Source organism: Streptomyces ruber (assembly GCF_014648075.1).
GTDB classification, from domain to species: domain Bacteria; phylum Actinomycetota; class Actinomycetes; order Streptomycetales; family Streptomycetaceae; genus Streptomyces; species Streptomyces ruber.
This window is the reverse complement of sequence record NZ_BMQK01000011.1, coordinates 57,672-115,342: the sequence shown is the minus strand read 5'-3', so window position 1 is coordinate 115,342 and position 57,671 is coordinate 57,672. Positions and strand designations below refer to the sequence as shown.

The window sequence follows — 57,671 nt, the reverse complement described above, 5'->3', positions numbered from 1 at the left end:
GACATGCGTGAGGGGCGGCGGCCGGTGCGGCCGCCGCCCCTCACGCGCGCGTGTTCACGCGGCCGGGCTCACGCCGTCAGCTTCGCCAGCGCCGCGTCGACGCGGGCCAGCGACTCCTCCTTGCCGAGGATCTGCAGGGACTCGAAGAGGGGCAGGCCGACGGTGCGGCCGGTGACCGCCACGCGGACCGGGGCCTGCGCCTTGCCGAGCTTCAGGCCGTGGGCCTCGCCGGCCGCGAGGACGGCCTCCTTCAGGGACTCGGGGGAGTTCCAGTCGGCCGCGTCCAGCTTCTCGCGGGCGGTCCGGAGGAGGGCGTCGGAGCCCTCCTTCATGGCCTTCGCCCAGGACGCCTCGTCGGAGACCGGCTCCGGCAGGAACAGGAAGTCGACGTTGTCCGTGATCTCGGCGAGCACCTTCAGGCGCGACTGGGCGTGCGGCGCGATGGCCTGCCACTTGGTCTCGTCGAAGTCCTCCGGCGCCCAGGGGGCGACCGGCTGCTGGAGCCACGGCCGGCAGCGCTCGGTGAAGTCCTTCACGTCGAGCATGCGGATGTGGTCGGCGTTGATCGCCTCGGCCTTCTTGAGGTCGAAGCGGGCCGGGTTCGGGTTGACGTCCGCGACGTCGAAGGCCGCGACCATCTCCTCGACGGTGAAGACGTCGCGGTCCGCGGAGAGCGACCAGCCCAGCAGGGAGAGGTAGTTGAGCAGGCCCTCGGGCAGGAAGCCGCGCTCGCGGTAGAGGTTCAGGGACGACTGCGGGTCGCGCTTGGAGAGCTTCTTGTTGCCCTCGCCCATCACGTACGGCAGGTGACCGAAGGCGGGGATCTCCTTGGCGACGCCCAGCTCGATCAGCGCCCGGTAGAGCGCGATCTGGCGCGGGGTGGAGGACAGCAGGTCCTCGCCGCGCAGGACGTGGGTGATCTCCATCAGGGCGTCGTCGACGGGGTTGACCAGCGTGTACAGCGGGGCGCCGTTGGCGCGGACGATGCCGTAGTCCGGGACGTTCTCCGGGGTGTACGTGATCTCGCCGCGGACCAGGTCCGTGAAGGTGATCGTCTCGTCGGGCATCCGGAAGCGGACGATCGGCTCGCGGCCCTCCGCCTCGTACTGCGCCACCTGCTCGGCGCTCAGCTCGCGGCAGTGGCCGTCGTAGCCGGACGGCCTGCCCGCGGCGCGGGCGGCCTCGCGGCGCTCCTCCAGCTCCGTGGTGGTGCAGTAGCAGCGGTAGGCGTGGCCGGCGTCCAGGAGCTTCTGCGCGACCTCCTTGTAGATGTCCATGCGCTGCGACTGGCGGTACGGGGCGTGCGGGCCGCCGATCTCGGGGCCCTCGTCCCAGTCGAAGCCCAGCCAGCGCATCGAGTCCAGGAGCTGCTCGTACGACTCCTCCGAGTCGCGGGCCGCGTCGGTGTCCTCGATGCGGAAGACCAGCGTGCCCTGGTGGTGCCGGGCGAACGCCCAGTTGAACAGGGCGGTGCGGACCAGGCCCACGTGGGGGTTGCCGGTGGGCGAGGGACAGAAACGTACGCGGACAGGGACGCTCGGTGCGTCGGGTGCGCTAGCCACGCTTGACTACCTTGTTGGTGAGAGTGCCGATGCCTTCGATGGTGACGGCGACCTCGTCGCCGACGACCAGGGGGCCGACCCCTGCCGGGGTGCCCGTGAGGACCACGTCGCCGGGGAGCAGCGTCATGGCCTCGGTGATGTTGACGATCAGGTCCTCGATCGAGTGCGTCATCTGGCTGGTGCTGCCCAGCTGGCGCTGCGCGCCGTTGACCGTGCACTGGATCGTGAGGTCGCTCGCGGCCGTGATGTCGAGGTCCGTCTCCACCCAGGGGCCGAGCGGGCAGGAGGTGTCGAAGCCCTTGGCCCGCGCCCACTGCTTCTCGCGCTTCTGCACGTCGCGCGCGGTGACGTCGTTGGCGCAGGTGTAGCCGAAGATCACGTCCTTGACGCGCTCGCGCGGGACCTCGCGGCACATGCGGCCGATGACCACGGCCAGCTCGGCCTCGTAGTGCACTTCCTCGGAGAAGGCCGGGTACTGGATGTCGTCGCCGGGGCCGATCACCGAGGTGGACGGCTTGAAGAAGGCGAACGGGGCGTCGGGCACCTCGTTGCCGAGCTCCTTGGCGTGGTCGGCGTAGTTGCGGCCGAAGGCCACGACCTTGTTGGGGAGCACGGGCGGCAGCAGCCGGACCTTGCTCAGCGGGACCTTCGTGCCCGAGAGCTCGTATTCCGCGAAGGGGATGCCTTTGATGATGTCGAGCACGAGTTCGTCGGGCCTGTCGCCCTCGACCGCGCCGAACGCGACGTTCCCGTCGATGGAGAATCTGGCAATGCGCACGGGTTCCCTGCGCCCCTCACTTGAGCCGGCTGGAGTCTGACGCTCCAGGCTAACGCGGCACGGGGCGGCTGCCCCGCGTATGACGGCCGGGTGGCCGGAGGGCGTGCCTGCGGCCGGAGGGCGCCGGGTGGCCGTCACGCCGCCCGGTACGGCCACGTGGGCTCCGGCGGCCGCTCCGCGGCCCACCGCCGCACCGCACCGATCGCGCGCCCCCGTTCGACGCCGCGCCGGGCCCCGCCACGCGTCGGCGCCGGCCACCACGCCGGGTTCGCGGCGCCGTGCCCGGAGGCCCGGCCGCCGCCTCGCGTCCGACGGCCGTCGTCGTTCCGTGCCGAGGCGACGGGCGCGTCATTCGGTCCGGGCACCGGGCGCGGCGTCGGTGGTGCGGCGTGTGCCGGGGTGCCCCCTGCAACGGCGAAGGGCGCCCTTCGCGTCTCGGGAGACGGCTGGGCGCCCGTCGGGGTGCGTTCGTCGCGTGCTGCGGGAGGTGGTCACTCCGTCGCGGAGGTCTGGACCGGGATCTCCATGAGGACCGTCCGCCGCGGGTTGGCGGTCACGGACGGGAGGTCCACGGAGTGCTCCTGCTGGTTCGCCGTCGCCAGTTCACCGGCGTCGGTGAGGTGGGCGAGCGTCGTTCGCCGCGGGTTGGCTATGGACCGGGACATCATGGTCGTCTTCACTGCTCTGCGTGACCTCGTCGGTGCGGGCGCCGGGCGGACTCACACGAGCCGTCCCATAAGCGCGGGTTGTCGGTTTCCCCATCCCTGTAAAGCGTCAGGCTAAACATCCAATTCCCGTGTCAAGACGTGAAGACGCCATGATCGTCATGTGAGTTTGCTCACTTACTAGTGAGCAATTCGGTCAATCCGGACCCATGATCCACCCCGACGAAACGGACATTATTCAACTGAAGCGAGCATTCCGCTCCTGATCATGGCGACTGGGACACGCCCCGTCCCTCATGACCTCGTGCACATACGCCCGTTATGCGGGGGATGACTTTCCACGCCTGGTGACGCCGACTGCACATCGTGTCACGATGGCCACACGGTGGCCCATTGGCCTTGTTGGAGATCCTGCACTGTGCTGGAATTCCACGGACCGCCGCGGGGAACAGCCGGCGCGCAGGAGGCGCAACGCAGCGCCGAGCTGCGGCGGGGAGGGGAACCAGCGCCGGTCGTTCACGACCACCAAGGGTGGCGCATTCAGGGCGCCCCCGACACGCCGACACCGTCTCGCCGTTCACGCGGAGGGGCGCCTGGTCCAGAGGTTGCGACGCTAGTGCAGGGACGTTTCAAGAGGGATGGCAGCGCTTCGGCGGACCCGGAGCCGCACGGCGGGGCTGGCCCCATGGCCGGCAGCTCCTCGCCCCAGCACGCCCAGCCCCCGGCCGTGACGGGCGACGGCGGCGAGCGCGCCGAAGGGGCCGGAGGCACGACGTCGTCCAGCCGGCCGAAGAACGCCCCGGGCGGTCCCGGAACGCGCATAGCACTGCGCAACTGGCGCATCTCCACTCGTCTGGTGTCACTGCTCGCGCTCCCCGTGGTCGCCGCGACCTCGCTCGGCGCCCTCCGCATCAGCGAGAGCGTCGAGGACATCCAGCAGCTCGACAACATGCGGCTGCTGACCGACATGACCAAGCAGGCGACGGAGCTCGCCGCCGCGCTCCAGCAGGAGCGCGACCTCTCGGCCGGCCCCCTGGCCCACGGCGCGACCGCCAGCGACTTCACGGTCAAGGGCGTCCGCGACACGACGGACACGGCCCGCAGCCAGTTCCTCAAGGCCACGCAGGAGATCGACGACGCGAGCGCCGACGGCCGGCTCCCCGGCGTCCGCGACAGTCTCGTCGGCATCGCGACCGAGCTGACGCAGCTCAACAACATCCGCTCGGGCGCCTACGAGGACGGCGCCAACTCCACGCTCACCGTCGAGGCGTACCACCGCCTGATCAACCAGCTGCTGAACCTCTCCCAGGACATGGCGGAGGCCACCAGCAACCCGGAGATGATCAAGCGCACGCGGGCGCTCGCGGCGTTCTCCAGCGCCAAGGAGTACGCCTCGGTGCAGCGCGCGGTCATCGCGGCGGCGCTGCCCGCGAACAACACCTCGAACGGCGAGCTCTCCGAGAGCGACCGGCAGTACGGTCTCTCGGCGCTGACCAGCGAGGACTCCGACCTCGACAGCTTCGGCACGATCTACGGCCGGGAAGACGCCGAAGAGCTGATGAAGCCCATCAGCGAGGGCAACGCGACCATCGACGCGTCCGACGAGTACGCGGACCGGGTGCTGAAGAACCAGAACGGTCTGCGCTCGCAGGCGAAGCGCTCGTACAAGGACTGGGTCGACGACCAGTCGGTCAAGATCAATCAGATGAAGAACATCGAGGGCACGCTCCTCGATGAGATGGAGCAGACCGCCCGTCAGCTCCGCAGCGAGTCCGAGCGCGACGCGATCCTCTCCGGCGCGATCATCCTGCTGGTCCTCGGCATCTCGCTGGTCGGCGCCTTCGTCGTGGCCCGCTCCATGATCCGCTCGCTGCGTCGGCTGCAGGACACGGCCACCAAGGTCGCCCAGGAGCGGCTGCCCGAGCTGGTCAAGCAGCTGTCCGAGGCGGACCCGCAGGACGTGGACACCTCCGTGGAGTCGGTCGGCCTGCACTCCAAGGACGAGATCGGCCAGGTGGCCGCGGCCTTCGACGACGTGCACCGCGAGGCGGTCCGCCTCGCCGCCGAGCAGGCCCTGCTGCGGGGCAACGTCAACGCGATGTTCACCAACCTCTCGCGCCGCTCCCAGGGCCTGATCCAGCGCCAGCTCTCGCTGATCTCCGAGCTGGAGTCCCGCGAGGCCGACCCGGACCAGCTCTCCTCGCTGTTCAAGCTGGACCACCTCGCGACCCGTATGCGCCGGAACGGCGAGAACCTCCTCGTCCTCGCGGGCGAGGAGCCCGGCCGCCGCTGGACCCGCCCGGTCCCGCTGGTCGACGTGCTGCGCGCCGCCGCCTCCGAGGTGGAGCAGTACGAGCGCATCGAGCTCGCCTCGGTGCCGGCCACCGAGGTCGCCGGCCGCGTCGTCAACGACCTCGTGCACCTGCTCGCCGAGCTGCTGGAGAACGCCACCTCGTTCTCCTCCCCGCAGACCAAGGTGAAGGTCACCGGTCACGCCCTGCCGGACGGCCGGGTGCTGATCGAGATCCACGACACCGGCATCGGTCTGTCCCCCGAGGACCTCGCGGCCATCAACGAGCGGCTCGCCGCGCCGCCCACCGTGGACGTCTCCGTCTCCCGCCGCATGGGTCTGTTCGTGGTCGGCCGCCTCTCGCAGCGCCACGGCATCCGCATCCAGCTCCGCCCGTCGGACTCCGGCGGCACCACCGCGCTGGTCATGCTGCCCGTCGACGTCGCCCAGGGCGGCCGGAAGCCCGTGCCGGGCAAGCCGGGCCAGGGCGGCGCCCCCGCCGGTGGCCCGGCCGCCGCGCAGGCCGCGGCCGGTGCCGCCGCCGCGCGCCGCGGCGGGAACGGCCGGCCGGGCGGGCCGAACGGCGGTGCCCCGGGCGACGCGAACGCACGTCCCGGCGGTATGCCGCAGCGCGGACAGGTGGGCGCCGGCCAGGGTGCCCGTGCCGCGCTGCCCGGCAGTGACCAGGGCGGACGTCCGGGCGGTCAGCGTGGTCCGCAGGGCGGGCCCGCCGTACCGCCGCAGGGCCGTCCCGCCCCCGGGTCCCCGGCCGCGTTCGAGCAGGGCGGCCTGTCGCCGGCGGGCACCGGCGGGTTCGGCGGTCAGGCACCGGGGGCCCCGCAGGGCCTCTCGGCCGCCGGCACCGGCGCGCCGCAGAACTTCGACGACTCGGGGCGCCAGGGCGGCTTCGCCGGCGGCGGCTCCGGGCTGCGCCCGGCGGGCACCTCCCTCGGTGAGGACGCGTTCGGCGGGCAGCGTCAGGACCAGGCCGGCCAGGGCGGTTTCGGCGACGGCGCCCCCGCGGAGCGCGGCTCCGGGCCGGCGAGCCGGAAGCAGCCCAAGGAACGGTCGGGGAGGCGCCGGCCGCAGCTGCCCGGGCGCGGTGGTCCGCGTGCCGAGCTGCCCGGCGGCAGCACACAGCCGCGGACGCCGAGCTGGAGCGACGAGAACGCGCAGCCGCCGGTGCCGCGCGCCTCGCTGGACGCGCCCCGCGGCCACGAGGAGCCCGACTCCACCTCGCGCCTGCCGCGGATCGAGGACCCGCAGGACCTGGGCTCGACCGCCGCGATGCCGCGGGTGGAGGACCACCGCGGTGCCGGTGCGGACGACTTCCCGGGTTCCGGGGGCGAGGCACCGCGAGGCGGGCAGTTCGACGACGGCGACGGCCAGTTCGTCCGCTCGGACGTCTTCGGCGGTTCCACGCCGGGGTCCCCGAGCCGGTACCCGGCGCCCGTCCGTGACAACCCGCAGGGCCCGGGGCAGTTCCCGCCCTCCGGCCAGGAGCGGAACGACACCGGGCAGTTCCCGGGCTTCGACGGCCAGGAGCGGAACGACACCGGGCAGTTCCCGGGCTTCGACGGCCAGGACCAGAGCGACACGGGTGGCTACCCCACGCCCGCGCAGGACCAGAACGACACCAGCCGCTACCCCACGCCCACGTACGGCCAGAACGACTCCGGCCGCTTCCCGGCGCTCGCGCGAGACCAGAACGGCACCGGCCAGTTCCCCGCGCCCGCCCACGACCCGAACGGCACCGGGCACGGCCAGTACGGCACACCCGCGCACGAGCAGAACGGCACCGGGCAGTTCCCCGGGTTCGGCCAGGACCAGAACGGCACCGGGCAGTTCCCCGGGTTCGGCCAGGAAGCGAACGGCACCGGCCAGTTCCCCGCGGCCGCGCAGGACAACGGCACCGGCCAGTTCCCCGCGGCCGGCTACGGGAACCAGCAGGACTTCTCCGGCACGGGCCGGTACGAGCAGCCGCTGAGCGACGGCGGCGCCGACTTCGGCGGGTCCCACCGGCCGGAACCGCAGCGTCCGCAGATGCCGCAGCGGCCCGTACGCGGGCAGGAGCCCGAGGCCCTGCCGCCCGCGCAGGGACCGGGCGACGGCCGTACGCCGCTGTTCGACACGCTGGAGACCAACTGGTTCCGCGGCGGCGGCCGGGCCGGCCGCCCGGCGGACACCGGGCAGGGCGACGCCAACGGCAGCCTGTTCTTCGGCGGCAGCCGGAACAACGGCGCGGCACAGCAGCCCGCCCCCACGGAGGAACAGCGCCCGGCCGCACCGTCCGCGGCCTGGCGTACCTCCCCCAATGACGAGCTCGTCCGTCAGGCCGAGCGCGCCCGTCAGCCGTCGGCCGGCGGGATCACCACCTCGGGCCTGCCGCGCCGGGTACCGCGCGCGAACCTCGTACCGGGTACGGCTCAGTCACAACAGCACCACAGCGGTCCGCAGGTCTCGCGCGCGCCCGACGATGTGCGCGGTCGGCTGACCAACCTCCGTCGGGGCATCGCGCAGGGTCGCCAGGCCGGTTCCGGCCAGACCGGCAGCTTCCCGAGCCCCACTCACCAGCAGGAGCGATAGTTGAGCCCGATGAGCCAGGCGGCACAGAACCTCAACTGGTTGATCACCAACTTCGTGGCCAACACCCCCGGGGTGTCCCACACCGTCGTCGTGTCCGCCGACGGACTCCTTCTGGCGATGTCCGAAGGCTTTCCGCGCGACCGCGCCGACCAGCTCGCGGCCGTCGCCTCCGGCCTCACCTCGCTCACGGCCGGGGCCTCCCGGATCTTCGAGGGCGGGAACGTGGCCCAGACCGTGGTGGAGATGGAGCGCGGCTTCCTCTTCCTGATGTCCATCTCGGACGGATCGTCGCTGGCGGTCCTCTCCCATCCGGACGGCGACATCGGCCTCATCGGCTACGAGATGGCGCTGCTCGTCGACCGCGCGGGCGCCGTGCTCACGCCGGACCTCCGCGCCGAACTCCAGGGCAGCCTGCTGCACTGAACAGGACCACCCCGCCCACCCCGCACCGTCCGGCCGCTGCGCCCCCACCGGCCCCTCGGACGGCACGACTGACCCACTGCTGTCCAGCCCGGAGGATTCATGACCCCGCCCAACCACCCTCATGATCCGTACGCCGATCCGTACGGCGACGAGGGCGACCAGCCGTTGGTGCGCCCGTACGCCATGACGGGCGGCCGTACCAGGCCGCGGTACCAGCTCGCCATCGAGGCGCTGATCAGCACGACGGCCGATCCGGCGGCGCTGATGGGGCTGCTCCCCGAGCACCAGCGCATCTGCCACCTGTGCCGTGAGGTCAAGTCGGTGGCCGAGGTGTCGGCCCTGCTCTCCATGCCGCTCGGGGTGGCCCGGATCCTCGTCGCGGACCTGGCCGAGGCCGGACTCGTCGCGATCCACCAGCCCGGTGGCGACGAGAGCAACGGCGGCGCGCCGGACGTAACACTGCTCGAAAGGGTGCTCAGTGGACTTCGCAAGCTCTGAGGCGGGGCGGGCGACCACCTCCGCGAAGATTGTGGTGGCCGGCGGCTTCGGCGTGGGCAAGACCACGTTCGTCGGCGCCGTGTCGGAGATCAACCCGCTGCGCACCGAAGCCGTCATGACATCCGCGTCCGCGGGCATCGACGACCTCACCCACACCGGCGACAAGACCACCACCACCGTCGCCATGGACTTCGGCCGCATCACCCTCGACCAGGACCTCATCCTCTACCTGTTCGGCACCCCCGGACAGGACCGCTTCTGGTTCATGTGGGACGACCTCGTCCGCGGCGCCATCGGCGCCATCGTCCTCGTCGACACCCGCCGCCTCGCCGACTGCTTCCCCGCCGTCGACTACTTCGAGAACAGCGGACTCCCCTTCGTCATCGCCCTCAACGGCTTCGACGGACAACAGCCCTACCAGCCCGACGAAGTCCGCGAAGCCCTCCAGATCGGCCCCGACACCCCCATCATCACCACCGACGCCCGCCACCGCGCCGACGCCAAATCCGCCCTCATCACCCTCGTGGAACACGCACTCATGGCCCGCCTGCGGTAGGGCGCCCCGGCCGTACTCCCGCGGTACCCAAGTCGGCAGTGCCCCGCGGAAGTTGCCGCAGGAGTACCGGTGTCGGCTGTGTCCTTTGACACGGCCGGCACCGGTGTTCATAACGTTTCGACAGAGAAATGTGACGACACGGCCACGCGTCGCGGTCGATCGATCTCGCTGTGCTCACAAAGCCCCCGCCTTCTGCCCCGCCTCGCTCTTTATGACCGTTTTATTCAGGGCTTACATCACGTGTAATCAGCGCTTTCCGATGTTTGGAAGAGCGCAGGCCGACATGCTGGAATGCCTGAACTGCCCAATGGTCGTAGACGTACTAGGGCCTGGAGTCACCCGCGGCACGACGTCAGTGCCGGCGCCGAGAGGTTGTTGGTCGAGTGAGGCGAAGCAAGAACAGTCCCGAGCCGTCGGCGCGGGACAACTTCACCCCGCCGCCGCGCGGGGCAGCACCCGCGAACACGTCCGGCCCGGAGCACGTGGCCACTCCTCCGGCCGACGGCAGCCGTCTCTCCCCGCGCAACTGGCGTGTACCCACTCGACTGAACGCCATTCTGCTCATTCCCGTGCTCGTGGGTCTGGTCATGGGCGGCTTCCAGGTGAAGAGCTCCATCGACACCTGGCGGGAGGCCGAGGACGCCGAGAGCACCGCCCGCCTCGTACAGGCCTCCCTGTCCTACGCGGACGCCCTCTACAACGAACGTGACATCACCGCCGCGCCCCTGCTGCAGGGCAAGGGCCAGGACGACGAGACGGTCACCAAGGCCCGCGCGGCGACCGACGAGGCCGCCGACGCCTTCGACGCCGCCACGCGGCAGATGCCCTCGAAGGCCGGCCTGGAGCGCCGTCTGTCGCTGTTCCGCGACGTCGAGCCCGACCTCGAGACGCTGCGTGCGAACGCCTACACCTCGAAGCTCACCGGTGTGCAGACCGAGGAGGGATACCTCCAGGTCGCGCACCCCCTGATCGAGTTCGCCAACGAGCTCAGCCTCGGCACCGGCAACGTCACCAGCTACGGCCGTACGGTCTACGCGATGTCGCTCACCAAGTCGGCGCTGTCGCTCGAGCGTTCCATCGGCATGCACATGCTGATCAAGCCGGGCCCCGGTGCCGGCAGCCTCGCCAGCCAGCGCGTCGCGCTCTCCAGCTACGCCTACCTGGAGAACATCGGCGTCCAGGAGTACCTCGGCGGCGGCACCGAGGCCGACGCGCGGCGGCTCGAGGAGGAAGAGGCCAAGGTCGAGTCCGACGGTGCGGCGCTGGCCGAGCAGGCCCGGGCCGAGGCCGCCGCGAAGGGCGAGGAGTACACCGCCCCGCCGTCCGACGCCAAGGACATGGTCGCGGCACTGGCCGCGCTCGACTCCACCGAGCCCGGCGCCCGCACCGCGCTCGCCGAGGACGGCATCACCGCGCAGAACTGGTGGGCGGTCAACACGCTGAAGTTCGACGCCTACCGCGCGATCGAGTCCGACATGGCCGACGCGGCCGTGACGGACGCCGCGACCGTCGCCGACGACGCCCGGACGGACGCGATCGTCACCGGCGCGATCGTCGTGATCGCCCTGCTCGCCGCCTTCTTCGTCGCCGGGCGCATGGCCCGCCAGATGAGCCGCTCCATGCACCGGCTGCGCACCGCCGCCTTCGGCGTCGCCGAGCAGCGCCTGCCGATGCTGGTCGACCAGCTCTCGCGCACCGACCCCGGTCGCGTGGACACCCGCGTCGAGCCCATCCCGATCCACACCAGGGACGAGATCGGCGAGGTCGCCCGCGCCTTCGACCAGGTGCACCGCGAGGCCGTCCGGCTCGCCGCCGAGCAGGCCATGCTGCGGGGCAACATCAACGCGATCTTCACCAACCTCTCCCGCCGCAACCAGTCGCTGATCGAGGGTCAGCTGACCCTGATCACCGACCTGGAGAACAACGAGGCGGACCCGGACCAGCTGGAGAACCTCTTCCGGCTCGACCACCTCGCGACCCGTATGCGCCGCAACGGCGAGAACCTCCTCGTCCTCGCGGGCGAGGAGCCGGGCCGCCGCTGGGACCAGCCGGTGCCGCTGGTCGACGTGCTGCGCGCCGCCTCCTCCGAGGTGGAGCAGTACGAGCGCATCGAGCTCTCCGGCGTCCCCGAGGCCGAGATCCACGGCCGCGCCGTGACCGACCTCGTGCACCTGCTGGCCGAGCTGCTGGAGAACGCCACCACGTTCTCCTCCCCGCAGACCAAGGTGCGGGTGACGGCCACCCGGCTGCCCGACGGCCGCATCATGATCGAGATCCACGACAAGGGCATCGGCCTGACCGCCGAGGACTTCGCGGACATCAACCACCGGCTGGCCAACCCGCCCACCGTGGACGCCGCGATCTCCCAGCGCATGGGCCTGTTCGTGGTCGGCCGGCTGTCCGACCGGCACGGCATCCGGGTCCAGCTGCGCCCCTCCGGCGAGACGGCGGGCACCACCTCGCTGGTCATGCTCCCGGACGCCATCACCCACGGTGGCGGCGGCGAACAGCAGCCGCTCGCGGGCGAGTTCACGGTCTCGCAGATCATGCCCGAGCAGCCGGAGCAGCAGACGTACCCGGGCGCGGGTCCGGTGCGCACGGCCGCGGAGCTCGGCTTCGACGACAGCCGCTACGCCGAGGTGCCGGACGACGTCCGCGAGCTGGACCCCGTCGGCCGCTCCCTGATGCGCGAGAACCGCCGAGCGGCCCTGGAGGCCCAGACACAGACGGACCGTCCCGAACTCCCGGCGGACGGCACGCAGTTCCCCGAGGCGTCGCCGTACGGCGAGAACGGCTTCGAGACGACCGGTCGGACCTACGACACCGGCGGTCAGGCCTACGACACCGGCCGTACCGCCTACCCGGACCAGCAGACGGACTACGACCAGCAGACGGCGTACCAGGAGGCGCAGCAGCCCGCGTACGACGGCGCGTACTACCCGCCGAACGGCGGCGGGCCGCAGACCGAGTCCTTCCCCGCCTCCGCCGCGTACCCCGAGCCCGCCTATGCGGAGCCCGCGCAGGACGAGCGTGCCGGAGCGCACGCCGTCGCGCCGGAGCAGTACCCCACCGCACCGGAGCAGCCCTACCAGGGCGACTGGCCGCAGCAGGGCGGCTACCCGAACGATCACCACGCCGGCTACGCCGGATACGCTGCGGAACCGGAATCTTCGCAGGCCGCTGACGTGGCGGAGGCCGAGCGCGTAGGCTTCGACCGTCCGGGACCGGCTCCCTCCGCCGTGCACGAGCTGACCGACGCCGGGCTGCCCCGCCGCGGCGCTCCCGCGAACGGTGCCGCCGGCGGGCGGCAGCACGGGCCGCAGGAACCGGCGGCGACGGAGACGGGCGACGACTGGCGCTCCGCGAACGACGAGCGGTGGCAGCAGGCCTCCCAGCTCCGGAAGCCGAAGGCGGGCGGGGTGACCTCCTCCGGCCTGCCGCGGCGGGTGCCCAAGGCCAACCTGGTCGAGGGGGCCGCCGCGTCGACCCCGCAGGGCGGACCGCAGATCTCCCGCGCCCCCGAGGACGTCCGGGGCAGGCTGAGCAACCTGCGCCGGGGGGTCCAGCGGGGACGCAACGCAGGCAGTGAAACGAACGGCCAGGCCACAAGGAATGAACACAGTGGTCCTGACAGCACCTACGACCAGGAGCGTTAGTGTGAGCCCGATGAGCCAGGCGGCACAGAACCTGAACTGGTTGATCACCAACTTCGTGGACAACACCCCGGGGGTGTCCCACACGGTGGTGGTCTCCGCCGACGGACTCCTTCTGGCGATGTCCGAAGGCTTCCCCCGCGACCGCGCCGACCAGCTCGCGGCCGTCGCCTCCGGTCTGACCTCGCTGACCGCCGGCGCCTCGCGCATCTTCGAGGGCGGCAGCGTGAACCAGACGGTTGTGGAGATGGAGCGGGGATTCCTCTTCATCATGTCCATTTCCGACGGTTCGTCGCTCGCGGTCCTTGCTCATCCGGAAGCCGACATCGGCCTCATCGGGTACGAAATGGCACTTCTGGTGGACCGTGCCGGCACGGTCCTGACGCCCGATCTACGAGCGGAGCTCCAAGGAAGCCTTCTCAACTAACAGACAGGCGGTGCGTTTTGGCGTCCCGTGGCCGTAAGGTTTCGGGACGCGGCTTCCACAACGTTGGGGCACGGCACAGTCGGAGGAGGAGAAATCGTGGCAACACCCCCAGGCGGTTCGTCTTCGGGCAATTGGTCCTACGGCCCTGGCCAGGGCCAGGGCCAGGGTGACCAGCACCGGTACGACTTCCCCTCCGCACCCAGCCAGCACCGGCCGTACGCACACCCGGGCTCCCAGAATCCGGGGCCGTCGCCGTACGACCAGCCGCAGGCGCCGCGCATCCAGCCCGTGCAGCCGCAGCGCCGCACCCCTGAACCGGCGCCCGCAGGGGCGTCCAGCAATCCCCTGGTGCGCCCGTACGCCATGACGGGCGGCCGCACCAGGCCGCGGTACCAGCTCGCCATCGAGGCGCTGGTGCACACCATCGCGCAGCCGCACCAGATGCAGGGCCAGTTGCCCGAGCATCAGCGGATCTGCAACCTGTGCCGAGAGATCAAGTCGGTCGCCGAGATCTCGGCGCTGCTGACCATTCCCCTCGGCGTGGCCAGGATCCTCGTCGCCGACTTGGCGGAGGCGGGCCTGGTCGCCATCCATCAGCCCGGCGGCGACGAGAACGCCGGCGGCCAGCCAGACGTGACACTGCTCGAAAGGGTGCTCAGTGGACTTCGCAAGCTCTAGCGGAGGGCCGGTTTCTCCTAGTCGCTCCACCACCTCCGCGAAGATCGTGGTGGCCGGCGGCTTCGGCGTGGGCAAGACCACGTTCGTCGGCGCCGTGTCGGAGATCAACCCGCTGCGCACCGAAGCCGTCATGACATCCGCGTCCGCGGGCATCGACGACCTCACCCACACCGGCGACAAGACCACCACCACCGTCGCCATGGACTTCGGCCGCATCACCCTCGACCAGGACCTCATCCTCTACCTGTTCGGCACCCCCGGACAGGACCGCTTCTGGTTCATGTGGGACGACCTCGTCCGCGGCGCCATCGGCGCCATCGTCCTCGTCGACACCCGCCGCCTCGCCGACTGCTTCCCCGCCGTCGACTACTTCGAGAACAGCGGACTCCCCTTCGTCATCGCCCTCAACGGCTTCGACGGACAACAGCCCTACCAGCCCGACGAAGTCCGCGAAGCCCTCCAGATCGGCCCCGACACCCCCATCATCACCACCGACGCCCGCCACCGCGCCGACGCCAAATCCGCCCTCATCACCCTCGTGGAACACGCACTCATGGCCCGCCTGCGGTAGCGCCGCGCTGCTGGGGCCGGATTCCATCTGCGGGTGCGTCGTGGCTTGTCGCGGCAGTTCCCCGCGACCCTTCCTGGGGCGCGGGGAACTGCGGGAACGGCGAAGGGGCCCCCTCCACATCGGAGGGGGCCCCTTCAGTTCGTACGGTGAGGCTCAGCGCCAGCTGTGCGGCGCCCGGAAGCCGGGCTCGCGTTCCAGGCGGCGCCAGCCGGCGCGGACGCGGCCGCGGTGGGCCGGGGCGGTGTCGGCGGGGCGGGCGGCGGCGCGGGCCATGAGGAGGGCCGTCAGGGCGGCGACCTCCTCGGGCTCGGCGTGGCCCTTCTCGACGCGGATGTCGGGGATGCTCATGGGTGTCGGTCTCCGTGTCTCAAGGTGTCCGCTGGGTCACTGCGGGGGGTTGCCGTGCTTGCGGGAGGGCAGGTCCGCGTGCTTGCTGTGCAGCATGGCCAGGGACCTGGCGAGGACCTCTCGGGTCTCGGCCGGGTCGATGACGTCGTCCACGAGGCCGCGCTCGGCCGCGTAGTACGGGTGCATCAGCTCGGACTTGTACTCCTTGACCATGCGGGTGCGCATCGCCTCGGGGTCCTCGGCGCCGGCGATCTGCCGGCGGAAGATCACGTTGGCCGCGCCCTCGGCGCCCATCACGGCGATCTCGTTCGTCGGCCAGGCGAGGGTGAGGTCCGCCCCGATGGACTGGCTGTCCATGACGATGTACGCACCTCCGTACGCCTTGCGCAGGATCAGCGAGATCCGCGGCACGGTGGCGTTGCAGTAGGCGTACAGCAACTTGGCACCGTGGCGGATGATGCCGCCATGCTCCTGGTCGACACCGGGAAGGAAGCCCGGAACGTCCAGGAAAGTGACGATCGGGATATTGAAAGCGTCACACATCTGGACGAAGCGCGCAGCTTTTTCACTCGCCTCGATGTCCAGGACGCCCGCGAGCACCTGCGGCTGGTTGGCGACGATGCCGACCACCTGGCCGTCGATGCGCGCCAGCGCGCAGATGATGTTGCGGGCCCAGCGCTCGTGGACCTCGAGGTACTCGCCGTCGTCGACGATCTCCTCGATGACCTTGGCCATGTCGTACGGGCGGTTGCCGTCCGCCGGGACCAGGTCGAGCAGCACGTCCGAGCGGCGGTCCGTGGGGTCGGCCGTCTCCACCCGGGGCGGGTTCTCCCGGTTGTTCTGCGGGAGGAGCGAGAGGAGGTAGCGCACCTCTGCGATGCAGGTCTCCTCGTCGTCGTACGCGAAGTGGCAGACGCCGGAGGTCTCGGCGTGGACGTCGGCGCCGCCCAGGCCGTTCTGGGTGATCTCCTCACCGGTGACCGCCTTGACGACGTCCGGGCCGGTGATGAACATCTGCGAGGTCTCGCGGACCATGAAGACGAAGTCCGTCAGGGCGGGGCTGTACGCCGCGCCGCCCGCGCACGGGCCCAGCATCACGCTTATCTGCGGGATGACGCCGGAGGCCTTGGTGTTGCGCTGGAAGATGCCGCCGTAGCCGGCGAGCGCCGAGACGCCCTCCTGGATACGGGCGCCCGCGCCGTCGTTGAGGGAGACCAGCGGCGCGCCCGCCGCGATGGCCATGTCCATGATCTTGTGGATCTTCGAGGCGTGGGCCTCGCCCAGCGCGCCGCCGAAGATGCGGAAGTCGTGGGCGTAGACGAAGACCGTGCGGCCCTCCACGGTGCCCCAGCCCGTGATCACACCGTCCGTGTACGGCCTCTTGGCTTCCAGGCCGAACCCGGTCGCCCGGTGCCGGCGCAGCTGCTCGACCTCCTGGAACGACCCCGGGTCCAGCAGCAGCTCGATCCGCTCCCGCGCGGTGAGCTTCCCCTTGGCGTGCTGCGCCGCGGTGGCCTTTTCGCTCGGGCCGGCCAGCGCCTGCGCACGGATCTCGTGGAGTTCGGCCACACGCCCGCGAGCGTCTGTCGGCTCGCCCGGCGCCTCATCCAAAACGGTCATGTAGCGACCTTACGAAGCGGACCATGAAAAGCTCGCCGTCGACTCCGTACAGTCTCCGACCCGTTTTCCTGGTACCACCGGACAGAACCGTGCTGGAATGCAGCCGATCCGACTGCTCACAGCCGGTGCGGCTTGTGGGGGTCGCACAAAACGGCTAGCTGAGAGACACCTCACATCGGCCGGTCGCGCATACCTCCCCCGGAGTGACGCGCAGGTGCAGCCGCCGGCCCGTGCCGAGGACCTCGACCGACGGGTCCGCACGCACGACGTCCCGTACGGGGTGGTCCCAGAGGACCTCGAACGGCTCCCCCGTGCGCGGTGGTTCGCTCACGCACAGCGTAGCGGCACGTCCCCGGTGCCGTACGAGCACGCTCGCGGGCGCGGTGACGGTGAGCGGGCCCGCCGTGCCGGGGCCGAAGAAGTTCGCGGCCGTGAGGCCGAGCGGGCGGACGTGGACGGCCTGGCGGCGGGCGTCGTTGGCGAGGACGGTCAGCCGGCCCCGGTCGGCCGCGCGGGCGGCGACCTGCTCCCGGGAGGCGCCGGGCATCAGGACGTACACGTACGACGCCGCCTCCGGGTCCGTGCCGTGGTCCAGCCAGAGGGTCTGCCAGCGGCGGGTGCGGCGCTCGGTGCTCCCGCCGGTGTTGATGCCGGACCAGGCGCCGGTGCGGTCCTCGCGGAGCGTGCGCAGGTCGCCGCCCGCCGGGAGGATCCAGCCGCCGTGGCCCGCCAGGTGGGCCCAGCCGCGCCGGAGGGTGAGCTCCCGTTCGCCGCCCTCGCCGAGGTTGCGGTTGTCGACGACGGTCTCGACCGGCACGCCGTCCGCACAGGTGATGCCGGCGCCCAGGCAGACGACCGAGTCCGCGAGGCAGAACCACGACTTACGGGCCTCGAGCGTGGAGCCCAGTCCCTTCAGGTGCTGGCCGATCGCCGCGTACTCGCCGTCCGTGGTGCCGCCGACCCAGCGCGTGCCGGGCCTGGGCTCGCCCCACTCCCCGCCCTCCTTGTCGGCGAGCCGCCGGGTGGAGACGGTGGTGCCGGGCAGCCGGTACCAGTCGACGGTCGGCCAGAACCAGTCCGTGTACTGATCGGCCCGGTCGGCGGGCTCCCCGGTCGGCCACCACAGCGTCATGCCCGCCCCCGTGTGCCAGCCGCGCGGGTTCTCGCCGTTGCCGCACTCGTAGTGCGCGATCCGGTCGGAGGCCATGGCGATGTTCAGGACGAAGCCGGGGCGGCGGTGGACGGCCCGGTCCATGGCGGCGAACAGGTGGTGGCCGACGGGGTCGGCGGCGGGCGGCACCGGGGAGCCGGCGACCGCGTGCAGCCGGGCCAGGTCCGCGACGCCGAACTGCGGGGCGGTGAGGACCGGCGACACCGTGTCCCGCTCGGTCCAGCCCTTGATCCGCCCGTACCAGCGCCTCCGCTCGGCCTCGCTCGCGCTCTGGGCCAGCAGCGCGATCGCCGCGATGAGGCCCTGTCCGTGGAAGTGGTCGGAGCGCATGATCCCCTGGTCGTCACCCTTGAGGAGACCCCGGCTGATGGCGCGTCCGTTGACGGAGTCCATCACCAGGCCGTCGTGGAGGAGCGGTGCGTAGGCGCGCTCCACGCTGTCGAGCACGAGTCGCCGGTTCGGGTCGGTGACCTCCCAGTCCGACCCGGCGAGCAGCGCGAGGAGCCGCCCGAGGCCGTCGAGCAGGACCTGCCCGTACGTCCCCGAGTAGGCGACCCACGTGTGCTGGACGAACGAGCCGTCGGCGTACAGCCCGTCCCCGCGGGTGACGTACGGGAAGACCGGGGAGAGGGCGTCGCGGGCCAGCGCGATCTTCTCGGGGGCGCGGCCGAGGACGCCGCGCAGGGCGACCGAGCGGCAGAGGTCGACGCGGTTGGCGCCGGTGGAGGTGCCCGAGTAGTCGCGGAGCAGCGCGTCGGGGACGAAGTGGTCGACGGCCGCGCACGCCGCCGCCCGCCGGTCGTCCGTCAGGTGGTCGTGCAGGGCGGCCGTGATGTCCATGAGGAGGCGAGGGCTGCCGATCTGCCATTCCCACCAGTTGCCGTACCGGGTGGTGGAGGGGTTGTAGACGGTCGCGGAGAGGTGGTCGAGCCCGCGGAGGACGTCCGCGAGGAGGCCGGCGTCGGCGGTGAGTCCGGTGCCCTCCTGGACGTACGCCTGGGTCATCGTCCACAGGCGGCCGTAGCTGCGGGTGATGCCGGCGGGCGGGTCGAAGGGGTGGCCGGGCCAGAGGGAGGTGGGGGTGGGGGCCATCGTGGCGCGGTGCTCACGGGCGCGCTCGCCGGTCTCGCGCAGGCGGGAGGCGTACGGTTCGGCGGCCGGGTCGTAGCCGGTGCCGAGGGCGAGACCGAGCCAGCGGCGCCGGAGGGTGTCGTACGGGTCGTCGTCGGCGGCGGTGGCGGCGCCTGCCGTGAGGGCCGCGGCGTGGGCCGCTCCCAGGGCCGCCGTGAGCAGGACGGCGCGACGGGTGGGAGCGGGCGGACGGACGCGGCGCTGCGGGGTGTCCGGGGTCATGGTCATGGCGTCTACCACCGGAGGACGCGTAACGGAACTCGCCAAGAATGTTGAATATTGAACGACATAGGGCTACGGTGGGCCACGTCCGAAAAGTTTAACTTTGAACATTCCCGCTCGGCGCCCACACCCGAGCCCCCACCCAAGGAGCACCCCATGGGCATCTTCGGCCGCAGGAACACCGCCGGCGCCGGCACCACCACGGCCCCGGCGACCACCGCCCCGGTCAGCCCCGGCCTCGCCGCGCTGACCGGCGACTACACGATCGACCCCGCCCACTCGACGATCGGCTTCACGGCCCGCCACGCCATGGTCACCAACGTCAAGGGGAGCTTCCGGGACTTCTCCGGGACGCTGCACCTGGACGGCACCGACCCGGCGAGCTCCACGGCCTCCCTCGACGTCACGATGGACAGCATCGACACGGGTTCCGCCGACCGCGACGGGCACCTGAAGAGCGCGGACTTCTTCAACACGGACGAGTTCCCGGCGATGACGTTCCGCTCGACGAAGGCGGAGGCCCTGGGCGGCGACGACTACCGCGTCACGGGTGACCTCACCATCCTCGGCACGACGAAGCCGCTGACGATCGACCTGGAGTTCAACGGCTCCGCGAGGGACCCGTTCGGCAACGAGCGCGTCGGCTTCGAGGGCAAGGCGGAGATCCTCCGCTCCGAGTGGGGCCTGACCTGGAACGCGGCCCTGGAGACCGGCGGCGTCCTCGTCTCGGACAGGATCAAGCTGGTCTTCGACATCTCGGCGATCAGGAACGCGGGCTGAACCCGCCGGGGGCCGCATCCGGCCCCGGCCCGCCGAGCGCGCCCGTCCTCCGACCCCTGCCGGAGGGCGGGCGTCGTCAGAACCCCCCGCCGAAGTCCCCGCCGCCCCCGCCGAAGTCCCCTCCGCCGCCGAAGTCCCCGCCGCCCCCGAAGCCCCCGCCGAAGCCGCCCGTGAAGTCGTCGGTGCCGAAGTCCGCGCCCGAGACGTCCCCTCCCTCGTAGCCGCCGCCGAAGTCGCCGTATCCGGCGCCGTAGTCGGCCGCGTACGACGGGGTGGCCATCAAGCCGCCGAGCATCGTGCCGACCAGCAGCCCGGGCAGGATGCCGCCGCCGAAGTAACCGCCGGCCCAGGGGCCGTACGCCGGGCCCGCCTCCCAGTACGGGCGGCGGCCGTACCCCGTGTCCACCTCGCGGACCGCCGGGTCCAGGCCCTCCTCCAGGCGCACCCGGTCCGCGGCGCACACCGGCACCTCGCGCGGCGCGCCGGTCGCGGGCGCCCAGGTGACGTCGGCCACCGACGGGCCGTGCCGCGGGTCGAAGAAGCAGGGGGCGCGGCGCTCGGGCAGCGGCCGGCCCTCACGGCGGGCGGCCAGCAGGGCGAGCGAGAACCGGCCGTCCTCCAGCGCCTGGGTGACCGCGCGCACGTCCTCCGGCCGCCGGGCGGCGGCCATCAGCGACTTCGCCTGCTCGTAGGCGTTCAGGGCGCGTTCGTAGTCGGCGCGCATGGCGTCGTCCGCGCCGGGCTCGGCGGGATGGAAGTCGAGCCGGTCCAGTTCCTCGCCGAACGCCGTGATGTCCTCGTCCACGACGACGCGCAGCTTCTGAAGCGCCTCCCGCTGTTCCCGCTCCCGCCTGCGGCGGCTCCGGCGGACCAGCGCGTACGCGCCGGCGCCGCCCACCACCAGCACCCCGCCCACGGTGGCCAGGGCGCCCACGTCCACGCCGGTGCCGCCCCCGCCGCCCCAGCTGTCGGGGGCCGAGCCGTGGAGATTGCTGCGCAGCGCGTCGTCGACGAAGTCGTTGAGCTGGGTCTTGGCGTCGCCCGCTCCCTGGGCCGCGGACCGGAGGTTCTGCACACCCTGGTGCGAGAGGACACTGCTGTCGGCCTGGGCGTCGAACCGGTCGCCGAGACGGATGCCGTACAGGCCGGTGATGCCGGTCTCGGTGCGCAGGTCGGCGAAGATGCCCTGGGACGGCTGGTCGGCCGGGAGCACCGCCACGAAGACCGGTTCGTCCGCGTCCCTGATCCTGTCGGAGAGCGCGTCGGCGTCGGCCTCGGACAGCTGGTCGGAGGCGGCCGGGTCGACGTACACGGGATTCTTGCGCAGCGCCTCGGCGACCGTGGTGAGATCGGTGGCCGCGTGGGCGCCGGGCGCACCGACGACCAGGGCCGAGAACACCGCCAGCGCCGCGGCGAGCGGAGCGATCAGCAGACGGACGACACCTCGCGACAGGACAGCCCTCATACTTCGACGCTACCTCGCCGGGCGCACGAAACGGCGGGCGCGGCAGCACGGAACACGAGCGCCGTACCCCCGGAGCCGCCGCCACGGCGAGGGTTCCGGCGGGCCGGGCCGGTCCGCCGGAACTCCTGCCGGGGTGCCGGCCCTACTCCGCCGGCTCCACCCGGGCCCGCAGCAGCCCGTACGTGTACGCGTCCTCCAGCGCCTGCCAGGACGCGGCGATCACGTTGTCGGCGACGCCGACCGTGGACCACTCGCCCGCACCGTCGGAGGTGGAGATCAGCACCCGGGTCGTGGACCGGGTGCCGCCCCGGCCCTCCAGGATGCGGACCTTGTAGTCGACCAGCTCGAATTTCGCGAGCTGCGGGTAGATCCGCTCCAGGGCGACGCGCAGGGCGCGGTCGAGGGCGTTGACCGGGCCGTTGCCCTCCGCGGTGGCGACGATGCGCTCACTCTTGGCCCACAGCTTGACCGTGGCCTCGTTGGCGTGGCTGCCGTCGGGGCGGTCCTCGACGATGGCGCGCCAGGACTCGGTGCGGAAGTAGCTCAGCGGCCGGCCCGCCACCTCCGCGCGCAGCAGCAGCTCGAAGGAGGCGTCGGCGGCCTCGTACGTGTAGCCCTTGAGCTCCCGCTCCTTGACCCGCGCGACGACCCGGCCGACGAGTTCTCGGTCGTCGCCCAGGTCGACGCCGAGCTCCTTGCCCTTGAGCTCGACCGAGGCGCGGCCCGCCATGTCGGAGACCAGCATGCGCATGGTGTTGCCGACCCGCTCCGGGTCGATGTGCTGGTACAGGTCCGGGTCGACCTTGATCGCGGAGGCGTGCAGCCCGGCCTTGTGGGCAAAGGCGGAGAGGCCGACGTAGGGCTGGTGCGTGGACGGGGTGAGGTTGACCACCTCGGCGATGGCGTGCGAGATCCGGGTCATCTCGCGCAGCTTGCCCTCGGGCAGCACCTTCTTGCCGTACTTCAGCTCCAGGGCGGCGACGACCGGGAAGAGGTTGGAGTTGCCGACGCGCTCGCCGTAGCCGTTGGCGGTGCACTGGACGTGGGTGGCGCCCGCGTCGACGGCGGCGAGGGTGTTGGCGACGGCGCAGCCGGTGTCGTCCTGGGCGTGGATGCCGAGGCGGGCGCCCGTGTCGGCGAGGACGGTCGCGACCACTGCCTGGACCTGGGCCGGGAGCATGCCGCCGTTGGTGTCGCAGAGCACCACCACGTCGGCGCCGGCCTCGGCGGCGGTCCGGACGACCGCCTTCGCGTACTCCGGGTTCGCGCGGTAGCCGTCGAAGAAGTGCTCGCAGTCGACGAACACCCGGCGGCCCTCAGCGACCAGGTGGGAGACGGTGTCCCGGATCATCTCCAGGTTCTCGTCGAGCGTGGTGCGCAGGGCCAGCTCCACGTGCCGGTCGTGGGACTTGGCGACCAGGGTGATCACCGGTGCGCCGGACGCGAGGAGGGCCTTGACCTGGGGGTCCTCGTTCGCCTTGCCGCCGGCCCGGCGGGTGGCGCCGAAGGCGACGAGCTGGGCGTGCTGGAAGCGGATCTCCTGCTGGGCGCGGGCGAAGAACTCGGTGTCGCGCGGGTTGGCGCCGGGCCAGCCGCCCTCGATGAAGCCCACGCCGAAGTCGTCCAGGTGCCGTGCGACGGCCAGCTTGTCCGCGACCGTGAGGTTGATGCCCTCACGCTGCGCACCGTCGCGCAGGGTGGTGTCGAAGACGTGGAACGAATCGTCGAGCTCGCTGGTTTCGGTCATGGTTGTCTCGGCTCCTGTACTGGATCCCGTAGTGGATCTCGGTTTACCGGAATGACCGGCTCCGCCCTCCTCCGATGATCCCTTGCGCTCTTCCCCCGGCTGCCGGTGGGCCCGGGAAAACGAAAAACCCCTCGCGGGTGCGAGAGGTCTGCGCGCGGGTCGAGACGACGGCGTCCGCCCGTACGTGGTGGTACCGGGCGGTCACTGCGGACCGGCGCGCCTGCTGCCAATAATCATGGCGAACGAAAGCACGGGGGGAGTCTGGCACAGACCGCCCCCGTGCTCATCGCCGTCTCAGGATTCGAGCGTCGAATTCCGCCACGGCACGGCGGCGCCCCCGGAGGGGCGCAGGTGACGGCCGTGTCTCAGGCGAGCCGCCGCATCCAGCCGTGCCCGTCCTCCGCGGTGCCCCGCTGGATGTCGAGGAGCTTCTCGCGGAGCCGGAGGGTGACCTCGCCGGGCTCGCCGCCCGACTGCCGCCACTCGGCGCCCGAGGTGCGCTTGACCCTGCCGACCGGGGTGATGACGGCCGCCGTGCCGCAGGCGAAGACCTCCGTCAGGGTGCCGTTCTCGGCGTCGCGCTGCCACTGGTCGATGGAGACACGGCCCTCCTCGGCGGTGTAGCCGAGGTCACGGGCGACCGTGAGCAGCGAGTCACGGGTGACGCCCTCCAGGATGGAGCCGGTGAGCGTCGGGGTGACGATGCGGTCGCCGTACACGAAGTACAGGTTCATGCCGCCCAGTTCCTCGACCCACTGGTGCTCGACGGCGTCGAGGTAGCAGACCTGGTCGCAGCCCTGTTCGGCGGCCTCGGCCTGGGCGAGCAGGGAAGCCGCGTAGTTGCCGCCGGTCTTGGCGTCGCCCATGCCGCCGGGGACGGCGCGCACCCGGTCCTCGGAGACGAAGATGGAGACCGGCTTCACGCCGCCCGGGAAATAGGCGCCCGCCGGGGAGGCGATCACGATGAACAGGTACTCGTTGGCGGGCCGCACCCCGAGGCCGACCTCGGCCGCGAACATGAACGGGCGCAGGTAGAGGGACTCCTCGCCGCCGTGCGGGGGCACCCACGCCTGGTCCTGCTTGACGAGGGCGTGACATGCCTCGATGAACGTCTCGACCGGCAGCTCGGGCATCGCGAGGCGCCGGGCGGAGCGCTGGAAACGCTCGGCGTTCTTCTCGGGGCGGAAGGTGGCGACGGTGCCGTCGGGCTGGCGGTACGCCTTGAGCCCCTCGAAGATCTCCTGGGCGTAGTGCAGGGTCATGTTGGCCGGATCGATGGAGAGCGGGCCGTACGGCACGAGCTGGCCGTCGTGCCAGCCGCGGCCCTCGGTCCACCGCACCGTCACCATGTGGTCGGTGAAGTGGCGGCCGAACCCGGGGTTGGCCAGGATCGCCTCGCGCTCCGCGTCGGAGAGCGGGTGGGCCGAGGGCTTGAGTTCGATCGTGGGCGTCGTCATCAGTGGTTGTCCTTCACCGGTCGTCGTGACGGGCCGCGCTCACGCCCGTACTGCCAGTGGTCAGTGCTAGGACGTCCGAGCATTCTCTCAATCCGCGGCTCTGCGTCCGATTATCGCAAGCAGCGGGCTTTGTGGTGGTTCCCCCCTCCTCCAGCGCAGCGAGGGACCAGGAGAGGAGGGGTGTGAGCGCGGCCCTCGGGGTTGCCCAGGGGGATTGATGGTGTCACCCGGCGAGGGCAGGGAAAAGCCGCCGGGTGCGGAAAATGCGACCCGGCGGCTTCGGGAGAGCGGGAGAAGCGCGGCGGGCGTCAGCCGGCTACGCGTACGGCGAGGGCGTCGCCGATCTCGTCCGTGGTGCGGGCGGGCCTGCCCGCGCGGTCGGCGAGGTCCGCGGAGACGGCGTCCTCGATCCGGCCGGCCTCGGCGTCGTGGCCGAGGTGGCGCAGCAGCAGGGCGACGGACAGGACCGTGGCGGTGGGGTCGGCCTTGCCCTGCCCGGCGATGTCCGGGGCCGAGCCGTGGACCGGCTCGAACATCGACGGGAACTCGCCGGAGGGGTTGATGTTCCCGCTCGCGGCGACGCCGATGCCGCCGGAGACGGCCGCGGCGAGGTCGGTGATGATGTCGCCGAAGAGGTTGTCGGTGACGATTACGTCGAAGCGCTCGGGCTGCGTGACGAGGTAGATCGTCGCCGCGTCCACGTGCATGTACTCGGTGGTGACCTCGGGGTACTCCGCGGCCACCCTGTTGAAGACGTTCGTCCACAGGTGGCCCGCGAAGGTCAGCACGTTGTTCTTGTGGATCAGCGCGAGCTTCTTGCGGGGGCGGGCCTGGGCGCGGGCGAAGGCGTCCCGGACCACGCGCTCGACACCGAAGGCCGTGTTCACGGAGACCTCGGTGGCGACCTCGTGCTCGGTGCCCTTGCGGATCGTGCCGCCGTTGCCGGTGTACGGGCCCTCGGTGCCCTCGCGGACCACGACGAAGTCGATCTCCGGCTGGCCGGCCAGCGGGGTCTCGACGCCCGGGAGCAGCTTCGAGGGGCGCAGGTTCACGTGGTGGTCGAAGGCGAAGCGGAGCTTGAGCAGGAAGCCGCGCTCCAGGACGCCGGACGGCACCGACGGGTCGCCGATCGCGCCGAGCAGGATGGCGTCGTGCTGCTTGAGCTGCTCCAGGTCGGCGTCGGTGAGGGTCTCACCGGTGGCGTGGTAGCGCCGGGCGCCGAAGTCGTACTCCTTGGTCTCCAGCTTCACGTCCTGCGGCAGGGCGGCGGTCAGGACCTTCAGGCCCTGGGCCACGACCTCCTGACCGATGCCGTCACCGGGGATCACTGCGAGACTGAGGATGCGAGAGCTCACCGACATGTGCAGCACCGTACTCCTCGTCCCATGGGATGACACACGGTGTCCGCGATGTGGACCTCACCCCGGCGGGCTACGGCGGATTCACCCGTGCGCCAGTCGCGGCAGGGGCCGTCACGGCGCGGTGTGCCGCTGACGGCGGGGACGCGGCCGGCGGGCTGCTGACCGGCCGCTCGGGACCACCGCCGGCCCGGCCGCGAGCCGCGCCCCGCCGTGGCGACCGCCCGGGTGCCCGGCCCGTCCGTCGTCCCCTTCGGGCGCCGGCCGGCCTTCGGCGCCGATCCGCGGACGCAGATGCGGATCGCCTGGCAGGTGCCGTCCGCGGTGCGGAGACCGTACGTGCGCGTCGGGACGGAGCCGTGGAGCCGAGCGCGCGGACCGGGGCCGAGTCCGGGACCTGCACGCCCCGTCGCTGTCGCCAGGGCTGCCCGCGGTGGAGCAGTACCACCTGCACGCGGCCCTCGACCGTCTGCGGCCCGGCACGACGTACTGCTACGGCGTCGGCCACGAGGGCTTCGACCCGGCCGGCCGCCCGGAGAGGCTCGGCTCCTTCCGCACGGCGCCCGCACGGCCCGAGCCGTGCGCCCTCACCGCCTTCGGCGACCAGGGCGTCGGCTACGACGCGCTCGCCGGCGACCGGGCGATCCCGGGGCAGAACCCCGCCTTCCGCCTCCACGCGGGCGACATCTGCTGCGCCGGCACCTCTCCGGCCACGGCGCGGCGTCCGACGTGTACGACGCGCGCGTGTGGGACCGGTTCCTCGCCCGGACCGAGTCGGCCGCGAGGACCGTGCCGTGGATGGTGACGACCGGCAACCACGACATGGAGGCCCGGTGCTCGCCGAACGGCTACGGCGGCCAGTCGGCGCGCTGGACCCTGCCGGACAACGGCCCCGACCCGCGCCGGGCGTGTACTCGTTCGTGCACGGCCACGTCGTCGTGGTCTTCCTCCACCACTGCGCGTACTCGACGACGGTGGCGCGCGTCGGACGGCGGGGTGGGCAGGCGGGTGCCGGCCGGCGGCTACAGCTTCCCCGACGGCGTGGAGGACAGCTACGAGGGCCATGCCGCCGGCCGCGAGTCGGTGCGGACGTACCACTGGACGAGGCCGGTGAGCGCACCCCGGAGACGGTGGAGTGGTCCCGGGTGCGCTACACCGGGTTCTCGTTCCCGTCCGTCCTGGCCGAGCCGGGCCCGGCCGCCCGGCCGGCGGTGTCGGCGCAGGACGGGACGCGGATCGACCACTTCGAGGTGCGGCGGGGCAGGTGACGCGGCGTCGGACACCGCCGGCCCCGTGGCTCCCCGGGTCGGGTCCTCACGGCCCCTCAGTGGCCCGTCTCGCCGCCGTTGTCCCTGCGGTCGAGGGCGCGCTGCAGCGCGGCGGCGGCGTTCTTGCGGTCGGATTCGCCGGCCCGGGAGATGTGACGGACACGGCGGCGGGCGGTCGTCTCGGCCATGGGTGATCGACTCCTTCGGATGTCCGGGAGGGAGTACGGCAGAAGAGGTGACGAGCCTCCCCCACGGCCCCGTGCGGGCGTGAGCGGCGCCCCGTGGGGCGGGGAGCCGCGCGGCGGGGATCACCCGCCGGGGAGCTCCGGCTCGCGACCGTCATGCGCTTGATCCAGCGAGACGTTCGACTCCTACAAACGTAGGGGACGGCGCAGTGCCTGTCTCCACAATTACTCGGGCTTCCTACTATCTGAGACGGCGCGTCGGGTCACAGCACCGTCCGCACGGCCTCCGCGAAGCCCTGCGGGTCCTCCACCCACGGGTGGTGCCCGGCGTCCGGCAGCACCACCCTGCGCACCCGCGGCAGGGCTTCCACCAGCGAGTCCACCGCCGGGCGCGGCCGGATGTCCCGGGCCCCGTCGACGACGACCACCGGGACGTCGAGCGCCCGGCAGGCGGCGTACAGCTCCGGGGTGCCCGCGACACGCCTCGTCTCCGCGCCGAAGGCCGCGTTGCAGGCGCGGTTGGCCGGGAACCAGGGATCGGCCATGTGCCGGGCGTGCTCCGGGGCCCGCTCGCCGTCCACGAACTCCGCGGTCCACCGCAGCACCGCGCGCTCCCGCTCCTCCCGCGCGGACAGTCCCGTACGGCCCTCCAGCTCGCGCCAGCGGGCGAGCCGTCCAGGGTGTTCGCCGAGGCGGGCGAGGAGGTTCTCCTTGTAGGCGCCGTGCCAGTCCCCGACCGGTCCGATGCCGGTGCCGGCCACGTACACCAGTGCCGCGACCCGCTCGGGGTGGGCCAGCGTGTAGGCGAGCGCCAGCCAGGCACCCCACGAGTGGCCGAGCAGCACCGTCCGCTCCAGCCCGAAGTGCTCCCGTACGGCGTCCAGGTCGGCCACGAACCGCTCGGTCGTCCACGGTCCGGCGCAGGGCTGTGAGCGTCCGCAGCCGCGCTGGTCCCAGCGGTGGACCACGGCCCGGTCCGCGAGGAGCGCGGCCACGTCCCCGAACATGTCCCACAGTCCGGGTCCGCCGTGGCAGAGCACCAGCGGCACACCGCGGCCCGTCCTGCTCGCCCACAGCCGTACGCCGTCGTCGGCCGCCACGGTCACCGTCTCGCCGTCCGTCATCGTCATGACAGCAGTGTGCGGGGCCGGACGCCGCCCCGGGAGGCGGCGTCCGGCCCGTACCCGCGGACGGGAGGTCAGCCCATGTGCGGGTAGGTGTAGTCGGTCGGCGGGACCAGCGTCTCCTTGATGGCGCGGGTGAGCGTCCAGCGCATCAGGTTCTGCGGGGCGCCCGCCTTGTCGTTGGTGCCCGAGGCACGGCCGCCGCCGAAGGGCTGCTGGCCGACCACGGCGCCCGTGGACTTGTCGTTGATGTAGAAGTTGCCGGCCGCGTAGCGCAGCTTCTCCATCGTGTACGCGGCCGCCGCGCGGTCACCGGCGATGACGGAACCGGTGAGCGCGTAGTCGGACGCCGACTCCATCTGGTCGAGCATCTCGTCGTAGCGGTCGTCCTCGTACACGTACACGGCGAGGACCGGGCCGAAGTACTCGGTGGTGAAGACCTCGTTCTCCGGGTCGGTGCACTCGATGACGGTCGGGCGCACGAAGTACCCCACCGAGTCGTCGTACGTGCCGCCCGCGACGATCGTGCAGGTCGGGTCGGCCTTGGCGCGGTCGATGGCGGCCTTGTTCTTCGCGAACGCCCGCTCGTCGATGACCGCGCCGATGAAGTTCGACAGGTCGGTGACGTCGCCCATGGCGATGCCGTCGACCTCGGCGGCGAACTCCTCCTTGAAGCCGGAGTTCCAGATGGAGGCCGGGATGTAGGCGCGGGAGGTGGCGCTGCACTTCTGGCCCTGGTACTCGAAGGCGCCGCGGGTCAGGGCGGTCTTCAGCACCGCGCGGTCCGCCGACGGGTGGGCGACGACGAAGTCCTTGCCGCCGGTCTCGCCGACCAGACGCGGGTAGGTGCGGTACTTCTCGATGTTGTTGCCGACCGTCTTCCACAGGTGCTGGAAGGTCCTGGTCGAGCCGGTGAAGTGGATGCCGGCCAGGTCGCGGTGGTTCAGGGCGACCTCGGAGACCTCGATGCCGTCACCGGTGACCAGGTTGATGACGCCCTTGGGCAGGCCCGCCTCCTCCAGCAGCCGCATCGTCAGCACGGCGGCGTGGGTCTGCGTCGGGGACGGCTTCCACACGACGACGTTGCCCATGAGCGCGGGCGCGGTCGGCAGGTTGGCGGCGATGGCCGTGAAGTTGAACGGCGTGATCGCGTAGACGAAGCCCTCCAGCGGGCGGTGGTCCAGACGGTTCCAGACACCCGGGGCGTTGGCCGGGGGCTGCTCGGCGAGGATCTGCCGGGCGTAGGAGACGTTGAACCGCCAGAAGTCGGCCAGCTCGCAGGGGGTGTCGATCTCGGCCTGCTGGGCGGTCTTGGACTGGCCGAGCATGGTGGAGGCGGCCAGGGTCTCGCGCCACGGGCCGGAGAGCAGCTCGGCGGCGCGCAGGATGATCGCCGCGCGGTCGTCGAAGGACATCGCGCGCCAGGCCGGGGCCGCGGCGAGGGCGGCGTCGATGGCGTCCTTCGCGTCCTGCTGGGTGGCGTTCGCGTAGGTGCCGAGGCGGGCCTTGTGGTTGTGCGGCTGCACGACGTCGAAGCGCTCGCCGCCGCCCATCCGCCGCTCGCCGCCGATGGTGCAGGGCAGGTCGACCGGGTTCTCGGCCAGCTCCTTGAGCTTGGCCTCGAGGCGGGCGCGCTCGGGCGAGCCGGGGGCGTAGCCGTGCACCGGCTCGTTGACGGGGGTGGGGACCTGGGTGACAGCGTCCATGGTTTCCGTGTCTCCTTACTGAGCGGTGGTGAGCGGTGGGGTCGGACTCAGCCCTTGCTGACCATCGAGCGGACGAAGAACTGCAGGTTGGCGGGCTTCTCCGCGAGGCGGCGCATGAAGTAGCCGTACCAGTCGGTGCCGTAGGCGGTGTAGACGCGCATGCGGTGGCCCTCGGCGGCCAGCCGCAGGTGCTCGTCGCCGCGGATGCCGTACAGCATCTGGAACTCGTACTCGGCGGGCTTGCGCCCGGCGCGCCGGGCCAGTTCCTGGGCGATGGTGATCAGGCGCGGGTCGTGGGACCCGATCATCGGGTAGCCCTCGCCCTCCATCAGGACCTTGAGGATGCGGACGTACGCCTTGTCGATCTCGTGCTTCTGCTGGTACGCGACGGAGGCGGGCTCCTTGTACGCGCCCTTCACCAGACGTACGCGGCTGCCGTTCGCGGCGAGGCGGCGGGCGTCGTCCTCGGTGCGGAACAGGTACGCCTGGATGACGCAGCCGGTCTGCGGGAAGTCCTTCCGCAGCTCCTCGTGCACGGCGAACATCGAGTCGAGCGTGGTGTGGTCCTCCGCGTCCAGCGTGACTGTGGTGCCGATGGCGGCGGCGGCCTCGACGACCGGGCGGACGTTGGCGAAGGCGAGCTCGTGCCCTCCGGGCAGCGCCTGGCCGAACATCGACAGCTTGACCGACATCTCGGCGCGCGTGCCGAGCTCCAGCTCCGCCAGCCGGCCGATCAGCTCCAGATACGCGTCGCGGGCCGCGGTCGCCTGCTCCGGGGTGGTGATGTCCTCGCCGACCACGTCCATGGTGACCTCCAGGCCGTTGCCGGTCAGGTCACGGATGACGGGAATGATGTCGTCGACGCTCTCCCCCGGGATGAAGCGGTCGACGACGGGCCTGGTCACCGGCGCCGCCGAGATCAGACGACGCATCCGGTCGCTGCGCGACGCGGCGAGAATCACGGGACCCAGCACGGGGCACCTCCACAACATCCAGCCGAAGGCCGTCGACCCGGTGTTTCGGGTACGGCACGGAGAACCACCGTGAAACCTAAGGATGACTCCGAACGTCTGCCATCGACAGCTGTCACGCATCCGTGCCCTGGATCTCAGACAGATGTATGAAGCCCGTACGAATCTGCGGCAGAATGCCCGGGTGACGGACGTTTTCGATGATGCCCGAGGAGCGGGCGCGAGCCGGGCGAACCGAGGGGACTACCAGGAGCTGGTCGACGAGATCTCCGGGCTGCTGGGCGCGCCGGCGACGCTGGAGAACCGCGACTTCGAGCTGATCGCCTTCGGCGCGTACGACAGCGAGGGCGAGCTCGACGAGTCGGCGCTGGACCCGGTGCGCACCCGTTCGATCCTGACCCGGCGTTCGACGGCGGCGGTACGGGAGTGGTTCGAGGGCTTCGGCATCACCCGGGCGACGGGCCCGGTACGGATTCCGCCGACCCCGGAGGCCGGGGTGCACCGCGGCCGCGTCTGCCTCCCCGTGCGCCACCGGGGGATCGTCCTCGGGTACGTGTGGCTGCTGGACGGCGAGCCGGGCCCCACCGGCGCCCAGCTCGCGGCCGCGATGGAGGTCGCCTCCCGGATCGGTGCCCTGCTGGCGGACGAGGTGCAGGCGGGTTCCGACCTGACCCGTGAGCTGCGCGCGGTGCTGACGGCGGAGCCGGGCTGGCAGCGGGAGGCGGCGCTCGCCCGGTTCCGCACGGCGCTCGGCCCGCGCGCGGACGGCGTGCACACGGTGGTGTGCGTGGCCCCGTGGCCGTACGCCGACCCGGCCGACGCCCCGTCGGTGCGCACCGTTCCGGGGGCCACCGCCCTGTGCACGGTGCCGTGGGACGGCGCCACGGCGGCTCCGGACGCCGGGCAGGGGCTGGCCCTGCTGGTGCGGCTGCGGTCGGCGGACGTCCTCCAGCCGGCGCACACGGCGGCGGCCCGGCTGCTGGAGCGTGCGGCGGGCGCGGGGCGCACGGCGGCCGGTGTGGCGGGCGCCCGCACCGGACTGGCCGAGCTGGGCACCGCCTGGCGGGAGGCGTCGGCGGCGGCCCGCGCCGCGCTGGCCGAGCCCCGGCTCGGACCGGTCGCCGAGTGGGACGCGATCGGTCCGTACCGCCTCCTCACCGCACTGCCGCGCGAGGCGGCGCGGGACCGCGCCGTGAGCGCCCTGCTGTCCCCCGTCCACCGCGAACTCGCCCGCACCGCGGAACTGTTCCTGGACCGCGCGGGCCAGGCCGGCCGCACGGCGACGGAGCTGGGCATCCACCGGCAGACCCTGTACTACCGGCTCTCCCGTGTGGAACAGCTCACGGGGCTGGACCTGGACGACGGCGAGGACCGGCTGCTGCTGCACATGGCGCTGAAGGGGGCGCGGCTCGGGGAGGCCCCGCGGCGCTGACGCCTACTCCCCCGCCCGCTCCGCGGGCCTCTCCCCCGCCGCGGCCCGGCGCAGCCCTTCCGTGAGCGCCTCCGCGTCGGGCGCGCCCGCCGGGTTGAAGGTCCACTGCGCGACGAGACCGAGCAGCAGGGTGGAGTAGAAGCGGCCGAGGGTGTCCACGGTCTCCTCCGGGACGTCCTCCTCCCGGCCGCCCATGAACACCGTCACCAGACCCCGGTCGCTGCCCCGCTGGGCCAGCGCCAGGTGGTCGCGCAGCTCGGGCAGACGGTCGCCCATGGTGAGGGCCTCCATGCTGAGGCGCCACAGGGAGTCGGGCTCCTTCATGGTCGCGATGATGTTCGTCCACACCTCCCGGAACCGCTCGATGCTTCCGGGTGCGGACGCGAGTTCCGCCGTCCCTCCGCCGTCGAAGGCGTCGGAGAGCTCCCCGACCATCGCCACGTACGCCTGGGCGAGGAGCGCGTCCTTCGAGCCGTAGTGGTAGCCGATCGACGCCAGGTTCGTGCCCGACTCCTTGACGATGTCGCGCGCGGTCGTCCGGGCGAAGCCCTTCTGGAGCAGGCAGCGCTTCGCGCCTTCGAGCAGATCCTCACGGTGTCCCATGCGGGCCAGCGTAGTGGCGTCCGTACGGCCGTCCCATACGAGCGTCAGAGACGGTCGTCTTATACGTAGTACTAGACGGCCGTATAAGACGTGCGTACAGTCCCCGCCATGACAACAGAACCCGCCCACCCGGGCCGCGCCGGACGTCGCGAATGGACCGCCCTGTGCGTGCTGATGCTGCCTCTGCTGCTGGTGTCGATGGATGTCTCGGTGCTCTACTTCGCGGTCCCGGCCATCAGCGCCGATCTGGCCCCGACCGGCACCCAGCAGTTGTGGATCTTCGACATCTACGCCTTCGTACTGGCCGGACTGCTGATGACGACGGGCGCGCTCGGCGACCGCATCGGCCGCCGCCGGCTGCTGCTGATCGGCGCGGCCGCGTTCGGCGCGGCGTCACTGGTGGCCGCGTACGCGCGCAGCGCCGAGACCCTCATCGCGGCCCGCGCGCTCCTCGGCGTCGGCGGGGCCACACTGATGCCGTCGACCATGGCGCTGGTCCGCACGATGTTCAGGGATCCCGGTCAGCGGGCCCAGGCGATCGGCGTGTGGTCGGCCGTGATGACGGGGGGCGTGGCGCTCGGCTCCGTGCTGAGCGGCGTCCTCGTCGAGCACTTCTGGTGGGGCTCGGTGTTCCTCGTCAACCTGCCCGCCATGGCGCTGTTGCTGGTCCTCGCCCCGGTCCTGCTGCCCGAGTCGCGCCATCCGCGGCCGGGCCGCTTCGATCTGCCGAGCGTGCCGCTGTCGATGGCGGCGGTCCTGCCGGTGATCTACGGCCTGAAGGAGATACCGTCCGGGGGCTGGCACGCGCGGTACGTCGCGGCGGTGGCGGTGGGCCTGCTGTTCGCCGCCCTGTTCGTCCACCGGCAGCGCACGGCGGCGGCCCCGATGATCCCGGTGTCCCTGTTCCGCGCCCGAGGCTTTCCGCCGGCCGTGGCTCTCAACCTGATCGCGGCCTTCGCGATGATGGGGTCGGCCTACTTCACCACCCAGTACCTGCAGTCCGTGCTCGGCAAGAGCGCACTGGAGGCCGCGCTGTGGTCGCTCGTGCCCTCCGTCCCCATCGGCGTGACGGCTCCGCTGGCCGCCCACCTGGTGCAGCGGGGTGTGCACCGCGTGCATGTGGTGGCGGCGGGCTTCGCGGTCGCGGCATGCGGCTACACGCTGCTGGCACTCATCGGCACGGACTCGCTGTGGCTCGTCCTGGCGGGCGCGGGCATCCTCGCGGCGGGCGTCGTGACGGTGCTGTCCCAGCTCACGGACCTGGCCCTGGGCGCGACACCGGCCGAGAGAGCGGGCACGGCGTCGTCGGTCCTGGAGACCGGCCAGGAGTTCGGCGGCGCACTGGGCATGGCGGCCCTCGGCTCCATCGGCACCGCGGTGTACCACCGCGCGGTGCCGCCCTCGGCGCCCGCACCCGCCCAGGAGACCCTCGGCGGCGCGCTGGCGGCGGCACGGGAGATGCCGGCCGCGGCGGGCGACGCCCTGGTGGCGGCGGCGCGGGAGGCGTTCACGGACGGGATGCGCGGTGCGGCGGCCGCCGGGGCAGTGATCCTCGTGGGTGCCGCGGCACTGGCGGCCGCGTTCCTGCGCCGTACGGGCGCCGGGGGAACTCCTGTCCCCATGGGACAAGAGAAGGTATAACCTTCAACTACGTTGGCTGATGCGGGGGTACTGCCGCGGTGGGAATCTGAGCAGAACCACTCAAAGAGGAGATTGAGATGAAGGCCGTCCAATACCGGGCAATCGGCTCCGCTCCCGAGGTCGTCACCGTTCCCGACCCCGAGCCCGGCCCGGGCCAGGTGCTGCTGAAGGTGACCGCCGCCGGCGTGTGCCACTCGGACATCGCCGTGATGAGCTGGTCGAAGGAGGAACTCCCCTACGAGCTGCCGCTCACCCTCGGCCACGAGGGGGTCGGCACCGTCGAGGCCGTCGGCGAGGGCGTGACCGGCCTCGCGACCGGCACCTCCGTCGCCGTCTACGGCCCGTGGGGCTGCGGCTCCTGCGTCAAGTGCGCCCAGGGCAAGGAGAACTACTGCCTGCGCGCCGGTGAGCTGAACATCAACCCGCCCGGCCTCGGCCGCCCCGGCGCCATCGCCGAGTACCTGCTGATCGACGACCCGCGCCACCTGGTGCCGATCGGCGACCTCGACCCGGTCAAGACCGTGCCGCTGACCGACGCCGGCCTCACCCCGTACCACGCGATCAAGCGCTCCCTGCCGCGGCTCGGCGCGGGCAGCACCGCCGTCGTCATCGGCACGGGCGGCCTCGGTCACGTGGGCATCCAGCTGCTGCGCGCCATGACCTCCGCCCGTGTCATCGCGCTGGACGTCAGCGAGGAGAAGCTCGCGCTGGCCCGGCGGGTCGGCGCGCACGAGACCGTCCTCTCCGACGAGAAGGCCGCCGGCAGAGTCCGGGAACTCACCGGCGGCCTCGGCGCCCAGGCCGTGTTCGACTTCGTCGGCGCGAACAGCACCCTCGCCACGGCCGCCGCCTGCGCCGCGGTCGAGAGCGACCTGAACCTGGTCGGCATCGCCGGCGGCACCATGCCCATCGGCTTCGGGCAGCCCGCCTACGAGGTCTCCGTCAACTCGTCCTACTGGGGCAGCCGCAGCGAGCTGTTCGAGGTCATCGAGCTGGCCCGGACCGGCGTGCTGGACGTGCACACCGAGACCTTCTCGCTCGACGAGGCGCCGCGCGCCTACGAGCTGCTGCACGAGGGCAAGATCAACGGTCGTGCGGTCATCCTGCCGAACGGCTGAGGACGCCACGGAGGACGCCCGCGGGGGACCCACACGGCCGGGGTCCGGCACCGTCGTCGACGGTGCCGGACCCCGGCCGTGGAACCGGAAGCGTCCGGTCAGGTCAGGTTGACCGCGCGGGCCGAGGTGGCGCCGATCTCCTCGGCGACCTCCGTCAGCACCGGCTGCGGAACCGTGTCGTCCACGGTGAGGACGGCCAGCGCCTCGCCGCCCGCGGCGAGGCGGGCGACCTGCATGCCGGCGATGTTGATGCCGGCCTCGCCCAGGACGCGGCCCACCGTGCCGACGACACCGGGACGGTCGGCGTACTTCAGTACGACCATGTGGTCGGTGAGGGCCAGGTCCACGTCGTACTCGCCGATCCCGACGACCTTCTGGTGGTGCTTCGGGCCCGCCAGCGTGCCGGAGACCGAGACCTCCTCGCCGTCGGCGAGCGTGCCGCGCACGGTGACCACGTTGCGGTGGTCGGTGGCCTCGCTCGACGTGGTCAGCCGCACCTCGACACCGCGCTCCTGCGCGAACAGCGGGGCGTTGACGTAACTCACCGTCTCGTCCACCACGTCCTCGAAGACGCCCTTCAGCGCGGAGAGCTCCAGCACCTTCACGTCGTGCTGGGTGATCTCGCCGTACACCTCGACGTCGAGGCGGACCGCGACCTCTCCCGCGAGCGCGGTGAAGATCCGGCCGAGGCGCTCCGCGAGGGGCAGGCCCGGCTTGACGTCCTCGGCGATGACACCGCCCTGGACGTTCACCGCGTCCGGGACCAGCTCACCGGCGAGCGCGAGACGCACGGACCTGGCGACGGCGATACCCGCCTTCTCCTGCGCCTCGTCGGTGGAGGCGCCGAGGTGCGGGGTGCACACGACCTGGTCCAGCTCGAAGAGCGGGGAGTCGGTACAGGGCTCCTTGGCGTACACGTCGAGACCGGCGCCGGCGACGCGGCCCTCCTTGAGCGCCGAGTACAGCGCCTCCTCGTCGACGATCCCGCCGCGCGCGGCGTTGACGATGCGCACGTTCGGCTTGACCTTGTGCAGCGCGTCGTCGCCGATGAGACCGAGCGTCTCGGGGGTCTTCGGCAGGTGGACGGTGATGAAGTCGGAGACCTCGAGCAGCTCGTCCAGCGACAGCACCTTCACGCCCATCTGCGCGGCCCGCGCGGGCTGCACGTACGGGTCGTACGCCACGACCTTCATGCCGAACGCCGACATGCGCTGGGCGACCAGCGCGCCGATGCGGCCGAGGCCGACGACGCCGAGGGTCTTCTCCGCCAGCTCGACACCGGTGTACTTGCTGCGCTTCCACTCGCCGTTCTTCAGCGCCGTGTTCGCCTGCGGGATGTTCCGCGCGGTGGCGAGGATGAGGCCGCAGGCCAGCTCGGCGGCGGTGACGATGTTCGAGGTGGGGGCGTTGACGACCATCACCCCGGCCTTGGTGGCGGCGGAGACGTCGACGTTGTCCAGGCCGACGCCGGCTCGTGCGACGACCTTCAGCTTCTTCGCGGCGGCGATCGCCTCGGCGTCGACCTTGGTGGCCGAGCGGATCAGGATCGCGTCCACGTCGGCGATGGCCGGGAGCAGTTCGGCGCGGTCGGCTCCGTTGCAGTGCCGGATCTCGAAGTCCGGCCCGAGCGCGTCCACCGTGGCGGGCGACAGCTCTTCAGCGATGAGTACGACTGGTTTCGAGCTCACGTGGGTCCTCACAAGTCCATTGCGGACGGCCGTCCCGACGGCCGCAGGCGGAGGGATGGTGGCCGCGTGGAAGACGCACGACGCTGTGGGCCTGACGCGTATGTAGTGCAGCAGTGTAGTGGCGCCGCGGGCATCGTCCTGCGCCCTTGGGGAAGGATCACCCGTCCGCGTACGAACGGGGCGGACAACGCCGTGATCAGGGCGTTACCCAGGGTTCGACGAAGGGCCGGAGCGGCTGCCCCGGCCCTTGCGCCGACGGCGGATCACGCCTCTTCGTCGACCCAGCTCATCAGCTTGCGCAGCTCCTTGCCGGTGGTCTCGAGCAGGTGCTCGGAGTCCTGCTTCTTGTACTCGTTGTACTTCTTCAGACCGCCGTGGTACTCGTCCATCCAGTTACGGGCGAAGGTGCCGTCCTGGATCTCGGCGAGGACCTGCTTCATCTCGGCCTTGGTGGCGTCGGTGATGATGCGCGGGCCGGTGACGTAGTCGCCCCACTCGGCGGTCTCGGAGATCGACCAGCGCATCTTCTCCAGGCCGCCCTCGTACATGAGGTCGACGATCAGCTTCAGCTCGTGGAGGCACTCGAAGTAGGCGATCTCCGGCTGGTAGCCCGCCTCGGTCAGCGTCTCGAAGCCCGCCTTGACCAGCGCGGCCGTACCACCGCAGAGGACGGCCTGCTCACCGAAGAGGTCGGTCTCGGTCTCCTCGGCGAAGGTCGTCTTGATGACGCCGGCGCGGGTGCCGCCGATGCCCTTGGCGTACGACAGGGCGAGCGCGAAGGCGTTGCCGCTCGCGTCCTGCTCGACGGCGGCGATGCACGGGACGCCGCGGCCCTCCTCGTACTGGCGGCGCACCAGGTGGCCCGGGCCCTTGGGGGCGACCATGCAGACGTCGACGCCGGCCGGGGGCTTGATGAAGTCGAAGCGGATGTTCAGGCCGTGCCCGAAGAACAGCGCGTCGCCGTCCTCCAGGTTGTCCTTGATGTGCTCCTCGTAGACCGTCGCCTGGATCGGGTCCGGCACCAGGATCATGATGACGTCGGCCTCGGCGGCGGCCTCCGACGGGCTCACCACGCGCAGGCCCTGCTCCTCGGCCTTGGCCTTGGACTTCGAGCCCTCGTGCAGACCGACGCGGACGTCGACACCCGAGTCACGGAGCGACAGGGCGTGGGCGTGGCCCTGGCTGCCGTACCCGATGACCGCGACCTTGCGGCCCTGGATGATGGAAAGGTCTGCGTCGGCGTCGTAGAACAGCTCGGCCACTGTGGGTTCTCTCCTTGTGTACGGGTGTCGCGTCCCACCGTATGACGGTGGGGGGAGGGGAAGTCTCGGGGTCTCGGAATACGGGCGGGCGGCGAGCGGCCGGACCGCCCGTTTCCGGCCTTGTACGGTTATGCCTCGATGCCTGGTACGGCTACGCGGACCGGTCGAGCGCGCGCAGCGAGCGGTCGGTGATGGAGCGGGCGCCGCGGCCGATCGCGATCGTGCCGGACTGGACCAGCTCCTTGACGCCGAACGGCTCCAGCATCTTCAGCATGGCCTCCAGCTTGTCGGCCGAGCCGGTGGCCTCGATGGTGACGGCCTCCGGGGAGACGTCGACCGTCTTGGCGCGGAACAGCTGGACGATCTCCACGATCTGCGAGCGCGTCTCGTTGTCGGCGCGCACCTTCACCAGGACGAGCTCGCGCTGCACGGCGGCGCCCGGCTCCAGCTCGACGATCTTCAGCACGTTGACGAGCTTGTTGAGCTGCTTGGTGACCTGCTCCAGGGGCAGCTGCTCGATCACGTTCACCACGATGGTGATGCGGGAGATCTCGGGGTGCTCGGTGACGCCGACGGCGAGGGAGTCGATGTTGAAGCCGCGGCGGGAGAACAGCGCGGCGATCCGGGCGAGGATGCCCGGCGTGTTCTCCACCAGGACGGAGAGCGTGTGCTTGGACATGTGTGGTTGCTCTTTCCTGTCCGTCGTCGTCAGTCGTCCTGGCCGTCGCCGAAGTCGGGACGGACGTCCCGGGCGGCCAGGATCGAGTCGTTGGAGGTGCCGGCGGGGACCATCGGCCACACCATCGCGTCCTCGTGGACGATGAAGTCGATGACGACCGGGCGGTCGTTGATCGCGTTCGCCTCCTCGATGACCTTGTCCAGCTCGTCCGGGGACTCGCAGCGCAGCGCGTAGCAGCCCATGGCCTCGGCGAGCTTCACGAAGTCCGGGACGCGGGTGCCCCTGTTCGGCTCGGTCGCGCCCGGGCCGGAGTGCAGCACCGTGTTGGAGTAGCGCTGGTTGTAGAACAGGGTCTGCCACTGGCGGACCATCCCGAGGGCGCCGTTGTTGATGATGGCGACCTTGATGGGGATGTTGTTCAGGGCGCAGGTGGTGAGCTCCTGGTTGGTCATCTGGAAGCAGCCGTCGCCGTCGATCGCCCAGACGGTGCGGTCCGGCTGTCCGGCCTTGGCGCCCATGGCGGCCGGGAGCGAGTAGCCCATGGTCCCGGCGCCGCCGGAGTTGAGCCAGGTGGCGGGCTTGTCGTACTGGATGAAGTGGGCCGCCCACATCTGGTGCTGGCCGACGCCTGCCGTGAAGATCGTGTCCTCGGGGGCGAGCTGTCCGATGCGCTCGATGACCTGTTGCGGGGAGAGCGAGCCGTCGTGCGGCTGGTCGTAGCCGAGCGGGTAGGTCTCGCGCCACCGGTTGAGGTCGTTCCACCAGGCGGTGTAGTCGCCCCGGGAACCCTCGCCGTGCTCCTTCTGGACGGCCTGGACCAGGTCGGCGATGACCTCACGGGCGTCGCCGACGATCGGCACGTCGGCGGCGCGGTTCTTGCCGATCTCGGCCGGGTCGATGTCGGCGTGGACGACCTTGGCGTGCGGGGCGAAGCTGTCCAGCTTGCCGGTGACGCGGTCGTCGAAGCGGGCGCCGAGGGCGACGATCAGGTCGGCCTTCTGCAGCGCGGTGACGGCGGTGACGCTGCCGTGCATGCCCGGCATGCCCACGTGCAGCGGGTGGCTGTCGGGGAACGCGCCGAGCGCCATCAGGGTGGTGGTGACGGGCGCCCCGGTCAGTTCCGCGAGGACCTTCAGCTCGGCGGTGGCACCGGCCTTGAGGACGCCGCCGCCGACGTACAGCACCGGCCGTTTGGCGGAGGTGATCAGCTTGGCGGCCTCGCGGATCTGCTTGGCGTGCGGCTTGGTCACCGGGCGGTAGCCGGGCAGGTCCATGACCGGCGGCCAGGAGAAGGTGGTCTGCGCCTGGAGGGCGTCCTTGGCGATGTCGACCAGGACCGGGCCGGGGCGGCCGGTGGAGGCGATGTGAAAGGCCTCGGCGATCACCCGCGGGATGTCCGCGGGGTCGGTGACCAGGAAGTTGTGCTTGGTGATCGGCATGGTGATGCCGACGATGTCCGCCTCCTGGAAGGCGTCCGTGCCGATCGACGCGGAGGCGACCTGTCCGGTGATCGCGACCATCGGCACGGAGTCCATGTGGGCGTCGGCGATCGGCGTGACGAGGTTGGTCGCGCCGGGGCCCGACGTCGCCATGCAGACCCCGACCTTGCCGGTGGCCAGCGCGTAGCCCTCGGCGGCGTGGCCCGCGCCCTGCTCGTGGCGGACCAGCACGTGGCGCACCCGCCGCGAGTCCATCAGCGGGTCGTACGCCGGGAGGATGGCGCCTCCGGGAATGCCGAATACCGTGTCGGCGCCGACCTCCTCAAGCGAGCGGATCAGGGACTGCGCACCCGTGACGTGCTCGACGGATGCGGACTGTGGTCCTCCGGATCGGGGCCGCGGCTGCGGATGGTGGGCCCCGGTGGCCTGCTCGGTCATCGGCATTCTCTTCTCGATGCTGAAGGTTTTAGCGAGGGTTTTTGCGAGGTTTATCAGCTGTGCGACAGGTGCCCGTGCAACAAAAAACCCCTCGTGCCGTGAGGCAAGCGAGGGGAGCGCGTCGGTGCGGGCGCTGGGTGTGCCGGTTCGTCCTCCGGTCGTTCCCAGCTTCAGCCGACGCGCTGTCCAAGTACGAGAATTCGGGTGCGCATGGCACTGACCCTCCCCCCGCCGCACACCATGTGTCAAGTGGGTGGGACGGGAGTCTCATCATGTGAGCGCAGAGCCGTACCGCTCCCGTAGACGACGGGCACGCCACTCGGGTACACCCCCGTCCCCTTGCCCGCGTACGCGGGCTCCACCGGTCCATGGGGCACCGGGTAGTGCCCCGACGACAGCGCCCGGCGCAGCCGGTACTCGTCCAGCGGCGGCGAGAACGCGGCGCCCTGCCCATGGCTGCATCCCATCGCCCGCAGGGTGACGACCTGCTCGGGGCGGTCCACTCCGTCGGCCAAGGTCTGCAGCCCCAGGTCGCCCGCGATGCGGAGCAGCCCACTGGTGATCTTGTGCAGCCGCGGTGACTCCACGATGCCCTCGACCAGGCTGCGGTCGAGCTTGAGCAGGTCGACGGGGAGCCGCCACAGAGCCGTGACGGCCGCGTGGCCGCTGCCGAAGCCGTCCAGGGCGATGCGTACGCCGAGTCTCCGCAGCGCGTTCAGCCGGCGTTCCAGCTCGTCCAGGCAGGTTCTGGGCTCCGTGTCGGACAGCTCGACGATCAGCGCGCCCGGGGAGAGCCCGTACCGGGTCAGCAGCGCCTCGACGGAACCGAGCGGCAGCGAGCGGTCCAGCAGCCGGCGGGCGCTCATCCGCACGGCCACCGGGAGCGTCGCCCCACCGGCACTGCGCTCGGCGGCCTGCGCCACGGCCTCCTCGAGGACCCAGCGGTCCAGTTCGGCGGTCCGGTCGCCGCCCTCGGCGGCCCGCAGGAAGTCGGCCGGGGTGAAGAGCGCTCCCTGGGCGGAGCGCCAGCGGGGCTGTGCCTCGACCGATGTGATCCGGCCGTTCTCGAGGGCCACCACGGGCTGGTGCAGCAGTGTGAACTCGCCGTCGTGCAGGGCCGCGCGCAGCCGGCCGGCCAGCTCGGCCTTGCGGACGACGTCCTGCTGCATCTGCGGGACGTACAGCTCGACGCGCCCCTTGCCCGCGGCCTTGGCGCGGTACATGGCGAGGTCGGCGTTGCGCAGCAGTTCGCCCGCGTCGAGGCCCGCCTCGGCGAACGCGACACCGATGGACGCGGCCACCCGGACATCGTTGCCGTCGATGCGGTAGGGCTGCGAGAGGGTGACGCGGAGCCGGTCGGCGAGTTCGAGGATGTGCTGCTCGCGTGCGGCGCGGTCGCTGGTGCCGTCACCGACGACGAGGGCCGCGAACTCGTCGCCGCCGAGGCGGGCCGCGGTGTCGCCCTGCCGGACCGCCTCCTGGAGTCTGCGGGCGGCCTGGACGAGCAGCTCGTCCCCGGCCTGGTGTCCGATCGTGTCGTTGACGGCCTTGAAGCCGTCGAGGTCGATGAAGAGGACGGCCGTGCCGCGCAGGGCGGCGCCGCGGTCGGAGGCGCGGCGGCCGGACAGCGCCTGCTGCACGCGCTTGGTGAACAGCGCGCGGTTGGGCAGGTCGGTCAGCGGGTCGTGCTCGGCGTTGTGCTGGAGCTGCGCCTGGAGGCGCACTCTCTCGGTCACGTCCCGGCTGTTGAAGATGAGGCCGCCCTCGTGGCGGTTGACGGTGGACTCGACGTTGAGCCAGCCTCCCCCACTCTCGGCTTCGCCCGGGCGGGAGGTGCCCCCACCGCCGGACCTGAAGCGGCACTCGATGCGGGTGGTGGGTTCGTCGTGCGGTCCCGCGGCGAGGAAGCGGCGCACCTCGTGCAGCACGCGGCCCAGGTCCTCCGGGTGGATCAGCGCGGCGAGTTCGGTGCCGACGAGCTCCTGCGCGGGCCGCCCGTACACGCCTGCGGCGGCCGGGCTGACGTAGCGGAGGATGCCGTTGGGCGCGGCGATCATGATGACGTCGCTGGAGCCCTGCACCAGGGAGCGGAAGTGGTTCTCCTTCTGGGCGAGCTCCTGGGTGAGGGTGATGTTGTCGAGGAGCATGATGCCCTGGCGCACCACGAGGGCGAGCACGACGGTGCAGGCGGTGATCAGGACGACGCGGTCGACGCTGCGGCCGTCGAGGACGTTGTACAGGATGCCCAGCGTGCAGACGGCGGCGGCCAGGTACGGGGCGAGCGCGGTCAGCGATCCCGCGATGGGGCGCGCGGCCGGATAACGGCCGGGCTCCGTGCCCGTGCCCGGGAGGACCGCGTGCTCGCCCTGGGGGTCCTCGGGCCCCGCGCCGGGCGGGACGTCGTGGCGCCGGCCCGGGAGGTCCTCGCCCGGCACGCGCGCGTGCCGGTCGTCGCCCGGCTGTTCCTGCCCCTGCCGCCGGCCGACCCAGGGCGCGTAGGCGAGGAGGAGGGAGCCCGCGAACCAGCCGGCGTCCAGGAGCTGCCCGGAGCGGTAGCTGTCGTGGAGCAGGGGCGAGGTGAACAGGGCGTCGCACATGACGGTCAGCGCGAGGGCCGCGATCGCGGTGTTGACCGCGGAGCGGTTCACCGCCGAGCGCCGGAAGTGCAGTGCGAGCACCATGCTGACCAGGGCGATGTCGAGGAGCGGATAGGCGAGGGAGAGCGCGGTGTGCGCGACGTCGCCGCCCTCGTGCCGCGCGGTCCGCGCGAGCGCCAGGCTCCAGGACAGGGTCACCAGCGAGCCGCCGATCAGCCAGGCGTCCAGCGCGAGACAGACCCAGCCGTTCTTGGTCACGGGCCGCTTGGCGAGCACGAGCAGTCCCACGATGGCGGGCGGCGCGAAGCACAGGAAGAAGAGGTCGGCCAAGCTCGGGTCGGGCACGGGCCGGCCCAGTACGACCTCGTACCAGCCCCAGACCAGGTTGCCGAGCGACGCCATCGCGGAGGACAGTGCGAACAGGAGCCAGGCGGGCCGAAAGCGGCTGCGGGAGAGGCGCGCGTAGCGGAAGCAGGACACGGCCGCGGCGGCTCCGGCGGCGCTGAGCCCGAAGTCACCCATGATCAGGGCGAGTTGGCGGGACCCCCAGCCGAGCATGGACCCGATCGCGTAGCCCGCGCACACCAGCGCCAGGAGGACCTGCGCGCGCAGGCCCGTCCCGCTCGCACCGTCGCCCGCCGCCGCCCGGCCGGACAGCGGCGTCCCGGACAGCGACCGGGTCCGCAGCGTCGGATCGAGCATGGTGGCGGAGGACGGGCGGGGGCTCACCGGATCTCCCCGGTGAGAGCCGCTCCCGCATCCCGCCGGTCCCGGTGCGCCGGGTGCGTGTGCTTTCTACGGCCGCCGTGCCTGCGATGGTGATGGCCGTGACCGGCGTGGCCGCGTCTGCGCGTCGCGGTCAGCCAGGGTCGCCGTCGACGGCTCCGCCGCGTCGGATCGTTCGTCCATAGACCGTGCATCGCCCGTCGCCCCCCTCGCAGTCTTCTGTCCATCCCCGGCGCCGAACAGTGCGCGGCGCATCCCCTGCTCGGGACGATACACCAGTTTCGTCACTCAGGGACATAGCTTCTCTACGCTCAGTGACGGCCACGGGGTCGCGGGCACCGCCCGCGTCCGGGGAACTGCGGAGGGTACCGACGTGGAGCCGCGCGCAGGTCTAACGACCTGTCTCCAGGACCACGTTGCGCAGGGGCTCACGGTTCACGAACCGGTGCAACTGGTCCACCAGCAGGCGCTTCGCGCGCGGCAGGAACGCCGACGTCGGACCGCCGACATGGGGGCTGATCAGCACTCCCGGCGCATGCCACAGGGGGTGTCCCGCCGGCAGCGGCTCGGGATCGGTGACGTCCAGGGCCGCCGTGATGCGGCCGCTCCCCAGTTCCGCGAGGAGCGCGTCGGTGTCGACGACCGGGCCGCGGGCGACGTTGACGAGCAGCGCCCCATCCTTCATCCGGGCCAGGAAACCGGCATTGACCAGGCCACGCGTGGTCTCGGTGAGGGGCGTGGACAGGATGACGACGTCCGCCTCGGGCAGCAGTTGAGGCAGTCGGGTGAGTGGGTGCACCGATCCGCGCGCCGTGGTGCGCTCAGAGCGCGCGACGCGCGCCACCCGCTCCAGCTCGAAGGGTACGAGCCGGTCCTCGATGGCGGCGCCTATCGACCCGTACCCCACGATGAGCACGGACTTGTCGGCCAGCGCCGGACGGAACCCGCTCCGCCACTCCTCCCGGTCCTGCCCGCGCACGAAGTCGGGTACGCCGCGCAGGGAAGCGAGGATCAGCGTCAGGGTGAGTTCGGCCGTGCTCGCCTCATGCACCCCGCGCGCGTTGCACAGCCGTACGCCGGGGCGCAATTGCCCGAGCCCCGGCTGCACGTGGTCGACACCGGCGGAGAGCGTCTGCACGACCTGTACGGAGGTCAGCTCGGGCAGGGGCCGCTGGGAGATCTCGGGAGTCCTCATGTACGGCACCACGTAGAAGACGCAGTCGGCCGGGTCCCCCGGATACTCCTGCTCACCGTCCCAGTGCAGGTAGTCGAGCCCTTCGGGCAGCTTCTCGAACTCGTCCGCACGGTACGGCAGCCACACAACACCAGTCATGCCCAGGAGGCTACGCGAAGCCGTCACGGCCCCATTGGTTACTTTGGGGTGCCAGGGAAGGGAGGGTTCGGCCAGGTGGAGCGCAGGACGATCGGCGCGGCGGCGCTCGAGGTGGGGGCGATCGGCCTCGGTTGCATGCCGATGAGCTGGGCGTACTCGCGGTCGCGGCAGCGCGGTGACGAGTCGCTGCGGGCGGTGCACCGGGCCCTCGACCTCGGTGCCACCCTCCTGGACACGGCCGACATGTACGGCCCGTTCACCAACGAGCTGATGGTGGGCCGGGTGCTGAAGGAGCGCCGCGCGGAGGCCTTCGTGTCCACGAAGGTCGGTCTGCTGGTGGGCGACCAGCACATCGTGGCCAACGGCCGTCCCGGCTATGTGCGGCGCGCGTGCGACGCCTCGCTCCGCCGTCTGCAGACCGATGTCATCGATCTCTACCAGCTGCACCGCGAGGACCCGGAGGTGCCGGTCGAGGAGACGTGGGGCGCGATGGCGGAGCTGGTCCGGGCGGGCAAGGTGAGGGCGTTGGGACTGTGCGCGGTGGGAGCCGGCGCCGGGCGCCGCTCCGGCGTACGGCCGCACGACGCCACCGTGCGCCGGCTGGAGCGGGTGCAGCAGGTGTTCCCGGTGAGCGCGGTGCAGGCCGAACTGTCGGTGTGGTCCCCGGAGTCGCTCGGCACCCTCCTCCCCTGGTGCGCGGCCCGCGGTGTGGGCTTCCTGGCGGCGATGCCGCTGGGCAACGGCTACCTCACGGGCACGCTCAGACCGGGTGCCGGTTTCGAACCGGACGACCTGCGGGCCCGCCATCCCCGTTTCACCGCCGAGATGATGGCGGCCAACCAGCCGATCGTCGCCGGGCTGCGCCGGGTGGCCCGCCGCCACGGCGCCTCCGTGACACCCGCCCAGGTGGCCCTGGCCTGGACCCTCGCCCAGGGCCCGCACGTGGTCCCGGTGCCGGGCACCAAGCACGAGCGCTGGGCGGCGGAGAACGCCGCCGCGCACGAGGTGTACCTGACCGCGGACGACCTGACGGAGCTCGCGGGACTGCCCCCGGCACAGGGGTCGTGGGACTGACGGACCGGGTGTTGCGGGCATGGAATCATTCCGGTCCGCCGGACGTGGAACGTGTGAGGCACCCACGCCGCAGTGGGGCACTCACGGGGTACGGGCCGGTGACCTCCGCGTCGAAGGGATCGTGATCGTGCAACGTCGAGCAGTGACGGCCTTCCTGGCCGCGGCCGTGCTTCTGGTGACGGCCGGTTGTTCCGCAGGCGGGGGCGAGGAGGCGGGCGACGGCGCGAGCGCCGCTCCGGGCGGCACCCGGTCCGGGGCCTCGCCGTCCGGGCGGGCCACCGGGGACGCGCCGCCCGCGAAGGGCTCGGTGAAGGTCGTGCGCACGGTCGCCGAGGGCCTCGACTCGCCCTGGGGCCTGGCGCCGCTGCCCGGCGGCGGCCTGCTGGTGTCGTCCCGGGACGAGGGAACGATCGTCCTGGTCGACACGGAGACCGGCGAGAAGACGGAGGTCGGTGAGGTTCCCGGGGTCGCCGCCGCCGGCGAGGGCGGGCTGCTGGGCATCGCCGTCTCCCCCGAGTACACCTCGGACCACATGGTCTACGCGTACTTCACCTCGGGTTCGGACAACCGCATCGTGCGCATGCGGTACGACCCGGAGCAGCCGGAGGGCGAGCAGCTGAGCGCTCCCGACACGATCCTGCGCGGCATCCCCAAGGGCACGAACCACAACGGCGGCCGGCTGGCCTTCGGCCCGGACAAGATGCTGTACGCCAGCACCGGCGAGCGCTACGAGGGGCGGTTGGCGCAGGACAAGGAGTCCCTCGGCGGCAAGATCCTGCGCATGACGCCGGAGGGCGAGCCCGCGCCGGGCAATCCCTTCGACGACTCGCTGGTCTACTCCCTGGGCCACCGCAATGTGCAGGGTCTCGCCTGGGACGGCGAGCAGCGGCTGTGGGCCCCGGAGTTCGGCCAGGACACCTGGGACGAGCTGAACCTGATCGAGCCGGGCGGCAACTACGGCTGGCCGGACGCGGAGGGCAAGGCCGGCGAGTCGGGCTTCGTCGACCCGGTGGCCCAGTGGCGGGTGGCGGACGCGTCTCCCAGCGGTATCGCCTTCGCGCAGGGTTCGGTCTGGATGGCGGGGCTGCGCGGTGAGCGGCTGTGGCGCATCCCGCTCGAAAGCACGGAGGTCTCCGCCGACCCCCAGGCCTTTCTCACCGGGGAGTACGGACGCCTGCGTACGGTCGTCTCCGCGGGCGGCGACAGGCTCTGGCTGACCACCAGCGAGACGGACGGCCGGGGGTCGCCGGGCGACGGGGACGACAAGATTCTCGAACTGCAGGTGAAGTAGGGACAGCAGAGACATCAGGGACACCGGAGCCGCGGCCCGATCAGGAACAGGCGGGGACGGGCGCCCCGTCGGTCCCTCAGTCCTCGCTCCGGTCCCCCTCACCGCCTCCGTCCGGGTCGTCGGGTCCCGCCTCCTCGTGCGGGCGGGCGGCCGGCGGACGTATGACCGCCGTGCCGGAGTCCAGGTCTATGGGCCCGCGCCCGGGATCGCTGTCGCCGACGTCCTCGCGGGTCGTCTCCAGCCGGTTGCGTTCGTCGCTGGTGTGTTTGTGTCCGGGAGCGAACAGTTCCTCAAAGGCGTTGAACACGGGCACCTCCCCGGGCCGGTCTCCCGGCGCCACCGGTTCCTGCCCGCTCACGTCACGGGCCATGTCTCGTCAGCCGCAGGCTACGTCTCGTGCGTCAGGGCGTCCATCATGGCGGCCTTCCGCCGGTCCGTCAGGGCGTCCTGGAGAACATCCGCAACCGGTGTGCCATCGCCGCCGCCTCCCCGCGTCCCGAGACGCCCAGCTTGGCGAGGATGTTGGAGACGTGGACGCTGGCCGTCTTCGGTGAGATGAAGAGCTCCTCGGCTATCCCGCGGTTGCTGCGGCCCTCGGCGACCAGGCGGAGCACGTCCTGCTCACGGCCGGTCAGGCCGAGTGCCTCGACCGGGTCGGCGGCGGCGGGGGACGGCGTCCCCGGCGGGCGCGCGAGGGGCAGCCGGGCCCGCCGGGCGAGCCGTGCCACCTCGTCGGCGAGCGGCCGGGCACGGAGGTGGCCGGCGACGGCGGCGGCCTGCCTCAGCAGTTCCGCCGCGCGGTCGCGCCCCTCCTCGTCGGCGCCGCTCGCCGGCAGTGCCTCGGCCAGACGGTGGCGCACCCGGGCGAGGTCGTACGGACGCTCCAGCGGCTCGAAGGCGGTGACCGCCGCGGACCACGGCTCCGGCGCCGGCACGCCCCCGGCGCGGAGGAGCTCGGCGCGCACCCACGCCTCGTGGGCCCGCCACACGGGCGCGCCCGTGGGCAGCCGCCTGAGGACCGTGGCCACGCGTCCGAGGATCTCCGCCCGGCCCTCTTCGGCGGCCGGCAGCCCGCGGGCGTCGGCCTCCGCGGTGACGGCGGTGAGCAGCAGGGGCCAGGCGTAGCGCTGGGTGCCGGGCGGGAAACCGGTGTCGAGGGCACGTTGCAGCGCGGCCCGCGCTCCCGGGATGCGACCCTCGGCGGCGGCCACACCGATGGTCAGCCCGGTCAGCGGTATGGCGTACTGCGGCACGAGGTCGTGGGTGCCGTAGTGGCCGCGGGCGTCGGCGAGGAGGCGGGCTGCCTCGCCGGCGTCACCGCGGGCGAGCGCCAGGGAGGCGAGGTGGAGGCAGCCGCTGCCGCGCGGCTTGGCGCTCCGGGCGAGCGTCGCCGCCTTCGACGCGGACTCGACGGCCTCGTCCCAGCGGCCGAGCGCGAACAGCGACTCGGCGAGGTTGCTCCGGACGAAGGCCTCGGTCTCCGGCAGGCCCAGCCGCCGCGTGTGCTCCAGCCCCTCCCGCAGTACCTCGGCGGCCTCCCGGGCGCGGCCCACGCCGTCCAGGCACGACGGCAGGTTGACGTGACTGCGGCCGACGAGGGCGGTGAGGGACCGCTCGACCGCCTCGTCCCTGACCGCGTACATCGCGGCGAGCCCCTCCTCGACGTCACCGGCGTCGACCATCAGGCTGCCGAGCGTGAGGCGCGCGTTGAGCTCGGTGTCCCCGGCGCCCACCATGCGCGCGTACTCGACGGCGCGCTGGGCGTCCAGCAGTGCCTCGGGGCCGGGCGCGTGCACCATGGACCAGCCCGCGATCATGGTCAGCACCTCGGCGTGCACCCGCGACGGCGGCAGCCCGCGCACCAGTTCCTGGGCGGCGGCCAGCTCGGCCCAGCCGGCCGCCCGGGCGAGCGCGTCGTGCAACACGTGCAGTTCGTCGGCGCGGCCGACGAACACCGGGCTGACGGATCTGGTCCCCACACCGCCGAGCATCACACGCGGCACCGACATCCCGGCGCCGGACGGTGACGGGCGGCCCGTGCCCCTCATGCCGCGCGCGCGAAGCGCCGCCGGCGAGGTGGGCGGGCGGGGTACCGCCTCGGGGCGCTCCGTCCCGTCGGCGTCCCGCGCGCGGCACGGCGCGCCTCCCGGGCGAGCCGGTGACGCCCGGCCTCGCGGATCAGCTCGGCGGAGCGGATCCAGTGCAGCTCGTAGTCGAACATGTCTTCCCCCCTGGTGACGACGGACATCGCTCGGTGCGATGTCTGAACCCTCGTCCCGCAGGGGATTCCGCCGCATCGGGAGACTTCCGCATCTCCCGCGCGCGTGAAGGGCCTCAGAGCATCCGTACGGTGCGTACGGCCGGCCTGAGGACCTCAGATCAACTCGTCGTCGGCATCGAGAGCAGCACGTCGGAGTACTTCAGTGCGGCGAGCACCAGGCCGATGACGCCGAGCGAGACGCCCGCCCAGGCGACCGACTTGATCCACGGCGCCTGCGTCCGGTCCGGGGCGCCGAACGCGGGCCGGACCAGCACGACCACACCGACGACCAGCGCGACCAGCGCGAACACACCGGCGACCAGGGCGTTGGCGTTCCAGGAGTCGCCGTAGACCTGCTGGATCTGGGTGGCGACGCCCGCGTCGGCCGCGGTCTCCAGCTGGCCGAACAGCGACTCGCGCGCCTGCGCGACCGTACCGAGCCAGCTGCCGGACAGGGACACGATGCCGAGCCCGGCGGAGACGACGGCCGCGGCACCCTGGCCGACCCCGGCGGAGGCGGCGTTCCGGCTGCGCGCCCCCTCCGGCCCGTCGGCCCCCTGGCCGTCGGCCTCCTGGCCGTCGACCCCCGGTTCTGCGGCCTCGGGTTCTGCGGTCTCCTGGCCGGCGGTGGCCGTGGCCTCCTCGTCGGAGGTACCGGCGGGCGCCTCCGGGCTTTTCTCCACGGAGATCCCGGTGACGTCCCGCGCCGCCTCGCCGCTCCTCGTCTCGCCGCTCTTCGCCCCGGTGCCGGCCTCGGCGCCGGTGTCCTTGTCGTCCACTGTCTTCGTTCCCATGCCTCGCACCGTACGGACGTCGTCTGAGAAGTCCCTTAACGATCCTTGTGCACGGCACGCGCGCGTGCCGTACGCCACTCCGGTGCGAGTACCGACCACACCTCCATGTCCTGGCGCACGCCCCGGTACGGGTAGCTCTGCCGCAGCACGCCGTCACGGCTCATGCCCAGCCGCCGCGCCACGGCGATGCTGGGCTGGTTGGCGGACGACGCCTGCCACTCCACGCGGTGCACGCCGCGCTCGTCGACCAGCCAGTCGATGAGGACCCGCATGGCCCGGGTGATCAGTCCACGGCCCGTGGCGGCCGGTTCGAGCCAGCAGCCGACCTCGCAGACGCCGTGCGCAGCGTCGAAGATCCGCACGAGCACCCCGCCGACGAGCTTCCCGTCCAGCCACACGCCGTGCAGGCTGCCGGTGTCGGCGGCCCGTTTGTCGGCGTACGACTGGAGGAGCGCCCGCGCCGAGCCCACGTCGGTGGCCTGGGCGCCGAACGGGATGTGCGTCTGGACGAACTCGCGCCCGCGGTCGAGGTGCGCGAGGAACTCCTCGGCGTGCCAGGGCTCCAGGGGCCGCAGTTCCGCACCGTCGTCGCCCAGGGGTATGGCGTACATCCTGTTCCCGCTCCTTCACCAGCGCCCACCGGCGCCGAAGACGTCGGCCGGGGCCGTCCCCGGCGCGCCCCGGAATCCTGGCACGGGCGGAGACTTCGCCGCCCGGCTTTTCGCACGCGGTCGGACCGGGGGACGGCCGAGGGCGGCACACCGCACCCGGTGCACCGCCCTCGGCCGTACGGGACCTGCTCAGCCGTACGGGACCTGCTCAGCCCTCGCCGACGCCCAGCTTCTCCAGGATGAGCTCCTTGACGCGGGCCGCGTCGGCCTGGCCGCGCGTGGCCTTCATGACCGCGCCCACGAGGGCGCCGGCGGCCGCGACCTTGCCGCCGCGGATCTTGTCCGCGACGCCCGGGTTGCCGGCGATGGCCTCGTCGACGGCGGCGGTCAGCGCGCCCTCGTCGGAGACGACCTTCAGGCCGCGCTTCTCGACGACCTCGTCCGGGGTGCCCTCGCCCGCGAGGACGCCCTCGATGACCTGGCGGGCCAGCTTGTCGTTCAGGTCGCCGGAGGTCACCAGTGCGGTGACGCGCGCGACCTGCTCGGGCGTGATGGCCAGCTCGTCCAGGGTCCTGCCCGACTCGTTGGCGGAGCGGGCGAGTTCACCCATCCACCACTTGCGGGCGGAGGCCGCGTCGGCGCCCGCGTCGATCGTGGCGACGATCAGGTCCAGCGCACCGGCGTTGAGGATGGCCTGCATGTCCGTGCCGGAGATGCCCCACTCCTCGCGCAGCCGGTTGCGGCGGACGAGCGGCAGCTCGGGCAGGGCGGCGCGCAGTTCCTCGACCCACTCGCGGGCCGGGGCGACCGGCACCAGGTCGGGCTCCGGGAAGTACCGGTAGTCCTCGGCCTCCTCCTTCACGCGGCCCGAGGTCGTGGACCCGGTGTCCTCGTGGAAGTGGCGCGTCTCCTGGACGATCGTCCCGCCGCCGCTCAGCACGGCGGCGTGGCGCTGGATCTCGAAGCGCGCGGCGCGCTCGACGCTGCGCAGCGAGTTGACGTTCTTCGTCTCGCTCCGCGTGCCGAACTTCTCGCTGCCCTTCGGCATCAGCGACAGGTTCACGTCGCAGCGCATCTGGCCCATCTCCATACGGGCCTCGGAGACGCCGAGCGCGCGGATCAGCTCGCGCAGCTCCCGGACGTACGCCCGGGCGACCTCCGGCGCGCGCTCCCCGGCACCGACGATCGGCTTGGTGACGATCTCGATGAGCGGGATGCCCGCGCGGTTGTAGTCGAGCAGGGAGTGGGACGCGCCGTGGATCCGGCCGGTGGCACCGCCGACGTGCAGCGACTTGCCGGTGTCCTCCTCCATGTGGGCGCGCTCGATCTCCACGCGGAAGGTCTCGCCGTCCTCCAGCTGTACGTCGAGGTAGCCGTCGAAGGCGATCGGCTCGTCGTACTGGGAGGTCTGGAAGTTCTTCGGCATGTCCGGATAGAAGTAGTTCTTCCGGGCAAAACGGCACCATTCGGCGATCTCGCAGTTCAGCGCGAGGCCGATCTTGACGGCGGACTCGACGCCGGTCGCGTTGACGACCGGGAGCGCGCCGGGCAGGCCGAGGCAGGTCGGGCAGGTCTGGCTGTTCGGCTCGGCGCCGAGCGCGGTGGAACAGCCGCAGAACATCTTCGTCGCGGTGCCGAGTTCGACATGGACCTCGAGGCCCATGACGGGGTCGTACGACGCGAGCGCGTCCTCGTACGACACCAGGTCGGTGTCGGTCGTGGTGGTCACGGTGAAACTTCCCTCTCAGCCCAGCAGGACGTCGTCGTCGCCGAGGCGCTTCAGCTCGCGGTAGAGGATGGCGAGGTTGGTGACGACCGCTGCGCCGGTCACGACGGCGTCGACCAGCCGCAGCGTGTCGTTCTCGGAACGGGCCTTCTTGATCTGCTTGACCGCGCCGAACATGCCGAACGCCGACGTGGCCATCGACAGGTACAGACCGGACTTGGACGCCTTGAAGTCCTTGAACCCCTTGGCCTTGGACAGTGCACTCACAGCGACGGAGCCTCCTCGAGCAGCGGGTGTCCCCACTTTTCCACGAAGGCGGCCTCGACGGCCGCACCCACCTTGTACAGACGGTCGTCCTGCATCGCCGGGGCGATGATCTGGAGGCCCACCGGCAGCCCGTCCTCCGGCGCGAGGCCGCAGGGCAGGGACATGGCGGCGTTGCCGGCCAGGTTGGTCGGGATGGTGCACAGGTCCGCGAGGTACATCGCCATCGGGTCGTCGGCGCGCTCGCCGATCGGGAAGGCGGTGGTCGGGGTCGTCGGGGAGACGATCACGTCGACCTGCTCGAAGGCCTTCTCGAAGTCGCGCGTGATGAGCGTGCGGACCTTCTGGGCGGAGCCGTAGTACGCGTCGTAGTAGCCGGAGCTGAGCGCGTACGTGCCGAGCATGATGCGGCGCTTGACCTCGTCGCCGAAGCCCGCCTCACGGGTGAGCGAGGTGACCTCCTCGGCGGAGTGCGTGCCGTCGTCGCCGGTGCGGAGGCCGTAGCGCAGGCCGTCGAAGCGGGCGAGGTTGGAGGAGCACTCGGACGGGGCGATCAGGTAGTAGGCGGACAGCGCCAGGTCGAAGGACGGACAGTCCAGCTCGACGATCTCCGCGCCCAGCTCCTTCAGCAGCTCGACGGACTCGTCGAAGCGCTGGACGACGCCGGCCTGGTAGCCCTCGCCGCGGAACTGCTTGACGACGCCGACGCGCATCCCGGCCACCGAGCCGTTGCGCGCGGCCTCGACGACCGGCGGTACGGGTGCGTCGATGGAGGTGGAGTCGAGCGGGTCGTGACCGCCGATGACCTCGTGCAGGAGCGCCGCGTCCAGGACCGTACGGGCGCAGGGGCCGCCCTGGTCGAGGGAGGACGAGAAGGCGACCATGCCGTACCGGGAGACGCCGCCGTAGGTCGGCTTGACGCCGACCGTGCCGGTGACGGCGGCGGGCTGGCGGATGGAGCCGCCGGTGTCGGTGCCGATGGCGAGGGGGGCCTGGAAGGAGGCGAGGGCGGCGGAGGAGCCGCCGCCGGAGCCGCCGGGGATGCGGGTGAGGTCCCAGGGGTTGCCGGTCGGCCCGTAGGCGCTGTTCTCGGTGGAGGACCCCATGGCGAACTCGTCCATGTTGGTCTTGCCGAGGATGACGACGTCGGCGTCCTTGAGCTTCCTCGTCAGCGTCGCGTCGTACGGCGGGATCCAGCCCTCGAGCATCTTGGAACCGACCGTGGTGGGCACCCCGGCGGTGGTGAAGATGTCCTTGAGGGCGAGGGGCACGCCGGCGAGCGGGCCGAGCTTCTCGCCGCGCTCCCGCTTCTCGTCGACGGCGCGGGCCTGCGCGAGGGCGCCCTCGCGGTCGACGTGGAGGAAGGCGTGCACCTTCTCGTCGACGGCCTCGATCCGCGCCAGGTGGGCCTCGGTGACCTGGACGGCCGTGAGCTCGCCGGAGGCGATCTTCGCCGCGGTCTCCGCGGCGGTGAGCCTGATGATGCTGTTGCTGTCGGTCATGACGTGATCAGTCCTCCCCCAGGATCTGCGGCACCTTGAAACGCTGCTGCTCCTGGGCCGGGGCGCCGGACAGCGCCTGCTCGGGGGTGAGCGACGGACGGACCTCGTCCGCGCGCATGACGTTCGTCAGCGGCAGCGGGTGCGAGGTCGGCGGTACGTCTTGGTCGGCGACCTCGCTGACGCGGGCCACCGCGCCGATGATGTCGTCCAGCTGTCCCGCGAAGTGGTCGAGCTCTTCGGGCTTCAGCTCCAGACGCGCCAGCCGGGCGAGGTGGGAGACCTCCTCGCGCGTGATGCCAGGCATGCAGCGATCCTCTGGGGTGAGTGAGTGTGGTTTGCGCCCAATCCTAGGCTGCGGCCCGGCATGCCCGCGCACCGGTTTCTCCGGGGGCGGTCCTGGGGCGGTGACGGAGGGCTCCCGCGGCGCGTACGCCCCCTCGCCACCGTGGGTGACGGCTGGGCCCGGAGGCTGCGCGGCGGTTCCGGGGAGGGGGCGCCGGGGGCGGTTTCCGGCGAGGGTGTCCGGGAGGGGGCAGGGAGGGCTTGAGAGGCGGTCAGGGGGCGGGAGGCGGTCCAGGAGGTGGGCTTCGGATGCCGGTCCGGACAGACAATCCAGGGGGCGATCCCGGAAGGGGTACCGGGAGGCGATCCAGGCAGGGAAGCCAGGCAGCCATCCAGGTAGGGACCCCCGGGAAGGCGATCCAGGAAGGGAGCCCCGCAAGCCCGTCCGGCACGGCAACCCCGGGAAGGCGATCCAGGAAGGGAGCCCCGCAAGCCCGTCCGGCACGGCAACCCCGGGAAGGCGATCCAGGAAGGAAAGCCCGAAAACCCGTCCGGCACGGCAACCCCGGAAGCCGGTCGGGCAGGGACCTCGGTGAGCGGTCCCGGGAGGCTGCCTCGGAACCCGGCCCGGAGGGGAGGCCCGGGAAGGCGGCTCAGCCCGCCGTCTCCTCCGCCGTCGCCGCCGGCAGGGCCGCGGCCGGGCGTTGCCAGCCGCGGGAGCCGCGGGCTCGCAGCCACGCCGTCGTCTCCTCCGGCGGCATCGCGGCGGCGACCAGCCAGCCCTGGACCGCGTCGCAGCCGAGGTCGCGCAGCCGCTCCCAGGTCTCGTCGTCCTCGACGCCCTCCGCGACCACCAGCAGGCCCAGGGAGTGCGCGAGGTCGACGGTGCAGCGGACGATCTCCGCGTCCTCGGTGTCGACCGCGAGCCGGGCCACGAACGAGCGGTCGATCTTCAGCTCGCTCACCGGGAGGCGTCGCAGGTGCACCAGGGAGGAGTAGCCGGTGCCGAAGTCGTCCAGGGACATCTTCACGCCGTGTCCGGTCAGGCCGGCCAGGGTGTCGGCGGCCCGCTGCGGGTCCTCCAGGAGGACGTGCTCGGTTATCTCCAGCTGCAGCGCGCCCGCCGGGACGCCGTGCCGGGCGAGCCGGCCGGCGACCGCGCCCGCGAAGCCGGGGGTGTGCACGTCGCGCGGCGACACGTTCACCGCGACGGGGACGTGCAGCCCCTGGGCCCGCCACTTGGCGACCTGGCCGAGGGCCGTCTCCAGCACGTACTCCGTCAGGTGCGGCATCAGCCCGGAGGACTCGGCTATCGCTATGAACTCGTCCGGCGGCACCTTGCCGCGCTCGGGGTGCACCCACCGCACGAGCGCCTCCAGTCCGGCCACCTGCCCGTCGAAGCGGACCTTGGGCTGGTAGTGGAGGTCCACCTCGTGCGCGTCGAGGGCACGCCGGAGGTCACCCAGCAGCCCGAGGCGGTCCGGGGTGTTCGAGTCGCGCTTGGACTCGTACACCTCCACCCCCGTACGGTCGCGCTTCGCCTGGTACATCGCCACGTCCGCCCGGCGCAGCAGCCCCTCCGCGTCGAGCGCGTGGTCGGGGAAGACGGCCAGTCCGGCGCTGGCCTCCAGGACGAGGGTGAGCCCGTCGAGGTCCAGCGGCGAGCCGAGC

The 57,671-nt window shown here is 71.9% G+C and carries 44 protein-coding genes and 2 pseudogenes (1 of these 46 only partly in view); 15 read left to right on the top strand and 31 right to left on the bottom strand.

What is annotated here, in order from left to right:
* Positions 1-68: 68 nt before the first annotated feature.
* From gltX to IEZ04_RS22410, 3 genes are all read right to left on the bottom strand, one after another.
* Complete coding sequence (gene gltX / locus IEZ04_RS22420; protein WP_189218752.1) at positions 69-1,562, bottom strand: glutamate--tRNA ligase; 1,494 nt, start codon at positions 1,560-1,562, stop codon at positions 69-71.
* Positions 1,555-2,340, bottom strand: coding sequence for a fumarylacetoacetate hydrolase family protein (locus IEZ04_RS22415; protein WP_189218751.1), 786 nt, complete (start codon positions 2,338-2,340; stop codon positions 1,555-1,557). The genes gltX and IEZ04_RS22415 overlap by 8 nt, the downstream gene beginning before the upstream one ends.
* Before the next feature lie 491 nt (positions 2,341-2,831).
* Positions 2,832-3,020, bottom strand: a complete 189-nt coding sequence (locus IEZ04_RS22410; RefSeq protein WP_189218750.1) for a hypothetical protein — start codon at positions 3,018-3,020, stop codon at positions 2,832-2,834.
* Between the two features lie 601 nt (positions 3,021-3,621).
* Between IEZ04_RS22410 and IEZ04_RS22405 the strand changes: the two genes are divergently transcribed.
* The 8 genes from IEZ04_RS22405 to IEZ04_RS22370 all read left to right on the top strand — a co-directional run bounded on the left by IEZ04_RS22405 (position 3,622) and on the right by IEZ04_RS22370 (position 14,687).
* Entirely contained in the window at positions 3,622-7,881 is a 4,260-nt protein-coding gene (locus IEZ04_RS22405; RefSeq protein WP_189218749.1) for a nitrate- and nitrite sensing domain-containing protein, read from the top strand.
* A 9-nt stretch (positions 7,882-7,890) separates the two neighbouring features.
* Complete coding sequence (locus IEZ04_RS22400; RefSeq protein WP_189218748.1) at positions 7,891-8,304, top strand: roadblock/LC7 domain-containing protein; 414 nt, start codon at positions 7,891-7,893, stop codon at positions 8,302-8,304.
* 99 nt (positions 8,305-8,403) lie between these two features.
* A complete protein-coding gene (locus tag IEZ04_RS22395) occupies positions 8,404-8,802 on the top strand; it encodes a DUF742 domain-containing protein (RefSeq protein WP_189218747.1) in 399 nt (132 codons plus the stop codon).
* Positions 8,783-9,358, top strand: a complete 576-nt coding sequence (locus IEZ04_RS22390) for a GTP-binding protein (RefSeq protein ID WP_189218746.1) — start codon at positions 8,783-8,785, stop codon at positions 9,356-9,358. The genes IEZ04_RS22395 and IEZ04_RS22390 overlap by 20 nt, the downstream gene beginning before the upstream one ends.
* 383 nt (positions 9,359-9,741) lie before the next feature.
* Positions 9,742-13,014: a sensor histidine kinase gene (locus IEZ04_RS22385; RefSeq protein ID WP_189218745.1), complete on the top strand. Its 3,273-nt coding sequence runs from the start codon at positions 9,742-9,744 to the stop codon at positions 13,012-13,014.
* Between the two features lie 10 nt (positions 13,015-13,024).
* Entirely contained in the window at positions 13,025-13,438 is a 414-nt protein-coding gene (locus IEZ04_RS22380) for a roadblock/LC7 domain-containing protein (RefSeq protein WP_004983065.1), read from the top strand.
* A 96-nt stretch (positions 13,439-13,534) separates the two neighbouring features.
* On the top strand, positions 13,535-14,116 hold the full coding sequence (locus tag IEZ04_RS22375; protein WP_189218744.1) for a DUF742 domain-containing protein: 582 nt from the start codon (positions 13,535-13,537) through the stop codon (positions 14,114-14,116).
* Entirely contained in the window at positions 14,097-14,687 is a 591-nt protein-coding gene (locus tag IEZ04_RS22370; RefSeq protein ID WP_189218743.1) for a GTP-binding protein, read from the top strand. The genes IEZ04_RS22375 and IEZ04_RS22370 overlap by 20 nt, the downstream gene beginning before the upstream one ends.
* Before the next feature lie 153 nt (positions 14,688-14,840).
* Here the strand turns inward: IEZ04_RS22370 and IEZ04_RS22365 are convergent, their stop codons facing one another.
* The 3 genes from IEZ04_RS22365 to IEZ04_RS22355 all read right to left on the bottom strand — a co-directional run bounded on the left by IEZ04_RS22365 (position 14,841) and on the right by IEZ04_RS22355 (position 19,185).
* Positions 14,841-15,035, bottom strand: coding sequence for an acyl-CoA carboxylase epsilon subunit (locus IEZ04_RS22365; protein WP_189218742.1), 195 nt, complete (start codon positions 15,033-15,035; stop codon positions 14,841-14,843).
* A 36-nt stretch (positions 15,036-15,071) separates the two neighbouring features.
* On the bottom strand, positions 15,072-16,655 hold the full coding sequence (locus IEZ04_RS22360) for an acyl-CoA carboxylase subunit beta (RefSeq protein ID WP_189218741.1): 1,584 nt from the start codon (positions 16,653-16,655) through the stop codon (positions 15,072-15,074).
* A 154-nt stretch (positions 16,656-16,809) separates the two neighbouring features.
* Positions 16,810-19,185 (bottom strand): polysaccharide lyase 8 family protein, encoded by a 2,376-nt coding sequence (locus tag IEZ04_RS22355; RefSeq protein WP_189218740.1) that lies wholly within the window; start codon positions 19,183-19,185, stop codon positions 16,810-16,812.
* Positions 19,186-19,335: 150 nt separating this feature from the next.
* Between IEZ04_RS22355 and IEZ04_RS22350 the strand changes: the two genes are divergently transcribed.
* Positions 19,336-19,959 (top strand): YceI family protein, encoded by a 624-nt coding sequence (locus tag IEZ04_RS22350; protein ID WP_189218739.1) that lies wholly within the window; start codon positions 19,336-19,338, stop codon positions 19,957-19,959.
* A 76-nt stretch (positions 19,960-20,035) separates the two neighbouring features.
* On the opposite strand, the gene IEZ04_RS22345 is transcribed toward IEZ04_RS22350, so the two are convergent.
* From IEZ04_RS22345 to IEZ04_RS22330, 4 genes are all read right to left on the bottom strand, one after another.
* On the bottom strand, positions 20,036-21,424 hold the full coding sequence (locus IEZ04_RS22345; protein WP_189218738.1) for a hypothetical protein: 1,389 nt from the start codon (positions 21,422-21,424) through the stop codon (positions 20,036-20,038).
* Between the two features lie 142 nt (positions 21,425-21,566).
* Entirely contained in the window at positions 21,567-23,171 is a 1,605-nt protein-coding gene (cimA, locus tag IEZ04_RS22340; protein WP_189218737.1) for a citramalate synthase, read from the bottom strand.
* Between the two features lie 365 nt (positions 23,172-23,536).
* Complete coding sequence (locus IEZ04_RS22335) at positions 23,537-24,628, bottom strand: branched-chain amino acid aminotransferase (RefSeq protein WP_189218736.1); 1,092 nt, start codon at positions 24,626-24,628, stop codon at positions 23,537-23,539.
* A 308-nt stretch (positions 24,629-24,936) separates the two neighbouring features.
* A complete protein-coding gene (locus IEZ04_RS22330; protein ID WP_189218735.1) occupies positions 24,937-25,989 on the bottom strand; it encodes a 3-isopropylmalate dehydrogenase in 1,053 nt (350 codons plus the stop codon).
* Positions 25,990-26,018: 29 nt separating this feature from the next.
* Here IEZ04_RS22330 and IEZ04_RS35015 point away from each other — a divergent pair.
* A pseudogene (locus IEZ04_RS35015) lies at positions 26,019-27,254 on the top strand (fibronectin type III domain-containing protein).
* Positions 27,255-27,310: 56 nt separating this feature from the next.
* Here the strand turns inward: IEZ04_RS35015 and IEZ04_RS35630 are convergent.
* The 4 genes from IEZ04_RS35630 to IEZ04_RS22305 form a co-directional block, all read right to left on the bottom strand.
* Entirely contained in the window at positions 27,311-27,442 is a 132-nt protein-coding gene (locus IEZ04_RS35630) for a hypothetical protein (RefSeq protein WP_268245683.1), read from the bottom strand.
* Positions 27,443-27,702: 260 nt separating this feature from the next.
* The gene (locus IEZ04_RS22315) at positions 27,703-28,569 is read right to left on the bottom strand and encodes an alpha/beta fold hydrolase (RefSeq protein ID WP_229821188.1); all 867 of its coding nucleotides are present in this window, start codon (positions 28,567-28,569) and stop codon (positions 27,703-27,705) included.
* Between the two features lie 68 nt (positions 28,570-28,637).
* Entirely contained in the window at positions 28,638-30,269 is a 1,632-nt protein-coding gene (pruA, locus tag IEZ04_RS22310; protein ID WP_189218732.1) for an L-glutamate gamma-semialdehyde dehydrogenase, read from the bottom strand.
* 47 nt (positions 30,270-30,316) lie between these two features.
* Complete coding sequence (locus IEZ04_RS22305; RefSeq protein ID WP_189218731.1) at positions 30,317-31,243, bottom strand: proline dehydrogenase family protein; 927 nt, start codon at positions 31,241-31,243, stop codon at positions 30,317-30,319.
* Between the two features lie 163 nt (positions 31,244-31,406).
* Between IEZ04_RS22305 and IEZ04_RS22300 the strand changes: the two genes are divergently transcribed.
* The gene (locus IEZ04_RS22300) at positions 31,407-32,672 is read left to right on the top strand and encodes a PucR family transcriptional regulator (protein ID WP_373296345.1); all 1,266 of its coding nucleotides are present in this window, start codon (positions 31,407-31,409) and stop codon (positions 32,670-32,672) included.
* Positions 32,673-32,675: 3 nt separating this feature from the next.
* Here the strand turns inward: IEZ04_RS22300 and IEZ04_RS22295 are convergent, their stop codons facing one another.
* The gene (locus IEZ04_RS22295; RefSeq protein ID WP_189218729.1) at positions 32,676-33,275 is read right to left on the bottom strand and encodes a TetR/AcrR family transcriptional regulator; all 600 of its coding nucleotides are present in this window, start codon (positions 33,273-33,275) and stop codon (positions 32,676-32,678) included.
* 108 nt (positions 33,276-33,383) lie between these two features.
* Between IEZ04_RS22295 and IEZ04_RS22290 the strand changes: the two genes are divergently transcribed.
* Entirely contained in the window at positions 33,384-34,916 is a 1,533-nt protein-coding gene (locus IEZ04_RS22290) for an MFS transporter (protein WP_189218728.1), read from the top strand.
* A gap of 77 nt (positions 34,917-34,993) precedes the next feature.
* Complete coding sequence (locus tag IEZ04_RS22285) at positions 34,994-36,034, top strand: NAD(P)-dependent alcohol dehydrogenase (RefSeq protein ID WP_189218727.1); 1,041 nt, start codon at positions 34,994-34,996, stop codon at positions 36,032-36,034.
* A gap of 98 nt (positions 36,035-36,132) precedes the next feature.
* Here IEZ04_RS22285 and serA read toward each other — a convergent pair whose 3' ends face one another.
* The 6 genes from serA to IEZ04_RS22255 all read right to left on the bottom strand — a co-directional run bounded on the left by serA (position 36,133) and on the right by IEZ04_RS22255 (position 46,196).
* Positions 36,133-37,722 (bottom strand): phosphoglycerate dehydrogenase, encoded by a 1,590-nt coding sequence (serA, locus tag IEZ04_RS22280; RefSeq protein WP_189218726.1) that lies wholly within the window; start codon positions 37,720-37,722, stop codon positions 36,133-36,135.
* A gap of 263 nt (positions 37,723-37,985) precedes the next feature.
* The gene (ilvC, locus tag IEZ04_RS22275; protein ID WP_189218725.1) at positions 37,986-38,984 is read right to left on the bottom strand and encodes a ketol-acid reductoisomerase; all 999 of its coding nucleotides are present in this window, start codon (positions 38,982-38,984) and stop codon (positions 37,986-37,988) included.
* Positions 38,985-39,135: 151 nt separating this feature from the next.
* Positions 39,136-39,663, bottom strand: coding sequence for an acetolactate synthase small subunit (gene ilvN, locus IEZ04_RS22270; RefSeq protein WP_189218724.1), 528 nt, complete (start codon positions 39,661-39,663; stop codon positions 39,136-39,138).
* Positions 39,664-39,692: 29 nt separating this feature from the next.
* On the bottom strand, positions 39,693-41,540 hold the full coding sequence (locus tag IEZ04_RS22265; RefSeq protein ID WP_189218723.1) for an acetolactate synthase large subunit: 1,848 nt from the start codon (positions 41,538-41,540) through the stop codon (positions 39,693-39,695).
* A gap of 245 nt (positions 41,541-41,785) precedes the next feature.
* Entirely contained in the window at positions 41,786-44,866 is a 3,081-nt protein-coding gene (locus tag IEZ04_RS22260) for a putative bifunctional diguanylate cyclase/phosphodiesterase (protein ID WP_189218722.1), read from the bottom strand.
* Between the two features lie 388 nt (positions 44,867-45,254).
* On the bottom strand, positions 45,255-46,196 hold the full coding sequence (locus IEZ04_RS22255; RefSeq protein WP_189218721.1) for a 2-hydroxyacid dehydrogenase: 942 nt from the start codon (positions 46,194-46,196) through the stop codon (positions 45,255-45,257).
* A 75-nt stretch (positions 46,197-46,271) separates the two neighbouring features.
* Here IEZ04_RS22255 and IEZ04_RS22250 point away from each other — a divergent pair, with 75 nt between their 5' ends.
* Both IEZ04_RS22250 and IEZ04_RS22245 read left to right on the top strand, forming a co-directional pair.
* Positions 46,272-47,270, top strand: coding sequence for an aldo/keto reductase (locus IEZ04_RS22250; RefSeq protein ID WP_189218720.1), 999 nt, complete (start codon positions 46,272-46,274; stop codon positions 47,268-47,270).
* A gap of 121 nt (positions 47,271-47,391) precedes the next feature.
* The gene (locus IEZ04_RS22245) at positions 47,392-48,561 is read left to right on the top strand and encodes a PQQ-dependent sugar dehydrogenase (RefSeq protein ID WP_229821187.1); all 1,170 of its coding nucleotides are present in this window, start codon (positions 47,392-47,394) and stop codon (positions 48,559-48,561) included.
* A gap of 76 nt (positions 48,562-48,637) precedes the next feature.
* Here the strand turns inward: IEZ04_RS22245 and IEZ04_RS22240 are convergent, their stop codons facing one another.
* The 10 genes and pseudogenes from IEZ04_RS22240 to IEZ04_RS22195 form a co-directional block, all read right to left on the bottom strand.
* Positions 48,638-48,868, bottom strand: coding sequence for a DUF6191 domain-containing protein (locus IEZ04_RS22240; protein WP_189218718.1), 231 nt, complete (start codon positions 48,866-48,868; stop codon positions 48,638-48,640).
* 130 nt (positions 48,869-48,998) lie between these two features.
* A pseudogene (locus IEZ04_RS22235) lies at positions 48,999-50,486 on the bottom strand (LuxR C-terminal-related transcriptional regulator); the annotation flags it as partial.
* Positions 50,487-50,605: 119 nt separating this feature from the next.
* On the bottom strand, positions 50,606-50,782 hold the full coding sequence (locus tag IEZ04_RS22230) for a hypothetical protein (protein WP_189218717.1): 177 nt from the start codon (positions 50,780-50,782) through the stop codon (positions 50,606-50,608).
* 158 nt (positions 50,783-50,940) lie between these two features.
* Positions 50,941-51,615, bottom strand: a complete 675-nt coding sequence (locus IEZ04_RS22225; protein ID WP_189218716.1) for a hypothetical protein — start codon at positions 51,613-51,615, stop codon at positions 50,941-50,943.
* A 35-nt stretch (positions 51,616-51,650) separates the two neighbouring features.
* Complete coding sequence (locus IEZ04_RS22220) at positions 51,651-52,226, bottom strand: GNAT family N-acetyltransferase (RefSeq protein WP_189218715.1); 576 nt, start codon at positions 52,224-52,226, stop codon at positions 51,651-51,653.
* Positions 52,227-52,434: 208 nt separating this feature from the next.
* Entirely contained in the window at positions 52,435-53,955 is a 1,521-nt protein-coding gene (gene gatB, locus IEZ04_RS22215; RefSeq protein WP_189218714.1) for an Asp-tRNA(Asn)/Glu-tRNA(Gln) amidotransferase subunit GatB, read from the bottom strand.
* A gap of 15 nt (positions 53,956-53,970) precedes the next feature.
* Positions 53,971-54,219, bottom strand: a complete 249-nt coding sequence (locus IEZ04_RS22210; RefSeq protein ID WP_189218713.1) for a hypothetical protein — start codon at positions 54,217-54,219, stop codon at positions 53,971-53,973.
* A complete protein-coding gene (gatA, locus tag IEZ04_RS22205) occupies positions 54,216-55,718 on the bottom strand; it encodes an Asp-tRNA(Asn)/Glu-tRNA(Gln) amidotransferase subunit GatA (RefSeq protein ID WP_189218712.1) in 1,503 nt (500 codons plus the stop codon). The genes IEZ04_RS22210 and gatA overlap by 4 nt, the downstream gene beginning before the upstream one ends.
* Before the next feature lie 7 nt (positions 55,719-55,725).
* Positions 55,726-56,022, bottom strand: a complete 297-nt coding sequence (gene gatC / locus IEZ04_RS22200) for an Asp-tRNA(Asn)/Glu-tRNA(Gln) amidotransferase subunit GatC (RefSeq protein WP_189218711.1) — start codon at positions 56,020-56,022, stop codon at positions 55,726-55,728.
* A 631-nt stretch (positions 56,023-56,653) separates the two neighbouring features.
* On the bottom strand, positions 56,654-57,671 hold the 3' end of the coding sequence (locus IEZ04_RS22195; protein WP_189218710.1) for a putative bifunctional diguanylate cyclase/phosphodiesterase. Its footprint extends 1,331 nt past the window's final position; 1,018 of the gene's 2,349 nt are visible here — the last part of the coding sequence; the start codon falls outside the window, past its right edge — the gene reads right to left on this strand; it ends in the stop codon at positions 56,654-56,656.

What these genes read in the sequence shown, in the direction of transcription:
- IEZ04_RS22400 (WP_189218748.1), top strand. Translation starts at nt 7,891, where the DNA reads ATGAGCCAGGCGGCACAGAACCTCAACTGGTTGATCACCAACTTCGTG.
- IEZ04_RS22395 (WP_189218747.1), top strand. Translation starts at nt 8,404, where the DNA reads ATGACCCCGCCCAACCACCCTCATGATCCGTACGCCGATCCGTACGGC.
- IEZ04_RS22380 (WP_004983065.1), top strand. Translation starts at nt 13,025, where the DNA reads ATGAGCCAGGCGGCACAGAACCTGAACTGGTTGATCACCAACTTCGTG.
- IEZ04_RS22365 (WP_189218742.1), bottom strand. Translation starts at nt 15,035, where the DNA reads ATGAGCATCCCCGACATCCGCGTCGAGAAGGGCCACGCCGAGCCCGAG.
- IEZ04_RS22360 (WP_189218741.1), bottom strand. Translation starts at nt 16,655, where the DNA reads ATGACCGTTTTGGATGAGGCGCCGGGCGAGCCGACAGACGCTCGCGGG.
- IEZ04_RS22355 (WP_189218740.1), bottom strand. Translation starts at nt 19,185, where the DNA reads ATGACCATGACCCCGGACACCCCGCAGCGCCGCGTCCGTCCGCCCGCT.
- IEZ04_RS22350 (WP_189218739.1), top strand. Translation starts at nt 19,336, where the DNA reads ATGGGCATCTTCGGCCGCAGGAACACCGCCGGCGCCGGCACCACCACG.
- IEZ04_RS22345 (WP_189218738.1), bottom strand. Translation starts at nt 21,424, where the DNA reads ATGAGGGCTGTCCTGTCGCGAGGTGTCGTCCGTCTGCTGATCGCTCCG.
- cimA (WP_189218737.1), bottom strand. Translation starts at nt 23,171, where the DNA reads ATGACCGAAACCAGCGAGCTCGACGATTCGTTCCACGTCTTCGACACC.
- IEZ04_RS22335 (WP_189218736.1), bottom strand. Translation starts at nt 24,628, where the DNA reads ATGACGACGCCCACGATCGAACTCAAGCCCTCGGCCCACCCGCTCTCC.
- IEZ04_RS22330 (WP_189218735.1), bottom strand. Translation starts at nt 25,989, where the DNA reads ATGTCGGTGAGCTCTCGCATCCTCAGTCTCGCAGTGATCCCCGGTGAC.
- IEZ04_RS35630 (WP_268245683.1), bottom strand. Translation starts at nt 27,442, where the DNA reads ATGGCCGAGACGACCGCCCGCCGCCGTGTCCGTCACATCTCCCGGGCC.
- IEZ04_RS22315 (WP_229821188.1), bottom strand. Translation starts at nt 28,569, where the DNA reads ATGACGATGACGGACGGCGAGACGGTGACCGTGGCGGCCGACGACGGC.
- pruA (WP_189218732.1), bottom strand. Translation starts at nt 30,269, where the DNA reads ATGGACGCTGTCACCCAGGTCCCCACCCCCGTCAACGAGCCGGTGCAC.
- IEZ04_RS22295 (WP_189218729.1), bottom strand. Translation starts at nt 33,275, where the DNA reads ATGGGACACCGTGAGGATCTGCTCGAAGGCGCGAAGCGCTGCCTGCTC.
- IEZ04_RS22290 (WP_189218728.1), top strand. Translation starts at nt 33,384, where the DNA reads ATGACAACAGAACCCGCCCACCCGGGCCGCGCCGGACGTCGCGAATGG.
- IEZ04_RS22285 (WP_189218727.1), top strand. Translation starts at nt 34,994, where the DNA reads ATGAAGGCCGTCCAATACCGGGCAATCGGCTCCGCTCCCGAGGTCGTC.
- ilvN (WP_189218724.1), bottom strand. Translation starts at nt 39,663, where the DNA reads ATGTCCAAGCACACGCTCTCCGTCCTGGTGGAGAACACGCCGGGCATC.
- IEZ04_RS22265 (WP_189218723.1), bottom strand. Translation starts at nt 41,540, where the DNA reads ATGACCGAGCAGGCCACCGGGGCCCACCATCCGCAGCCGCGGCCCCGA.
- IEZ04_RS22255 (WP_189218721.1), bottom strand. Translation starts at nt 46,196, where the DNA reads ATGACTGGTGTTGTGTGGCTGCCGTACCGTGCGGACGAGTTCGAGAAG.
- IEZ04_RS22230 (WP_189218717.1), bottom strand. Translation starts at nt 50,782, where the DNA reads ATGTTCGACTACGAGCTGCACTGGATCCGCTCCGCCGAGCTGATCCGC.
- IEZ04_RS22225 (WP_189218716.1), bottom strand. Translation starts at nt 51,615, where the DNA reads ATGGGAACGAAGACAGTGGACGACAAGGACACCGGCGCCGAGGCCGGC.
- IEZ04_RS22220 (WP_189218715.1), bottom strand. Translation starts at nt 52,226, where the DNA reads ATGTACGCCATACCCCTGGGCGACGACGGTGCGGAACTGCGGCCCCTG.
- gatA (WP_189218712.1), bottom strand. Translation starts at nt 55,718, where the DNA reads ATGACCGACAGCAACAGCATCATCAGGCTCACCGCCGCGGAGACCGCG.
- gatC (WP_189218711.1), bottom strand. Translation starts at nt 56,022, where the DNA reads ATGCCTGGCATCACGCGCGAGGAGGTCTCCCACCTCGCCCGGCTGGCG.